Raw genomic sequence first — 57,671 nt, forward strand, 5'->3', positions numbered from 1 at the left:
TTATTTTTGGAGGAAGCGTTGAACCTTGTTTGGAACAAAATTTTGGAGGAAGTATCTAAAAAAATCTCTCCTCAATACTATGAACGCTTCATCGATACTCTTAAATTAGAGACGCTTAACTCAGAAAAATGTACGATCATCGCTCCTTCTGCGACGATCAAAACACACGTCGAAAGAAAATATCAAAACATCATTGAAAACGCGATCTTGGAAGCTTGCGGTGATAAGATTCCCGTAGAGATTCTAATCGAAACAAAGGCCGCTTCTCCGCTTCAAACGATTCTGGAAAAATCTTTCGATCAAAAAGACTTTCAATTCAATCCGGATTATACTTTCGAAACGTTTATCGTAGGCGATTGTAATCGCCTCGCCTTCACAGCGGCTAAAGAATGTGTGCGCAAACCCGCCGAAATCAATCCGCTGTATTTGTTCGGAAGCGTCGGAGTCGGTAAAACTCATTTACTTCACGCGATCGGTTCGGAACTTGTAAAGAAGGATCCTTGGAAAACGGTTTGTTACGTTGACATCTCATCCTTTATGAACGAGTTCCGATTTGCACTTCAATCGAGGGAACTCATTGAAAGTTTTAAGATGAAATACCAGTCTTACAACTGTCTTCTCGTAGATGACATTCAACTTCTTTCCACAAATGCGGAGAAAACGCAGGATGAATTCTTCGCTTTGTTCAACTTTCTTTTTGAAAGAAAGAGACAAATAGTGATCGCATCCGATCGCCCGAGTTCCGAGCTTGCAATCCATGAAAGATTAAAATCCAGATTTGTAACCGGGGTTCAAGCTGACATTCAATATCCGGATCGTGAGATTCGAAAAGGAATCGTAAGTCATCATTCTAAGATTATGGATCTCGGTTTGAGCGAGGATATTCTCGATTTTTTAGCGGATCAAATCGAAGAAGATACGAGACTTCTACTCGGCGCTCTCAACGATATTTATCTTTATAAAAAATCCTATTCTCTTCTTTTCCTTAACTTGGATAAGGTTAAGGAAATCGTAAAAAACCGTTTGTATCGGAAGAAGAACGTGGAGTTTTCCCACGATCGAATCATTGAATCTGTCGCAAAAGAATTCAATTTGAACGCCGCCGAAATTATGGGTAAAAGCAGAAAGAAGGAACTTATCGTTCCGCGCCATATCTGCTTTTACTTGTTGCACAGTATCTTTAAGGTGAATAAATCGCAGGTCGGAAGATTGTTCCAAACACAACATACGACCGTGATTCACGGTGTCCGCAAAGCCGAGGAACTTCTTTCCAACAATAAGGAAATGCGGTTTTTAGTGGAGCGCATCAGCTCCAAATATAAACTTCAGTAAGACCGAATTCTTTTTACGGTTCATTGTCAGTTTTATTTACTGTAAATAAACTGTTCATAAACCATAAAAATATCGAAGAAAAAGATCAATAAATCTGTAAATAAGACATAATGCAAAATTACTGTCGCTTCATAGAAGAAAATGAACAAGAATTATGTCTGAAAAGAAAATTCTCTTTTCAAAAAAAATGAGACATATTTCCGTATTCTTTAGGAATAGAAATTTATGTACATATTTACAGGTACTACTCCTACTACTGTACAATAATAAAAATCTATTTAATTAAGAAAGAATCTAGGAGAGACAAATTGAAAATCAAAGTCAATACATCGGAATTCTTAAAAGCGATTCACGCAGTGGAAGGTGTAATCTCCGCGAGAGAAATAAAATCTGTATTATCAAATCTTAAAATAGAAGCCGAAGGTAAGGAAGTATTCCTTTCCGCGACCGATCTTGAAATTTCGATTAAAACATCCGTGCCTGCCGAAGTGATGCAAGCAGGAAGTATTTCGTTACCTGCTAAACAACTTTCAAGTTTTTTCAAAACGATTCACTTCGAGGAAACCACTCTATCTTTGGAAGAATCCGACGGTGACTCTTCGATTGCTTATATCACGGACGCATCCGGTAAAAACGACTATAAATCAAAAATCAGCGGAATGGATGCGGAAGAAATCAAAACGATTTCGAAAGTGAATCCTTCTCAAGTGTCTTCCTTTCCGAGTAATTTGATAAACGACATGATCCGCAAAACATCTTATGCGATCGCGCACGAGGATCAAAGATTTATCTTTAACGGTCTTTATATGATTCCCGACGGAAATAAATTGATCTTCGTTGGAACGGACGGAAGAAGACTTTGCAAAATCGAAAGAAATCTTCCCTCTCCTTTGCAGTTCAAGGATTCCATCATCGTTCCTGCAAAAGCGATCCGTGAAATTTCCAAAATGATAGCGACCTCCGAAACCGGCAACATCGGTTTGATCGACAGTCAAATTTACGCTTCCGCAAATAACATAGAATTGTTATGTAAGCTGATCGAAGGAAACTTTCCGAATTACGAACAAGTCATTCCAAAAAGTACGAAATTCTCCACAAGCATCAATAAGGAAGAATTTCAAGTTTCTCTGAGACAAGTTTTAACCGCCGCGGAAGAACCTTCTCGTCAAGTAAGGTTGACATTCAGTAAAAACAATTTGAACTTGTTCGCTCAAACACTCGGCGCTTCGGAAGCGAGCATCAATAAACCGATCGAATATTCCGGCGACGAAGTTACGATCGCATTCAAAGGAGAATACCTCATGGATATTTTCCGTTCCATCGACGACAACGAGGTGAAGATCGAATTCTCCGATTCAAGTTCTCCCGTGATTTTCAAAGATCCTTCCGATCCGGAATTTATTTCGGTGATTATGCCGATGAAGTTGTAAGGAATGTTTTTAAAACATCTCACGCTTCAAAATTTTAGAAGTCACGAAGAACTGAGCCTGGATTTCGATTCCAGGCTTATTTTTTTTGTGGGCGATAACGGAGAAGGAAAAACGAATCTTCTCGAAGCCATTTGTATGTTGTCGTGGCTGAAAAGTTTTCGCGAGTCCGAAGATTCCAATCTGATTCGATGGGGTTCTGAGAATTATTTTCTTAGAGGAAGAATCAAGGAAAATCAAAAGGAATCCGTTTTAGAAATCGGATTTACAGCAAAACCGAGCGTTAAACGGAAATTAAAATTCAATCAGGAAGAAGTCAAAAAAAGAACCGATCTGATCGGTAAATTTATCACCGTTTTGTTGACTCCGATGGATTTGAAAATCATAGAAGGCGGTCCGGCGGAAAGAAGAAAATTCATCGACGCTTTTATATCCTCATTCGATCCGTATTATCTCGATTCCCTCCTTGAATATAATAAAATCTTAAAACACAGAAACGCTCTTTTGAAAACGGGAACTTCCGACGCTTCTCATTTGTCCATCTGGGATAAAAAGCTGATCGAAAAAGGCGTTCTGATTTTGAATAAACGGAAAGAGATCGTTGGCGAATTGAATTCGTATTATCAGACGAATCTGGATAAACTGAGCGGCGGACGGGACGGTTTGGAACTTACATACAAACCGAACGTGCGAGACGAAGCCGAGTTCTCCGAAAAAATCGGACGCAATCTCGGAAGAGATCTTCGTTTGGGTTATACCTCGGTAGGAATTCATCGAGACGATCTTTTTATAGGCACGGCGGATCGCGACATCACCGAGTTCGGTTCACAAGGTCAGAAAAGAAGTACGGTAATTGCTTTAAAAGCGGCCACGTTCAATTATTATAAAAACGTTCTAAATACGACTCCGGTTTTACTCATCGACGACGTAATTCGGGAACTCGACGTAAAACGAAGGGAATATTTCGTGGATCTTGTAATCAATGCGGGCCAAGCTTTTTTTACGACCACGGATTTGGAAGGAATTCAAGATTATGTCGGTAAACTTGAAGATCAAAAGCAGATCTTTATGATCCGTCAAGGAACGGTTCAACCCATCGAATGAAAGACGACCTCATTTCATCCAAAAAAATCGAAACGTCGGAATTCCGTTCCATCTTAAATCAGATGGGAATCACGGAGGAGAATCTTCAGGAAAAGATTTCCCTTCACACGCTTCGTAATCGTTGGAAAGAAATCGTAGGTCCGGTCTTTGCCTCTCACTCCGAAGTCAATTCGATCCAATTCGGTAAGTTGAGAATTCTCGTTTCCCATAACGCTTATAAACAAGAATTACTTTTTTTGCAGAATCGTATTCTAAGAGAGTCGGCGCGATTCCTCGGTAAAGGAACGGTTCGTTCGATCGAAATTTCCATCGGTAAACTGAGCGCTTCTTACCCTTCGTCTTCCGTGGAAACCAAGGAAAAAAAAGGCTTAGAAGGCAAAGAAGATTTAATCGCCATTCTTGAAAAAGAAACCGATCCCGAAGTTAAAAAACGCTACTTAGAGATTCTTCAATATCTTTGATAACTCGATGAATTTCCTTGCCTCCGTATGGATTTCAGGAAAACTATTCCTGAGGTCCGAAAATAATGAGCCAAGAAGAAGCAAGCTACAGCGCCGGTCAGATCAAAATTTTAGAAGGTCTAGAAGCTGTTAGAAAGCGTCCGGGGATGTATATCGGAACCCAGGATGAAACCGGACTTCACAAAATGGTCTACGAGGTAGTCGATAACTCCGTCGACGAAGCGATGGCCGGACATTGTACCGAAATTAGAATCAGCATCTTACCGGATAACATCATCGAGGTTAAGGATAACGGCCGGGGAATTCCCGTCGATATTCACCCCGATAAAAAAATATCTACGATCGAAGTCGTTATGACCATCCTTCACGCGGGCGGTAAGTTTGAAAACGACGCTTATAAAGTTTCCGGAGGTTTGCACGGGGTAGGGGTTTCCGTCGTAAACGCACTTTCCGAATATCTGGAAGTCGAAGTTCATCAGAAAGGAAAATTTTATACCCAGAAATACGAGAAAGGAGTTCCCGTTTCTCCCGTAGAAGCAAAAGGAGAATCTTCGGAAAGAGGAACGATCGTCCGCTTTAAGCCGGATTCTTCCATTTTTACCACGGTCGATTTTCAATTCGACGTTCTTTCCGCGCGGTTCAGAGAATTAGCATTTTTGAATAAAGGATTGGTTTTGATCGTGGAAGACCGCAGACGCGGTTCCGAAGGGGAGAATTTATTACGGAACGAATTTCAGTTTTCCGGCGGGATCGTTTCTTTCGTGGAACATATCAACGAAAACAAACATCCGATGCACAAGGTCATTCACTTTGAACGAAATAAAGACGATGTTTTGGCCGAAATCTCGATTCAATATTCCGAAACTTATACCGAAAACATTTTTTGTTTTACCAATAACATCAACAATAACCTGGGTGGAACCCACCTAGAAGGATTTCGCGCAGCGCTCACGAGAACGTTAAACGACTTCTTAAAAAAAGATACGGTTCTTTCCAAAAAGCACCCGACCGGTCTTTCGGGCGAGGACGTAAAGGAAGGTTTAACCGCGGTTATCTCGATTAAGATCCCTCAGCCTCAGTTCAATTCTCAGACGAAAGAGAAGCTGGTAAACGCGGAGATCAAAGGGATTATGCAAACCTTGAGTTCGGAAGGTTTGACTTTGTTCTTTGAGGAAAATCCGAACATCACAAAAAAGATATTAGAAAAATGTATTCTTTCCGCAAAGGCCAGAGAAGCCGCTCGTAAAGCGCGAGACTTGACCCGAAGAAAAACGGTTCTCGAAGGAGGGGGGCTTCCCGGTAAACTTGCGGATTGTTCCGAAAAAGATCCCGCTCTTTCGGAGATTTATCTGGTCGAGGGTGATTCCGCAGGCGGTTCCGCTAAACAAGGAAGAGATCGAAACACACAGGCGATTCTTCCTCTCAAAGGAAAAATTCTCAACGTAGAAAAAGCGAGATTGGACAAGATTCTTTCCAGTGAAGAAATTCGAGTCTTGGTTTCCGCTTTGGGAACGGGAATCGGCGAGGACGAATTCAACATCGATAAAATCCGTTATCATAAAATCATGATTATGACCGACGCGGATATCGACGGATCACACATTCGCACGCTTCTACTTACATTCTTTTTCCGTTATATGCGTCCTGTGATCGAAAAGGGGTATCTCTATGTAGCACAGCCGCCTTTATATCTGATCAAACACGGTAAGAATTCGACTTACGTTTACTCGGATAAAGAAAAAGAGGAATTATTAAAAACGGTCGGAACGGAAAAGGTAGTCATTCAGCGATACAAAGGTCTCGGTGAAATGAATCCGGAACAACTCTGGGAAACTACGATGGATCCTTCCAATCGGGTCGTACTGAAAGTAAAGTTGGATGATTTCGTGGAAGCGGAAGAGACGTTCAACATTCTGATGGGCGACGAAGTTCAACCGAGAAAGCAGTTCATCGAAGTCAATGCGGCTAAAGTCGCAAACTTGGATCTTTGATCCGAAGGGAATTTCGAAATGAGTCAAGAGATGGAAAACGAAACAAAAGTCCTGAGTTATAATATCGCCGGAAAACCAGATATCGCTGATGCGTTGAAAAACGGCGTACGTGTTATTCCCGTAGAAATCGAAGATCAAATGAAAGAAGCATATCTCGGATATGCGATGTCCGTGATCGTCGGCCGTGCGCTCCCAGACGTGAGAGACGGTTTAAAACCGGTTCACAGAAGAATTCTTCACGCAATGAACGAACGCGCATGGAGAAGCGATCGTCCTTACGTTAAGTGCGCTAAGATCGTGGGGGAAGTGATCGGTAACTACCACCCGCACGGGGACGCTTCGGTTTACGAAGCCCTTGTAAGAATGGTGCAGGATTTTTCTTTGCGCGTTCCTTTGATCGACGGACAAGGAAACTTCGGTTCGATCGACGGTGATAACCCGGCGGCTTACCGATATACGGAAGCTCGATTAGAAAAGGTTGCGGAAGAATTATTACGCGACATCGAAAAGGAAACGGTAAGCTTCTCGCCTAACTATGATGATACGAAACAGCAGCCGGATGTTCTTCCCGCAAACTTTCCGAACCTACTCGTAAACGGTTCTTCCGGAATCGCGGTGGGAATGGCGACGAATATTCCTCCGCACAATCTGAAGGAGACGATCGACGCGGTGATCGCGGTGATTCGTAATCCGGAAATTACGATTCCAGAAATTTTGAAAATCATTCCCGGCCCTGACTTCCCGACTTCCGGAATCATCATCGGCGGAGAAGGTTTGATTTCCGCCTATACGACCGGAAAAGGTTCCATTCGAATCCGCTCCAAAGTTGAGATAGAAGAGAAGAAAAACGGAAGAGAAGTGATCGTAGTCACCGAAATTCCGTATCAGGTAAACAAGAAAGTTCTTCTGGAAAAAATCGGTGATCTTGTTAACGAAAAACAGATCGAAGGAATTTCCGAAATTCTGGATCTTTCGGATCGGAAAGGGATTCGAGTCGAAATTCATATTAAAAAAGACGCAAATGCTCAGGTCATTCTCAATCAGCTTTATAAGATGACCCAACTTCAGGTGAGTTACGGAATCACGATGCTCGCGATTCTTGATAACAAACCTAAGATTTTTAATATTAAAGAAATCTTAACTGCTTACGCAGCACACCGACGAGAAGTAATCGTAAGAAGAACTCAATTCGATCTTGATAAAGCGGAAAAACGCGCTCATATTTTGGAAGGATTGAAGATCGCTCTCGAAAATATCGAAGAAGTGATCAAGGTAATTCGCGCTTCCAAAAATCCGCCGGAAGCGAAACAACAATTGATGATCCGATTCAGTCTTTCCGAAGTTCAATCGGACGCGATCTTGGAAATGAGATTGCAAAGACTTACATCTCTCGAAGTTCAAAAGATCATCGACGAATTGGAAGAAGTAAGAGCATTGATCGTGGACTTAAAGGATATTCTCGCGAAACCTTCTCGCGTAAACGAAATCGTTTGCACCGAACTGCAAGAAGTCGGCGATAAATACGGAAACAAAAGAAAAACCGAAATCTCCATTGAAAGTATCGAAAGTTCTTCGTTTAACGCGGAAGACTTGATAGCGGACGAAGAAATCGTAATACAAATCACGTACGATCAGTTCATCAAACGTCTTCCGATCGATACGTTCAAACGGCAAAAACGCGGCGGAAAGGGAATCCAAGGCCTTTCTCAAAAACGAGACGACGTCATTAAAATCATGAAGGCCGCGATGACTCACGATAGCATCATGTTCTTTTCGAATATCGGAAAAGTTTACGTGATGAAAGCTTATGAGTTGCCGATCGCGTCCAAAGAAGCGCGTGGAAAATCGCTCAAAGCGATCATCAATCTGAGAGAAGATGAATACGTTTCTTCCGTGTTTACATTCCGCGAAGAGGATATGGAAAAGGATCTTCTTCTCGTCACAAGACGCGGTTTTATTAAACGAATTCAGCTGAAAGAGTTTTCCAACGTAAAAAAATCCGGCATTATCGCGATCGGACTCAGGGACGGAGATGACTTGATCAAAGTGGAAGCGATCGAAGACAAGGACGAAGTTATGATCTTCTCCAGAAAAGGATTGGCGCTTCGTATCGAAGGGAATAGCATTCGAGCGCAGGGAAGAACCGCAAGCGGCGTTACCGGTATGAGACTCTCGGAAGACGACGCGATCGTAGGGCTTAGCAAGTTCAAAGAAGGAGAGGATATTTTCGTCGTCTCCGAAGAAGGTTACGGAAAACGGCTCGGCTTCGAAGAGTTCGCCGCAAAAGGAAGAGGCGGTAAGGGAATGGCCTATCTCAAAGTTACCGATAAAAACGGATTCTCGGTTGGAACCGGTTCCGTCGGAAGCGAAGACGAAATCATCCTGATTACTCAACAAGGAATGACCATCCGAATCAACGCATTCGATATTTCTAAATTAGGTAGAACCGCTGTCGGCGTACGGATCGTGGACTTGAAGGACAACGATAAGGTGCAAGATTTTACGGTTCTCGGAGAAAGTTAATCCTATGATTCAAGTCGGAAACGTCTCGATCCCGGGGAGAATTTCTCTTTCTCCCATGGCGGGAATTTCCGATTCTCCGACGCGCAAAATCTGTAGAGAATTCGGCGCTGCATTCTCTTATACGGAATTCGTAAATACGGACGAAATCGTTCACCGCGCACCGAAGGCGCTGAAGATGTTTCGTTTTGATCCGGAGGAACGTCCGGTTACGTTTCAAATTTTCGGCAATCGTTTGGAGATCATCGCCGAAGCCGCTGAAATCATCCAAGAATTACGGCCGGACATCATCGATTTGAATATGGGTTGTTCCACTCGTAAAGTTTCTCTGCGAGGAGCAGGCGCGGGACTTCTTCGTAGACCCGTGTTAGCCGGAAAGATCATCGAAGCGATGAAAAAACGCGTGAGCGTTCCGGTCACCGCAAAGATTCGAATCGGCTGGGATTCCGAAAATCGCAATTACGTGGAAGTCGCAAAAATTCTCCAAGAATCGGGAGCGGATGCGCTAACGGTTCACGGCCGTACAAAAGAAATGGCTTATACCGGTTTGGCGGATTGGAATGCGATCGCCGAAGTAAAAACGAACGTAAAGATTCCCGTTTTCGGAAACGGAGACATCAAAAGTTTCGAGGAAGCGAATTTTAAAATCAAAGAATACGGTGTCGACGGAGTTTTGATCGGAAGAAACGCGATCGGGAATCCTTGGATTTTTTCCGAAATCAAAAAAGAAGATTTGTCCTGGAACGAAATCTCCGCCGTGATTTTAAAACACCTCGGTTGGATGGTCGAAGACTTCGGAGAAGAATTCGGTCTTGTTCTATTTCGAAAACATCTCGTGAAATATTTATCCGGTCTTGAATTCAATCCTTCCTGGAAATCCGAATTGCTGGAACTTAAGGAATGGAATCGTTTCGAAGACGTTCTACTTTCCGACAAAAGACGCAACGCATTTATTGGCGTGTAAGTCATCGCAAAAAGAAGGGCGTTGCCGCTTCGCGGCCGGGCTCTCCGTAAACTCGGCAATCTCTCTGCGGGTCGAATCGCAGAGGTCAAGTTATTGTTTCGACCGATCGTTGCTGCTTTTCCTATTCAGAAATAACGTGACCCCGCATGGATCTCTTAACGCAGGGGAGCGAACATTCTTCTTGACTAAATTCTCCGCGAGCTTAAAAACTTCGAGAAACGGAGAAACGCTGTATGAAACAAATAAAGTTCTTCTTACTTCTTTCTTTTGCATTGCTGATCATGATCGGATGTAAAAAGGAAGAAAAGAAGCAGGAAGCGCAAATCTTAGGAACCCGATTTGCGAATTTCGATCAGTGGATTTATAAAGTCCCTGGTTCGGATAAAAAGGAAGATCAAGTCAGTCTTGTTTACGGAATGGAAGAAGTAACCGGTTTGGAAACCGTCGATGCTGAAGTCGCAACGAAGAAAGGAACGTCCACCGTAACATTCATCAAAGTCAAAACCGTAGAAAACAAAGAAGGGTATGCGCCCGTTAAGAATTTCTCCGAAAACGTTTATTTCGTTCTGAACGACTCGGATGACGCATTTGTAAAACCGACTATTACGGCAAATACGAAAGGCAAGCTAAAACGAGGAATGTATTGTTTGGAACAGGAAGTCATCGGAGAATTTTCCAAAGTGACTTGTTACGATTCCATTTTGACGGAAGATAAGCTAAGCAATTACTACGACGTTTGGATCAAAACGGTATCCGCTTCTTTAAGCAAGGACGCTCTTTTGGGAGAAACGGTTAAACTTCTGAAAAAATCCAGCCAGGAGCTTTCCAGATATAACTCCGTTTCGGACGAGGAAAAGAATAAGATCATCCAAGTTGCGACTGAATCTTTGAAAAAGGCAGCGTTAAAACAGGATGAATTCAACGCGGATGTGAACACCCTTGCCGCAAAGTTCGGGATCGTTCTTCAGTAATTAAACCTTCTGCCGATTGAGGTTTCAGAAAAACCTCAATGAAACGTTTCTGATTTTTGCTAGATCCTTCACCAAGAAATAAAAAACCCCGCTGTTGAGGCGGGGTTTGTAAGCAAAATAAGCTTTTTATAACTCAGCTTATTATTGTTTGTTGGAAACCTCTTGTGCTTTCGCAACGAGAGCGTCTTTTCCACCAGGAAATTTTGCGTAAATTACGCACTGACATTCTTCCCAGTTGTCTTTAGAAATGTCTTTTGGATCGGATCCGGAACCCGTTGCTTTACACTCGTAAACCCCAACTCCTTTTACAACACCTTGAGATTGAGAAACGATTACGGATGCAGTTGCTTCACCATCGGATACTCCGGAAGCTGCTTCTACGGTTTCACCAACCATCTTTTTCACAACGTCAGACGCACCTTGAAGTCTGGAAGCTTCGCGGCAGGTTGATTGCATCATAGCCTGGCTTTTCTTAGCTACAGCTTTAGCGGATGCTCTGGAGGAAAATTTAATATAGTACCAGTCTTTTGGATTAGTATCTCTTGGTGTTTTTCCGTCGTTTCTTTGTTCTGGAGGTCCACCCCATCCTTCGAATGTCCAACCACCATCACCTACAGAAGTTGCGTCTTTTTGTCCGGTGTCAGTGCTGGAGCAAGCTGCAAAAATCATAGTTGCTACAGATAGAGCGATAAGTCTATTGATCATTATTTTCTCCTTGATCTACTAAATGAAAAAAACTAATACTTCACGGAGTTTATGCAACTCATTTTTTAATGAGTTGCTTTGAATCGAGGAATTCTCATATTAAATTATAAAACCGATTTGCGACGCACTAAGTCATCCATGTTCAGAAATTTATTTTTTTTTCTATGTTTCGTGACTCAACCGCTCTTCTCCACGAGTATAATTTTCCTTCCGGGTAAGGTGGACGGAAATTTGCCGGCGACTTTGGAAAGAATCGACGACAGATCGCAAGAAATTTCCAAATTTGGCGCGTTTTACGCAAACTTGCTTTTGCGAGCAAAGGTTGATACGACGGAAAGAATACCGGATAAGGAAATTTTTAACAAATTTAGAAACGCTCGTTTCGGTAAAGAAGACTTCTATAGAGTTTGTTCCGAGATCCGTGCGGACTTTTTAGTTCGGGATGAAATTGCTTTCCAAAACAATATCTCTTTGGATCGCGTCGTCTACAATTGTGCACAAAAGCAATTGGATGAACTTCATCTTACGGAAAAAAACGATCTTTTCTATTTAATGCGATCCATGACGGAACGCTCCTTTCCCTGGATTCCCGCTAAAAAAAGGCAAATTTCGAATTCTTCGTCTAAACAAATTTCAAAAGAATTTATTTTCGTAATCGATCTTTCCCCTTCGTTTCAAAGAGAAAGAGAGGAACTGATTCAGTTTATAAAAAACGCGTCTTGGGATTCGATGACCGGAATTCGGATCGTTACGTTCGGAGAAGGAAAAGTTTCGATTCTTCCGAAAGCGACATCATTGAACGACCTTCGCTCTCAAATTGCAGGTTTAAAATCATTCGGAAAAACCAGCTTGGAAGATCTATCCGAAGCGCTTTTGAGTGTGCGAAGAACATTATTGCAGTCTGGAAATAAATTTCAAGGCGTTCACGACATAATCATATTAACGAATGCAAAAGGAAAAATTCCGAATCCTACATTGTCGTCCGCAATTCAAGACCTACAATCCTCAGGTTACGGAATCAAGGTATTCACCGCTCCCTATTTTTCGGTTATGCAAACTCAGTTTTACAAAGGAATTCTATCGAAAGGAAATTTCTTCGATATTACGTACTTCCGACGCGTCAGTACCGCAAAGGATTCCAAAACCCTGCTTTTCCGGGGAAGACAGATCTACTATACATATGCGGACGTAACATCGAGTCAAACGGTCGCAGAATCTTCTTTGAATAAGGTTTCGTATTCGGGTAAATATGCGGAATCCGAATCGATCAACCCTTTGAATTTTACCGAAATCTATTCCGATCTGACCGGAGAGAAAATTCTCGCTGCAGAACCTTTGCAGGACAATCTTTCCTTTTTGCTTTCCCAAGCTGTGTTTAAGGATGAATCTAAGAGCGAAGGCGGCGCCGAAGTTTTGGTAAAATCGGGGGAAAAAGCGTTTTGGATTTCGTTGCCGATGGGATTAAAGGCGCCGCAGGTCGACGAACAGATCGCATATCTGACGACTTATGTTCCATCAGGAGGTTCCGTAGACGGAGTTTCGAACGTTGCGAATCTAACCGAAACGTATAAGACTTCTCCCTCTCAAATTCTGGAATGTACGCCGATTCAAGTAAGAAATTATTTTCAGAATACGAATAAAAGTTCTTTCGATTGTATAGTCCGAGGTAAAGTTCTCCAGGTCAAAGGATTATAAACTTTTTGTAGGATCATGGATTCCGAAGAACACATTTTTATCAGCAATGCTTCGAATTCGATTAAGATCTTGAATCGACTCAAGTCGTTGTCTCAGAATAAAATGCCCCTCTTTGTAACGGGAGGTCCGGGCAGCGGTAAAACCTTTGTTTCTTCTTTGATCGCGAATCTATCCGGTGAAAATCCAAAAGTTGTCGTTTTCGATTGCGAAAGCGTTGAAACCGAAGCTGCGTTGAATTCGATTCTTTCCGACGATCAAAACACTTACTTCGTTTTAAAAGACCTCCACGATTTCCCGAAAGAACTTCAGGCATTTTTGCTAAAGCGACTGCGTGAAAACCGATCCAATTCGCGCTTTATCTTCCTGTCCGGCAAAGAATGGAAACAGAAACTGGATGCGGGACAAATCCTCGAATCCCTCTACTTTGAAATTTCCAATTTCCGTTTGGATCTTCCCGATCTGCGTGAACGAAAAGAGGACATTCCCCTTTTGATTAAACACTTTCTCGAAACTCTTTCCGAAAAATACAAACGGAAGGAAGTTCGTCTCAGTGAAAAACTAGTTCAGCTTTTACTAAACTACGATTTTCCGGGAAACGTTCGCCAATTGAAGAATCTTTTGGAAAGTATGGTTTCTTTGTTTGCGGTCCGGGTTCTGGACGTAAAACATCTTCCGCCGCAAATGTTCGAAACCTCCTATGTTTATCCCGAGTTCATCGAAGTCAAAACGGGAATTCCTTTGAGGGATTACGAACGGGAAATCATCAAAAAGAATCTTATCCTTGTTAACGGAAACCGTGAAAAGGCCGCAAGAATTCTCGGGATTTCGGAAAGGACGATTTACAGAAAGATTATAGAATTCGGTCTTTCCGGCGAAGCTGAAGGAAAAAATCCTCCATCCGTCGATTGAAATAAAATTCCGCCCCTTCCTTTTCCGAACCGGTCTTGATTCGGATGTTCATCTCTATCATAAAATCATAAAGTTCTCCGATGATCTTATCGGAAAAGAAAGTCGCTTCTTTTCGAAGACGATTCCGTACGAAATTCTTCCTTGCGGGACTGTAGGATTGAATATCGAGGTATTCGTAAAATTCTTCGTCCGAAAGAGTCGATTCGTACTTTTTCGAAATGATTTTGTATTTGCGGAGCTGATCGATTCTTTCCTTTAAGAGCATAAAAAACAGCAGTAACGAATCTTTCCCGCTTTGAAATTTTCTCAATTCTTTGAAAAAACGAATCCGATCGGATTCCATAAAAAAATCCACAAGCCCGGAAGAATTGAATTCTCCGCTGAATAATAAAACGTCTTCTACGTCCTGTTTGGTGAAGGTTTTTTTTACGAGATAGAGTTTGAGTTTGGAAAGAGATTGGAGATACGCGCCCATCGAAGGAGGAATTTTATGAAGAAACTCGTCCATCGCGTCTTCGTCGAGTTGAACTCCGATTTCCTTACAAGCCTGTAATAAGCCGCCTCGAGTTTCGTTCGGATAAAAATTTTTCGTTTTAATCAGATTCGCTTTTCCACCGAAGATCTGCAAAACCTTGCTTGGAACTTCCCAGTGGTTGTAGTGAACCAAAAGTTGGATCGAATCCGGAAAGTTCGAAAATTGTTTTTGAAGCGATTCGTTGTTCTTTCCTTTACCGCCGGAGATCGGTTTAAAAAATTCCAATCCCGATTTGATGATGAATAATTTCCGGTTCGAAAACATATCCAAGTTGAACGCTTCGGATTGAAATCGTTCAAAGTCGCCCGGCTCGGAAACGAAAATTACGATCTCGAACGGTTCGCCCGTTTTACGGATCGCTTCCTTATACTTCTCCGCAAGAATTTCGAACTCATAGGATTCTTTCGCTGCGACGAAAACGATCTGCGGCAACGCTTTCGAAAATTCGTGCAGGAATTCTATGGAATTTTTATATTCTTTGGTTTTGGTCGCCATTCTGTTAAAGCCGGAAATCGTTTCGGTTCTCTAAAAAATCCGAAGAATCGATTAAGCTGTCGGATCGATTCTCCGAAGATTAGAATATGAATATCAGTTCCGGAGTCCAGAGGATTTCTTTTCCGAACGAGGCTTTGACGTACGTCAGCCCGGCTCGTATGGGTGGAAAAGTGCAGGCCGTGGAACCGGTGCGTCGAGAGGATTTCGTAGCAGACCGTAGTTTTCCAGGAAAGAATCTAGCTTCTCCGCCGAAAGTCGATCAGCCCACAACCCGCGGGAGTTTGATCGACTTTTACGCGTGATTTCCTTTTAAATATTTCTTCCAAAGCTCGTGGTATTGAAAGAACATTCGGATCGGAAAACCGAGGATGTTCGTATACGATCCTTCAAAACCGAAAACCGGTCCTTCCTTATCTTGAACCCCGTAACTTCCTGCCTTATCAAACGGAGAATACGTTTGGATGTAGTTTCGGATTTGATCGTTGTTCCAAGTATGAAATTGAACTCGGGAAGAATCGAACGCGAATTGTTCAAGTCCTCGATCGTAAATTCCTAAACCCGAATAAACCAGATGCGATTTGCCGGAAAGTCTTCCGAGCATTTCCATCGCTTCGGAAACGTTTTCGGGTTTCTGGAGAATTCGATTGTCTAGGACGACGATCGTATCGCAGGAAATCAAAAGCTCGTTTTCGGAACGAGTTCCTAACTTTGCCAATGAGATTCGTTTGAGATATTCGAGAGGACTTTCGCCTTCGAACGCGGTTTCATCCACGTCCTCCGGTTCGACCCTAAAATCAAGATCCAAAGATTCCAGGACATATTTTCTACGCGGGGACCTGGATCTGAGAACGATCATAGATCCACAGTTTGAGAAAAGCCTTGCTTTGCACCCGTTTTCCTGTCGATATTGGTAAGGATGAAAAAGAATCGGCTTACTTCCCGGATGAAACTCGGATTCGCATTATTTCTAACCGTTCTTACTTGTAACATTTCGATTTTTGCGCAAACCGCTTCGATTGAAACGAAGGATCCGAAAGACAAACAAAAGATTCAATCCGATCGAGAATTGATTGAAACCGGAAAGCTCGAATCGATTCGAAAAAAAGCGTATCTCGGTTTGAAAGGAATCCGCATTTCTCTCTTGAACTTCGGTAAAAAGCAGGATTTGGATAAACTTGCTTCCGACTACGGTCAGGCAGAAACTTTGTACATCAAAGCTGAATATGGAAATGCTACCACCGCGTTTGAAAACATCTTTAAAACGATCGTTCCTTTGGAAGAAACAATTCGCAAGGATTACGAAAATAGAACGATTCAACTCGGTCAGGAATTGGCTCCTCAAATCGTAGCGATTCGATTGGACGGAAAAAACAAAAATCGTGCGATTCTTCCCGTATTAGAAAAATATTATGTTCGTTTCGGGGAAACTTCCAAAACCTCTACAAAAGAGTTGGAAAAGGGAGAACGAACAGCGGCGCTTTACTATCAAAAACAATCGCTTCTGGCTTTATATCAGGCTAAAATTCTTTTGGGAAAAAGCGAAGATTCTACGCTTTCACTTTCCGATAAGATTTCCAAAAACAGGATTCTCGATACGGATTATCTCAAATCGGAAGAATTGATTTACTGGGACGACGCGGAAGGACGATTGAATTCCGAAGCGGAAGAAGAAAGAAAAAAGGACAGAGTAAAAACACTCAAATCCTACGAATGGAGATTGGGCATTTCCGCAGGAAAACTGCAAAAGGAGAATGAGTCGAAAAATTCCGATTCTCCCCAAAATCCAGCCGCTCCGAATAAAACAAAACCTTAATATTGCAACGGTCATGATGATTCTTTCGCGCTTTAATAAAATTCCGGTTCTTCTGTTGATTCTTTTTACGTTCTCTTCCTGTCGAAGAGGAAGTTTCGATCGAGTTAAAGAATCCGCGTTCCAATATTTCTGTAAGGAATATCTTCTGTTCTGCGATAAGATCATCACCAAGATCGATATGTTCGATTGTGATCCGTTACACAACACGTATGAAAGCGACGGAACGCATTACGTCAATCGGGACGTTCTCGTCGACGATCTCACGATCGAAAAAGAGGAAAAAGGAACTGAAATCTTCGATCCGTATTCGGAAAAAAAACCTAAAAAAGAAAAAACAAAGGACACAAGTTCGGACTTCGGAAAAAATATTCGAATCGATTCCCGGAAACTCATCCGTACGTTCGATACGGAACGGGGAAAAAAACCATCGATTGAAAACGGCGGCGAATCCATCGAAGAAATCCGGCCTTGTTATCCGGTAAAACCAAACTACAATCAGGAGTGATCCATTGAGCGATTTATTCAACGTTAAAGGCAAAACGGTTCTCGTAACCGGATCCACTCGCGGGATCGGAAGACATTTCGCGGAAGGTTTTAAAAATGCGGGAGCGATCGTTTACGGAACCGGTTCTTCGGAAGAATCCATCAAAAAATTCGAAGGCTCCGGAATCAAAGGGTTTGCGGCCGATATTCGTCAACCGGATGTGATGGCTCCGATCATCGAATCGATCGTAAAAGAACACGGCAAACTCGACGTGTTGGTGAATAACGCCGGGATCGCATCCAATAAACCCGCCGCCTTTTTAAAAGAAGACGAGATCGAATCCATCATTCAAACCAACTTTACCGGCGTGTTTCGAGCTTGTGCGGCTTACTACAAGATTCATAAAAAAAAGGGCGGGAATATTATCAATATTGCATCTATTCTAGGAATGAGAGGAACCAAATTCGCTTCGGTATATTCCGGAACGAAAGGCGCAGTGATCAATATGACGCGCGCGCTTGCGGTCGAGTGGATCGGCTCCGGTTATCGTGTGAATGCGATTTGTCCGGGTTTTATCGACACGGATATGACCGAGATGATTAAAGAAAAACCCGATGTAATGGAACAAATGTTGAACGCGATCCCGATGGGAAGGCTCGGAAAACCGGAGGATCTGGTCGGAGCCGCGATTTATTTTGCGAGCGACGCTTCTGCGTATGTTACCGGACAAACAATCGTCGTCGACGGGGGAATCACCGCCGGGCTTTGAAGCAGTCTAATATTCATGATTCTTTCCCTGCACCCGATCAATCCGGAAAAAAGAAAACTCCAACAGATTTCGGACAAACTGTTGGAGGGAAAGGTTTATATCTTCCCGACCGATACGGTTTACGCGCTCGTCGCCGATTCGCAATCCAAGACGGGCGTCGAAAAATTATATGATCTGAAGAATATCCCGAAAAACCAGCCTCTCTCTCTGATTTGTCCGAATATCTCCGTGGCTTCGAATTACATCGAATATTTGCCGAATGACGCTTTTCGTTTGATGAAAAAAATCACCCCCGGTCCGTTTACGTTTATCACGCGGGCAAACAAACATCTTCCCCGTGTTTCCTTTTCCAATCAGAAGGAAAAACAAATCGGAATTCGAATTCCGGATGCGGTCTATTTACAAGAATTGATGAAGATTCATCCGAATCCTTTGACTTCTACGTCCGTTTTCGCAAATGACGAGTTTATCATCGAAGTGGAATCGCTTGAGGACATTTACGGTTCCCGCGTAGAAGCGATCATTGACGGTGGAATTGTGGAAGTCGAATTATCGACGATCTTGGACGTCACCGGAGACCAAATGACGATCCTCCGGGAAGGGAAAGGCGCCGAACTTTTGTAATCCGTTTTGATCCGCTGATAAACCGGTTCTTCATTCAACCCCGTTCTAAGAAAAAAATTCTTTCCGAAAGTATTTTCCCGAAATCAAAAACTGAAAAAAGTATAGAAAGTCGCAAGAGTTTCGTCTGTTTTTAATACGACATCCGATAATATGGATGAATCAACGTTGGTGAGCGCATTTTCATGAACCGATTTTTTTACCTTCTCTGCGCTCTTCCGTTCTTCTATCATTGTTCCGTCAAATCCATGGAGAACGCTTGCGATATAAGCGGTTCTCTCTTTTATAAAACCTTGTTTTTAAATGTGATCGTTTCCGGAAACGCAAGCGTTTGCGGGGCGCAGATCGGTTTGCCTCAACCGAAAATTTTGAATCTGAGTTCCAAATCGCTTTTGAACACTGGATTCTTGATCGGAGAAATGAATGCGAGTATGTCGGGAGTTCAGGTTTCTTTGGATGGCGGTCCGTTCTTAGACGCGCAGATCTCCGGCACACAATGGAAATTTCAACTTCCCGCGGCCGGAGTTCCGTCCACAATTCCTTCTACGGGAGTTTGGAAAGATTGGAGTTTGCATACGATCTCGGCTCGCTCGGTTTTAGGTTCGAATACCTCTTTGCCGGTTTCCATTTCGGTTCAGAAAGGAAACAATAAAGATATAGACGGAGATGGATATCCGGACGCATTGATCGGTTCGCAAGCTGCAAACAAAGTACGAGCTTATCTTTCTCTCGGAAAGAACCGCAGTTTAAGTTCCGCGGTTACTACCGTCAACGGCGCGAGCGGACTCGGTTATTCCGTCGTGCTCGGTGATTTTGACGGAGACGGATATGCGGATGCCGCGGCCGCAGGCGCCGGCTCCAACTTTGCATTATATCTTTCCAAAGGTCCATCCGCCCCGGGTCTTTCCACGACAAGCACCAGTCCGACGACGGTTGGAAACGGAATTCTTAATTTAACGGTCGGCGATATCAACGGGGACGGCTTTTCCGATTTGGTCGTCGGTTCGCCGTACAATGCGGGGAATATCGGAAACGTTTATACGTTTTTATCCAACGGGATCATCGGGCAAGGCGTTTCCTTTCAACAGCAATTGAACAATCCGGCCGTTGCAGGAAGCACGCAATTTTACGGTTATGCGGTCTCGCTCGGCGATGTGGATGGAGATGGTCGAGCCGATGCGATGATCGCTGCTGTCGGTTCGTCGCAGCTTGGGGCCAGTTTCGTATATCTTTCCCAAGGAAACAATTATACGACTTACTCTCAAACATTTCCGGGAACGACATCGAATCAGTGGTACGCGAATTCCATTTTTGCAACGGATATCAACCGGGACGGTCTTTCCGATATGATCGTCGGCGCGTATCAAGAACCGAGCTTTGCCGGTTCACCCGGAAAAATTTATATTTATAGTTCCAATGTGGGAATTCTTTCCAACGTCATGAACAGTCCCATCGTCGGCGTTGCCGCTTCTGCGACTGGAACATCTGTAGGGACCGGTGACATCAACGGCGATGGATTCTTGGATCTCTTCGGAGGCGGTTATACATATACGGGCGCTTTTCCCAATCAAGGGATTGTTTTGACTTTTTTATCCATGAACACCGGCGGAATCAGTTCGACTTCTTTGAACTCTTTAACGAATTCCGTGAACTTGGGTGAAATGGGAATGGCGATCGGATCGGCGGATATTGACGGGGACGGTTTTAGCGATGCGTTGCTCGGTGCGCCGAGTTCCGTTGGAGGGACGAACGTCGGAAACGTATATCTCTATTTTTCCGAGGGCGCGACCGGATATACGAGCGTTCCTCAAACGATGACCGATCCGGATGGCACGGGAACATTCGGAAGTTCGGTGGATTTATAACTACTTAATTTGTTTTTTCCATTCTTCCTCTTTAAAACCCACAAAGCCGAAACCGTCTCCGAGAACAAAAGGACGTTTTACTAAGTTTCCGTTTTTGGAAAGAAGTTCCAATTGTTCATCGACGGACATGGAACCGAGTTTGTCCTTGAGTCCCATTTCTTTGTAATCTCCGCCGGAAGTGTTGAAGAGTTTTTTCGATTCGTTGCCTACGTATTTCAACATCGTTTTGAGTTCGTTTTTTTTCGGAGGAGTTTCACGAATCGGAAGAACTTCCAATTCAACCTTTTTCCCGGAAAGAAATTTGAGAGCATTGCGGCAAGTGCCGCAGTTTTGATACTGATAAACTTTGAGTTTCAAGATGGTTTCTCCAAAATCGAGCCTCTTTGATCGTATGCGGAGGTCAAGTTTTCCAACGATTTTTATGGGCAAGGGAGAATCCCGTTTTGCAGTAAAGCACGGATTCATCCGATACCGATTTTCGAATCGACCGAATCTCCTCTTTTGATCGAGCGGATTGCGTTTATGAATGCGCAAAATTCTTCCTTTTGTCGAAAAATCTTTTCGTTGAAATGCTCGATTTAAACCGATAGGATTCTTACAGGTAGACTCGGGCGTGCTGAATAAAAAGACAAACCTTACCGGAAGACAGAAGGCGGCGATCTTTTTGATCGCGGTCGGAAGCGAAGTATCTTCCGAGATTTTCAAACACCTCCGAGAAGACGAAATCGAACAGATCACGTTCGAAATCGCGCGTCTCGACAAGATCACTCCGGAAGACAAAGAAAAAGTCTTAGTAGAATTCAACGAGCTGATGATGGCTCAGGAATTCATCTCGAACGGAGGTATCGACTTTGCGAGAGGTCTTTTGGAAAAAGCCCTCGGAAATCAGAAAGCGATCGATATTATCAACCGACTCACTTCTTCATTGCAAGTAAGGCCGTTCGACTTTATTCGTAGAACGGACCCGCAGCACTTATTAAACTTTATCCAGAACGAACACCCTCAGACGATCGCCTTGATTCTTTCCTATTTGGACCCGCAAAAGGCATCGAACATTCTTTCGAATTTACCGCACACGATTCAGGCAGAAGTTGCAAAACGGATCGCTACGATGGACCGGGTCAGTCCGGACGTACTTCGAGAAGTGGAACGGGTTCTTGAAAGAAAACTTTCGACCTTGGCGTCCGAAGATTATACATCCGCCGGTGGTATCGATTCAGTCGTCGAGATTTTGAACTTAGTCGACCGGGGAACGGAAAAGACGATCATCGAAGCTCTGGAAGAAGAAGATCCCGAGCTTGCGGAAGAGATCAAAAAACGGATGTTCGTATTCGAAGATATCGTTCTCTTGGACGACCGTGCGATTCAGAAAGTCATGCGGGAAGTGGATAACTCCGATCTCGCGAAAGCCCTCAAGTCGGTCGATACCGAAGTTCAGGAAAAAATCTTCAAAAACATGTCTAAACGTGCGGCCAACCTGCTTCGGGAAGATATGGACTTTATGGGTCCAATTCGTATCAAGGACGTGGAAGACGCACAGCAGAAGATCGTAAACATCATCCGTAAACTGGAAGACGCGGGTGAAATCGTCGTCGCTCGCGCCGGTGAAGACGAACTCGTCATGTGATCGTGATCTAATTTTCCGTTTTGGAAAGAAATTTCCTTCTCTTCTGAATCTTTTGAATGGAATCTTGATTGCATGATCCGGATCTTAAACCTCATTTTAACCGCGTCGATTTTAGCGATTTGTATTTCCTGCGCGCCCGATTCCGATCCGGAAGTTTTGGATCTTACACAAGCCGAATGGAAAGCGAGTCTCGGCAATCATCTCAAAACTAAATTAGAAAAATCGAATTCTTCCGTTTTCAATCCACAAACGAAAAGAAAGAACAAAGAACGTGAACCAAGCGTCTCCGAGGATTGGAAAACGATTTCAAGCTTTCCAGCCGGATTAAATTCTCTGTTCGGCATTCCCGAACAATCCGGATTTCACGATGCAACGGTTAAAATCGACTTTCCCATTCATACCGGATCGCAGTATTTAAAACTTCCGGCTGCGATTTATTTTCCCGATATCGGAGAAAATTGGGAGTTATATTTGAACGGAGTTTTGATCCGAAAGGAACGATTTCCGGAACACCCTGAACAAACTGAGGATTTGACACCGGCAATTCGAAGATCCCTAAAGTCGGTGACTTTACCGATTCCATCCGGAACCTTGAAGGAAGGAAAGAATACGATTCTAATCTATCTCATCGGGGAATCGAATCTAACGCCCTACATCCAAAACGATCATTTCGGGTTTTATCACGCTAGCGGATATCGAATTTCCTCGTTTCAGCAAATCTACGAATCCACTTCCGAATATTTCGAAGTCTTTTTATACGGAATCTATTTTATATTCGGAATCTATCATATACTTTTCTATATAACCCGAAGACAGGATTTGTATTATCTGTACTTCGGATTGTTCTCGTTCGTTTCCTCCGTGTATTTCTTTTCTTCCTCGAACTTGATCTTTCAAAAATTCGTGAACTCGAATTCCGATATGAACAGTTCTTTGTTCTTTAGGGCGGAATACGCTTCTTTGACGTTGATTCTCCCCTCTTTTTATTACTTTCTAAAGGAATATTTTTATCCGAAGGAAAAGGTCGGGATTGTTCCTCTTGCATTCGTGATACTTTCCATCGGATTGTTTTTAGGGATTTTGGCTTCTCCGTTTTCGTGGACTCATATCGCGTTGAAGGTCTGTCAGGTTTCGATGATCTTCTTTTTGTTTTATATTCTCTACTTCTCGATTCAAACCGTAAGAAGGGAAAAACAGGACGCGAAGAAGATGTTGGCCGGAATTGCGGCTTGTATCGTTTTTGCGGTTTGGGATTTGCTCGATTCGATCTTTAAGATAATCGGACTTCATTATCCTTTCTTTAAGATCGCCTATTCTCTTTTTATCATCACGATCATCAGCATTCTTGTTTCGAGATATATTCAGCTCTATAAAGACGCGCAGCTCCTCAACAAAGAATTATCGAATCAAAAGGATGCGTTCTATCGGTTTGTTCCCGCGGATTTTATCCGAATACTCGATAAGGAATCGCCCGTGTCGATCGCGATCGGAGACAACAAGGAAAAGTCGATGACCGTTTTGTTTTCGGATATTCGAAATTTTACGAGCATTTCCGAAGCGATTCGACCGAGTCAGACAATCGCATTCTTAAATTCTTATCTTTCCCAAATGGAAGATCTGGTTTATCAAACCGCCGGCTTTGTGGATAAATATGTAGGCGATGCAGTTCTCGCGCTCTTTGCCGATTACAACGAAAGAGTGGAAAAGGAGAATTTCAATTCCGCTGACAATGCAGTCGAGTCGGCGATCAAGATGGTCAATGCGGTTCAATCCGGAAGGATGTTGGAAATTTTTTCGATTCCTTCTCCTTGGAATTTGGAAATCGGAGTCGGTATCAATACAGGTTCCTTGATTTTAGGAACGGTGGGAAGCGAACGAAGAATCGACACGACCGTGATCGGGGACGCGGTCAATCTTGCGTCCAGACTTCAATCTCTTACGTCCTTATATCAAAGTAGAATTCTCATTTCTCATCACACGTATTTGCAGCTTCACCGAATGAGCGAGGTCGGAATTCGAATGATCGACACGGTCTTTGTAAAGGGAAGAAATCAGCCCGTCGATATTTACGAAGTTTTTGAATCCGATCCGGATGATATCAAGGAATTCAAATTGAAAACGTCCGATCTTTTATCGCAGGGAATCTCGGAATACAAGTCCGGTAAGTTCAACGAAGCTTCTAAAATCTTTAAACAACTCTACAGAGAAGAAGCAAGAGACAACCTTTCTAAGATTTATCTAAAGCGTTGTAAGCTGTATTCTTCGAAACCGCCGGAAGAAAATTGGGACGGAATTTTCCGTTTTCAAACAAAATAAAAGCTCCGATTCGAAACGACTTTATGAATTTCAAACGAACGGTCGCAGCTTTTAACAGCGGATATTTGCCGCAAATATCGTTGGCTCTTTTTTTCATTGTGATCCTTCCGGCTTTTTCATCCGATCTTCCCGACTTTCGGCTCAAGGACCAAAGAGGAGATGTTCTCGAATCCAAAAAGCTCAAAGGAAAAATCGTTTTTCTATTGGGCTGTTCCTATACGGATATCGTCCTTTGTAGAAAACACGGTCGAAAGATTTACTGGAGAATGCAAAACCTCATCGATGAAAACAAGGATCGAGTTGAGTTTGCCGCCTTTATCGATCTCCAAAACGCTCCGAACGAAGTACAAACTTATATCGATCAAAACAAATCTAAAAACTACGAATCGATTTTTTTGGATGAAAAAGGAGTGATTTCTTCCGGAATCCGGCGTAATTTTTCGTGGTTACGCATTTTTTCGGGGAACAAGAAATTAATTTTTGAATCCTATTACAAAGATGTGGATGATCGTACCGTAGACTCTCTATATGAAATTATTCGAAAACAAAGAAAATAGACTCGGCTTTCTCGTTTGTATCGTTCTCTTTTTTTCGATTTCGAATTGTATTCAAAAAAAGCCTCAGCAAGCGGCATACTGGATTGAATATCTCGCGTATCAAAAGAACATCTTGAACGAATATCCAACGGGAGGAATTCGAAACGCTCTTTTCGGAAATTTGACTTCCGCGGACGAATCGATTCTCCAAGAAAAAAACGGATCTCTTACGATCGATTTTTACATCCGTAAAACGGGCCGCGGATTGCAAAACGTTTTGACTACCGAAAAAATTCCGGATCAAGTTCCGTATCAAATTCACGCGGAATATTTTCCCACTTCCTTTAAAGATCAAAAGACATATCGAATGAAACGAAGAACGGTTTCGATTCTTCCCGCATACAGTTATCATGATTTCTTTCAACACGTGGATCAGCTGCAGCATTTTCTTAGAAATCCTTCCAACGATTCGTTAAAGTTCGTTTCGATTTCAAAAGCGCATCGGTTTCTTTGCGGGGTTTCCCATTGCGATACGGGCAGAGCGGAGAATTCTTCCTGGCTTTTGTACGAGTTGAACGAAGCAACGGAGAATAGTTATCCGCAATTTTATAAACGGTTTCACAAAATCTTAAATCAAGTTTCGTATCGAATTACGATTTTCAAGTCAGGAGAGTTTTTAAACGGAATCGAACTGTACAACGAAGGAACAAAAACGTTTTTGAAAGTCCCCGATACCGAAAACGGCTACTGGAAAAATCCCGAAACGCTTCACATAAGAGTTTCGGTGTTTATACAAGTGTACGGACTCAAAATCGATATTAGAAGTTTAGGATATAAGCTTCGTTTTGTCTCATCAAAGAATTATGAAAAAATCACCGGGGAATTTTCCAAGCTTCCGGAAAAGAAAATCAGCGGACGGTTTCTTCAGATTTTTCCGCCGGGGGTCGTGAATTGGTTCATACCGGGAAACATGGAAGAATATTTCGATCAACTCTTCCTTCTTCTTGTGCAAGGAAGCGAAGGAAACGGTGGAAATAAGTTCGAATCCGAATCCTTTCGAAGCGGTAACACAATGAAAGTCATCCTAAAATCACAAGCCGAGATTTTTAGAGATCGTTTTTCTCCCTTTCGTTCTTCGAATGAAAAAGACGATGAACCTTCCTTTTGGGAAATGCTTCAGAAGATTTTAATCGAAGATCTAACTTAAAGTGCACTTGAAGTTTGTCCTTAAGAAGTGTATTTTATTCTCACTAAAGAATTAGAATATTTCTAAAGTGCTTGACTGAGAGTCTAAATTCCAGGATTTATTTTTAGTTCTGGCGCTCGGTCTTTTTAAAGCGCACAATCATATTTCATTCGATGAATTGGAGGTATTATGGAAGGGATTGCTCTTTTTACAAGCCAAGGCTTGTATTTCCTCTTTAAGTGGGTGCATTTCCTCGCAGGCGTCGCCTGGATCGGACTACTCTGGTACATTAACTTTGTACAAGGAGCCTTCTTTGCTGAAACGGACGCTGATACAAAGAAGAAAGCGACTCAGCAATTGGTTCCAAGAGTTCTTTGGTGGTTCCGTTGGGGAGCGATGTTTACGTTCTTGAGCGGTTGGGCGATGATCATCTACGCTATTTACAACGGTACTACTCTTTCCACAGGTCAGTGGCTTGCAGTGATTCTCGGCGGAGGATTACTAGGTTCTTTGATGTGGTTTAACGTGTGGTTCGTGATTTGGCCCGCTCAAAAAGTCGTGATCGCTGCAGCGAAAGGTGAAACTGCGGAAAACCCGGCTCCACGTGCTGCAAGAGGTCTTTTAGCTTCCAGAACGAACACGCTTCTTTCCATTCCGATGTTGTTCTTAATGGGCGCGGCGAGAAATCTTCCGATCTCCTTCGACGTTACCGGAGCGGAATCTCACACGTTTTTAGGAGTGATTCTCGCGATCATCGTGTTGGTTGAAACCAACGCGTTAACCGCAACACCGGAAAGCGCTACGTTCAAACCGATCAAAACCGTAAAAGGCGTAATCACTTCCGGATTTGTTCTTTCATTGATCATCTACATTCTTCTCGAGGTTCTTCTCTAAGTCGATGAGGATCACTGAAAATCGAGGCGGGTATTCCCGCCTCTTACTCGTTTGCATTTCTTTGATTCTTTTATTTGCGAACTGCAAAGAAGAAGAGAATCTTTCACCCGAACAAAAACTGATTTCCCAGGGAAAAGGTTTGTATGTTACGAACTGTTCCGCGTGCCATAACCAAAATCCGGCTGTGGACGGGGCGGTTGGGCCTGCGGTTAAAGGTTCTAACTTCGAGTTGTTGAAGGCGAGAATCGTAAACGGAACGTATCCACCCGGATATACTCCGAAACGCACGAGCCAGATTATGACAAGACTTCCTTTGAACGACGATCAGATTCGAAGCATCGAAGCGTTTCTAAACGCTCCTTGATTCAACGAAAACATTAGGGATTTTGAATATCCCTGATGTTTCTCTTTCTATTAGTTGATCTTTCAGAAGTCCGCATAAAGATGCGGAATCCTTTTCGGTGTTTTATCGAACCGAAAAATTCTTATTGTAATTCTTAGTTTCTTCCGATGGAATCGCGGACGTTTCTCATAATATCCACGATCTGAGAATGGACTTTCCCGTTGGAAACCACGACTTCCGAGTTTCCGGAAAGAAACCGCTTTCCGTTAAAGTCGGTCAGTTTTCCGCCCGCTTCGGTAAGAATCACCGAACTCGCGGCCGTATCCCAAAGTTTTACGCCCTTTTCCCAGATTCCATCGAGCAGACCTTCCGCAACCCAGCAAGCATCGAGAACGAAAGAACCCGTTCTTCTCATCGAGCGTCCGCAACTGATAAACGCGGTGATATCGGAAATGACTTCGTTTAATATTTCTTTTCTGTTCGTTGGAAAACTCGGTACAAGCATCGCGCGCGCGAGGGATTCCGTGTTGGAAACGTCGATGCGGAGTCCGTTCTTAAAAGCGCCTTGCGAAAGAATGGCGGAATATTTCGTGTTTAAACCGGGAACGAACACGACTCCGGCAACCGGAGATTCCCTGTGTTCGAGCCCGATCGCCACGCAATAAAGAGGAATTCCACGAACAAAATTCATGGAACCGTCGATCGGATCCAAAACCCAACGGAAAGAATTATTGCCTTCGTATTTGTAATTGTCTTCGGAGAGAATGGAGTCGGAAGGAAAGTTTTGTCTGAGATATTCCACGATGAACTTTCCCATCATCTCATCGGCTTTGTGGATCTGATCCTTTTCTTCGGCTTCGGTTGAAAACGCGAACGTTTTCAAATCTTTCTGAAGCTTCAGAGCCGATTCGATAAAAATACCGGATACGGATTGTACGGATTTGATCCTGCGTTTGACTTCCTCTAAAGGAAAATCAATGGGAGGGGCAAGTGGTTGGTCCATGGGCTTCTCTTCAAAAAAGATTACTTTCGTTTTAGGATTTTCCAGAGCATATTACCGGAGGGAGTTACGTCCCTTTCCGTTCGGAAAGAACGGAGCCAGTCGTGCAAAGGTTCCTGTTTTACTGAATCTATAGTCATGCTTTCCGGCGACAATAAAAGATCAATCAAATGCCGGAAGCTTTCAAATTGGCTGAAGATTCTTTCTTGAGAGCATTCTAAAAAACGAGTTCTGATCGTATGAAGTTCCACGTCGATCGGTTCAAAAACTTTTCCCGGTTTCCAGATTTCCTTATCGATGCTAAGAATCGAATGAATCGTAGAAATCTGTTTCGAATAATCCACGTCGTCGAAAAGCTCCGAATACGTGTGCTGAATTTTGTTAAACGACGGAATCGTATCTACGTCCACCATGAATTCTGTCTCTTTATATTTGCGCGTGACGAAATCTACGATGACTCCGTTCTTCATTTCGAACGATTCTAAAGGAAGAATTCTCGCCGAAAAATAAATTCTCCGTGTTCGAACCGAAACCGTCTTTCCTTGCGCCGCGGGTTTTACGATCATCGAAGTCGGCGCACCGCCCAAATACGAAAGAATAAAACTGACGACGAAAACGAACTTCTTCTCATCGTCGACTTTCGATGAAGGAAACTCTTTCACTAAGAAGAGCTGATTGGAATTCTTTTTAGGTTTCGCGATCGGAAGAACGTGACATTTCCGGATCAACTCGGGAATCAGTTGTTCCGCTTGCAGAAGGAATTCTTTTGCAGCCGCAAAGTCCACTCCGTAGACCGACGTCGAAGGAAGAATGAAACTGTCTTCGAATTCGAAAAAGGAAGTATGAAGATTGTCGACGAAAATTTCGTTCGGGCGGTTTTGACCGGAGGCGGACGAAAGGATTCGATTCAACTCTTCGATTTGATTGAGTTCCAAGTTTTCCTACCGTTTCAATTTTGATAAACGACATGATCCGTATAAGATCCGTTTTTCAATTCGATTTTCCAGTTCACGGCGCGTCCAAAACTAAATCATACTTTGACGGAAATACATGCTGCAAGAACTCGGCGGAACTTTTATTTCTTTTTAGGAAGAATTCGGACTTCATACGGATTTAAAAGTTTTAAACCGGCTAAACTTTTTCTACCGGAATGATTGATAAAAATTTCGTAATCTTGTTTTCTACCTTTTCGGAAAACTTTTTCCACGTTCGGGCCGTAAAATGTAAAAGGAATCTTCGCTTCCTTCAGAATACGACGATATAGAAGCACGAAACTCAAAGGCTCCAAAGAAGAACCCGCGTAAATTACCCTTCCCTTATGATAAGAATTCGCGGTAATTACGGGTGCGCCCTTGTAGAATTTTTTGGGATCGGTGTAACGAGCCCAGACTTCCGCGGTAGTCGGTTCTAAAATTTCGCAGATCTTGGAACAAGTTCCCGGAAAAAAGCGGAATCGGAATTTGACCTTTTGGTTTCCGACCGCTTCGAACTTACGGACCTTAACTCCGGCCATTTCGGCAAACGGACCGGGAATTTGAGAATCATACATCCATCCGTTTAAATCCTTGGCTCCGGTTCGAAATCCTAAAATCAAGGTTCCGCCTTCACGGACGAATTCCTCCAATTTATGAAAAACCGTATCCGTAACCATCGTATACATAGGAAGCACAATGACTTTATAATCTTTGAAATCGATTTTGGAAGCGGGACGAAAGTGAGCGTTTACGTTGAGAACGTTCATCCCCGAAAACCAAGTCGCCATTTCGATATCGTATCCTACCTGCGACCAAGGAACCGGTGAAAATTTTAAACCCGTCGAAATCGGCTGCTGCTTCCAGTTGCGCGCGTTCTCTATGTCGTGAACGACGGCGACTTGTGCCGGAAACAATTCTTCCGTAAAGTCTTCCGCGAATTCTTCTATCTCTTGAATTCCCTTTTGAAGTTCGTAATAACGTTCGGTCTTTTCCTTATCGTGATCCAAAATCCCGTAACAAAGTTGTTCCTGTCCGTAACGGGCGGTTCTGTATCTGAAAAAATAAATCGCGTTCGATCCGTGAACGATGGAATGTTTCATCCAAAGTTTTGTTTGTCCCGGCGCTGGAAGATAGCCGAGAAGGTCATGTCCTTGAAATCCGGAAATTTGTTCCATCACGGTAAACGGAAGATTCTTCAGGCCGCGATTGTATTGCTGCATCGCGGAAATGAACGGATGAGGGAACGGTTCTTCTTGTTCTCCCCAGGTCGGATAGTTATCCCAGGAAATATAATCCAAATACGTTGCAAGTTCCGCCATATCGATGATCGGTAAAAAAGGAGAAGGATATAAGTTCGTCGTCAATGGTCTTCCCACGGAAAACTTACGCAGAATCTGGGCTTGCAGTTTTACGAAGTCGATGATCGTGTCCGAATGAAAACGATAAAAGTCTTGGATCATCGAAGGATGAAAGTTGCTCGCGACGTGCGGTCCCGGTATCGGGATCTCATCGAAGGAATTATAAATTACCCCCCAGAAAACGTTTCCCCAAGTTTCGTTTAACCTTTGAATCGTTTTGTATTTGTTCTTCAGCCAAAGGCGAAACGCCTTCAACGAAGTTTGAGAATGATCGATGTCCGATCCTTCGTGACCGATCTCATTGTCGATCTGCCAACCGATCACCGCGGGATGATTTCCGAAATGTTTCGCCATCGCTGTAACGATCTTCACAACGGCCTTTCTATAATTCGGAGAAGAAAAACAAGCCTGTCTTCTGGTTCCGATCGTCCTTGGAATTCCGTCTCGTTCTTGGATTATGTCAGGAAATTTTTTAGCAAGCCAAGGAGGAAACGTCGCTGTCGGCGTTCCTAAAATCGCCGTCATACCGTTCTTTTGGATCAACTTAAGAATATGATCGAAGAAAGAAAAATCGTATTTCCCTTCTTTGGGTTCCATCATCGCCCAAGCGAATTCCGCAAGTCGAACGGAACTCAAACCCATTTCTTTCATGATGGAAATGTCTTCTTCCCAATCTTTTTTGGTCCATTGTTCCGGGTAATAATCGGCTCCGAATATCATTCCATTCTCCTTTGCGTTTCGGAAAGAGATTTCATCCGAGCCACAATCTGAAAAGAAAGAAAACCGGGATTGCCGTAAGTCTAAAAGAAAAAATACTGTCTTTTCTAGAAATGTCTGAGAGGATACGGATGACGTAGATCGCAACGGTTTACGCAACCTCGACTCTCATTTCGCATTCGCAAAAGGATTCCATGCAGAACCAGGATTCATTGATATACGGAATTTTACCGGATACGCATTTCCGATATTCCGCGGCCGAAATTTCATATTCCGTAACGGCCGCCTCCAATTTACACAACTTGGACGACGCCAACACGGAACTTTTAGCGAGAACGATGATGGGTGCGTTTTTTTTGGCGGATCAAGTCAAAGAAGATACGAAGGTAAGTTTACAGATTCAGTTCAACGAGGATTCTCCGACTCACTCTGTTCTCGCTTACAGCGATCGTAAAGGGAGAATGAAGGCGGTTCTCCGCGAAAGACCGGAAGAAGACGTGGAACCGAACAAAGCGATGGAAGAATATTCCGGAGTTCTCAAAGTCTTCCGGTGGAAAAACGGAGCTTGTATCTATCAATCCGTCGTTCCGTATCTCAATAAAAGTTTTGAGGAGAATTTTCAGAACTATCTGAACAGTTCCGAGCAGATCACGTGTTTTATCACTCTTTCTATCAAAAAGAACGGATTTCACTGGGACGTAAGAGGAATTCTTCTGCAATCGTTGCCGGAAGCAAAAGAAGAACACATTCAAAAAATTGCAAGTCTTTCAGACCAAATCAATCAAAACTCTGCGGAGTTCCTGGGAAAGGACGTTTATAATTGTTTGAATAAAATCGGAGAGGTTACCCGTTCCGCGGTTCAAATCTTAGAGGAAGGTCAGCCTGAATTCCGCTGCGACTGTTCCGAAAATAAAATAAAAGAACTGATTCAAACGTTGGGAAAAGAAGAAGCGATGCAGATCGTGGAAGAAGTCGGGATGATCGAAGTTACCTGCGAATTCTGCACTTCCGTATATCGTTTCGAAAAAGAAAAGGTAAGTGAATTGTTTTGAGGATGAATTGGAACTCGAATTTCGAAATTTGAAACTGGAAGACTTAGACAAACCCGCAAACTTTCTCGTGCCGATTATTCTTTCCGCTTTGGAGCAAACGCTTCATCCTATTTTATTATTTACGGGCCAAATGGGCGCGGGTAAGACAACATTCACTTCCAAATTGGTAAAGAAGATTTCCCCGAACGCAAACGTAAATTCTCCAACGTACACTCTTGTGAACGAGTATCCGATTCCGAATCGTTTAAGCGAAGAATTCTCTCTTTTAAAATCGGATCGGGTTGTTACGGAAAAATCGCCCTCCGAAGAAAGTCGGCGGGACGGATCGGCCACGGAAGAAATATCGAAATTTTATCACTTCGATCTGCATCGTTTGAAATCCCCCGCGGAACTGGAAGACCTCGGATTTGAGGAAATCTGGAAACGGCCCGGGGTTTCCATCGTAGAATGGTGGCAAATCGCAAAAGAAGAATTGGAATCGTTTCCGTTGAAAATCGAAGCGGAATTCAAAACCGTTTCCGAAGAGAAAAGAAATATTACATTCAAAAGTTATGATATAGAAAAATTTCCAAGTCTGAAAAATCTTTGGAAAACATCGAAAGGGAATCCGGTATGAAAAAAATTCTTTTTTTCGATGCGACAAACCAATGGATCCTTGTGGAATCGTTTCTCCTTGATCCGGAAGGAAACCTGACTCCGGTTTCTTCATACGCCGGAATTCATCCTCGAGAATCCTCCAAACTCTTGATCCAAGAATTACGAAATGTTCTAAAGAACTCGAATTGGAAATCCCCCGATTTGATCGTTAGCGCACTGGGGCCGGGTTCATTTACAGGGCTTAGAATCGCGGTCGCAACGGCACGCAATCTTGCGCAGCTTTGGAAAATTCCCGCAATCGGATTCGACAGTTTAAACGTTTACGCTTCGTTCTATCACGAAGAAGCGGGTGATCCGGTAATCGTGGGAATCGAGGCGAAACAGAAAAAAATCTATTTCGGAATGGAAGATACGAGAGGATTTTTCGGTTCCATAGACGTCAAGCCGGACGATATACTGGATAAAATACCGGAAGATCGATTGCAGGCGTTTCTAACGTCGCAGAAATATTCGGATCATCCCGAATTTTTCGCGGGAAATCCCATCTTAGAAAATCTTCCGTCCGCATCCGCGATTCTAAATCGCAACTTGGACCTGCTTCAAGAAGCGATCGCATTTCCGGATCGGTTTCCTTATTGGAAACTCGTTCCGAATTACGTACGCGGAACTTACGTCGACGACAAGTCGACAGCTTAGCAATTATGAATAAAAAGAAAAAACAAACAAATCAAAAGAGGACGACCCAACCTCAAACCAAAAAGAAAACCTTCAGTAAATCCGATCGAACCAAACGAGAAAGACCTACGGGAAGAACCGAAGGATTTAGAGAAAACGAAATCGGAAAGAAAATTCTTAAGTATCTTCAATCCAGAGCGGGATCGGTGATCCAATTTAAGGATCTCAGCGCGAAACTTCTCCGCGAAGAAAATCAAAATTCTTACGGTAAAAAAAGGGAGAAGTGGCAGTTTCAGGAACGGGAACGGGAAATTTCCGAAACGCTTCAGATTCTTGAAACCGAAGGGCTGATCGAATTAGAAAAAAAGAATATACTCGTCAATCCGAATCAAAAGTTGCAGGGAACGATTTCCATCAGCAAACGGGGAGACGGTTTCGTAAAACTTCCTTCCGGGATGGAAGTGTTCGTGCCGGGTCAATACGCACAATCCGCGATTCAAGGCGATCTCGTTGAAATTCATCCGTACGGAATCGGAAAAAAAGGAAGACTCGAAGGAGAAGTCACCGAGATTCTTCGGAGGGGACGCGATCTGTATCGAATGATCGTCACTGAAAAGGATCCGAAATTTATCTTCGGAAAACTTTTGGATATAGACGGAGAGGAAAAGGAAGGTTATCTCCTCCGCAAAACCATTCTTATCGATCTGCAGGATGAGATAAAATCCGGCGACGTTTTAGTCGTGCGGCTGAAAGAAGATACGGAGCATGAAAGAAATCTCTACGAGGTTCAGTTCCTGCGATTCGAATCCGACACGAAAGAAGATTTGGATCTGATGCGAATGCTGATGAAATACAATTACAGCATTTTGTATCCCGAGAATATAACCTTGGATCTTCCCGAAGAAGTCGAGGAAAACGCCGTGGACGATTGGGGTTCCAGAGTGGATCTGCGTAATCTGAAATGTATCACCATCGACGGCGAATATTCGAAGGACTTCGACGATGCGATCAGCTTCGTGGAAGAGAAGAATCGAATTCGATTCTACGTTCATATCGCCGATGTTTCGCACTATGTCCGTCCCGGAACCGACTTGGACGAAGAAGCATACAATCGAGCGACTTCCGTTTATCTCGGAAGCCGGGTCGTTCCGATGTTGCCTCCCGAGTTGTCCGAAAATCTTTGTTCTCTCGTTGCGGGAAAGAATCGTCTGGCCTTTACGGTGGAAATGGAAGCCGATTGGAAAGGAAAGATCACCCACGCGAAGTATTATAAAAGCATAATTAAGGTGGCGGAACGATATACGTACAATCGGGCCGAATCCGAAATTCTTGCGGGCGATCCTAAAAACTGGATCTTCCGTATGAACGAATTCGCAAAGGTTCTTCGTGCAAAACGAGTCGAAAACGGCCGAGTCGATCTGAATCTAAAAGAAAACAAGGTCGTCACGGATTCCGAACACAACGTCGTCGAGATCGCCGTTCAGGACCGTTTGCAGGCGCATATTCTCATCGAAGAATTTATGCTCTCAGCGAACATCAAGGTCGCCGAATACATCCGAAAGAAAAAGCACCCGACCTTGTATCGCGTTCACGAACCGATGAACGAAGAAAAACTCGAATCGCTGAACGCCTTTTTACAGTTGAACGGGATCAAAACATTACTCAAGGATTCAAGTTACGAGGCGATCCGAGTCGTCTTGAAAGAATTGGAAGGAAAGCCGGCGGAAAGATTGTTCAACATGTTTTTGTTGAGAACTTTTATGCAGGCTTATTATTCGGGAGAACATCTCGGACATTGGGGTCTTGGATTCGAAGACTACTGTCACTTTACTTCCCCGATTCGAAGATATCCCGATCTTGTTTGTCACAGAGTTTTACAACAGATTCTTCTGAGCAAAAAACCGGTTTATACCCCAGAGGAGATGGTGACCTCCGGTCTACATTGTTCTCATCAAGAACGGAAAGCTACCGATGCGGAAAGAGATTATTACAAACTCAAGGCTTGTCGTTATCTCGAAAAAACCGGCATCAAAGAATTCTCCGCAACGATCACGGGATGCAAACCCTTCCTTATCTTTGTGGATCTGGAAAATCCGATGGTGGACGCATGTCTTCTTTCTTCCGAATTTACGGATGAAGGCGAGGTTCGGTTGGAAACCGATTTCTCTTTTTATTCGAAGAAGTTTACGAAAATTTACACGCTCGGCGATAAAATCGAAGTCGAACTCGATCGAATTGATTACGAGGAGATCAAGATCTTCGTGAAAATGAAAAAATTCCAGAAGAAAGTATAGACAAAGTAATTCCTTTCCTATATTCCTGCTGAACAGTTGTTATATATAAAACCGGAGTCGTATTAACGACAAACGGGAGGTGAACTTGGAGCTGTTTCTGCAAGAGTCGATTCCTCGGAGTCGATTTTTAAAACTAAGTTTAAAATTTTTGGCCGTGACCGCGTTCGTTCTTCCGGGAATGACCGCGTGTACCAACGGTTCGATTCCCAGATTGCGCGGATTGAAAGACGATGCCTATCTTGCTTTCAAATCTTTGGGAGAAGTTTTTCTCAAAGGAAATCCGATCCCCGATTTTGATCTGGGTGTTGCGGTCGATGATTACGTATATGGTCATCCGACTCCGATCGATACGGAAAGCGTGATTCTTCTTTTGGGGATGATTCCTTCTTCCACTCTTGCCGCGCTTGCGTTGGATTTTTCCTTCAAACCCATGACTTCTCTGAGCGTGGAAGAACGAGAAAAACGTCTGTTGTCTTGGAAAACTTCCTCACTCGGTTTGAAACGAGGCGCGTATTCGATCATGAGACAGATCGCATTCTTCCTCGTTTCAAAAGACAAAAGAATTCAAACATTAGCGGGATACGAGGGTTAATATGGGCGGAATTCCAGCGGCGAATGATAAAATCATCACTCCTAAAAAACACCAAGAGATTATCGAAAGAGAGAATATCAAAAACGGAACTTGGGAACTCATAGCCGACGCAGTTGTGATCGGTTCCGGCGCGGGCGGTGCGGTTGCGGCGGCCACTCTTGCTAAGAACGGTTGGAACACGGTTCTTATCGAAGAAGGTTCTTACTTTACTCCGGCTCAGTTCAGCGGGGACGAGTTCTTATCCTCGGCACGATTGTATCGCGACGCGGGTTTTATTATTTCGGAAGAACAGACGTTGAGCATTCTTCAGGGAAGAACCGTGGGCGGTTCCACGACCGTAAACTGGCAGACATCCTTATATCCTCCCGACTACGTAACCGCGGAATGGGATAAACGATTCGGTTTGAAAGGATATTCGAGACAAGATATGGATCCGTTCGTTTCTTCCGTACATGAAAGACTCGGCGTTCATCCGGTTCCTCAAAATCTCATCAATGCGAATAACAATACATTGATGAAGGGTGGAAAGGCTTTGGGCCTCCATCCCGAAGTTTTGAACAACAATAACCGAGGTTGTATCGGTCTGGGCCGTTGCGGATTGGGTTGTCCGATCAATGCGAAACAATCCATGTTCTTAACGTATATTCCCGATGCGATCGAAGCGGGTGCGACCGTGATCGCGAACATGAAAGCGCAGGTTATTCACGACGGAACAACGAAAGTCGTGGTCGCGGAATTCACTCCCGATCCGTACGAAAAAGCTCCGGATACTGTGATTAAAAAAGTAAAAGTTACCGCGAAGGTCGTCGTGGTCAGCGCGGGTGCAATCGAAGGTCCGGCGCTTTTGCAAAGATCCGGTTTAGGAAACGATTGGGTGGGAAGAAATTTGAAAGTTCATCCGACCAGCACCATCTTCGCGGTGTTCGACGAGAAGATCAATATGTTCTCCGGTCCGCCTCAATCCGCCGTGATCAAAGACGGCCACAACCAAAACAATACCGGTTACGGATTTTGGCTGGAAGTCGCACCGTTCCGACCCACGTTAGCCGCTTCTTTGATTCCGTATTATGGAAAACAACAATTCGATCAGATTCAAAGATATTCGAACATGAGCGCGGGGATCGTTCTTGTTCGTGACGGATCGGATGGAGAAGCGAACGCTTCCGTAAAATGGTCCTTAGGTTCTAGAAAGGTTTACTTTGAACTGACGCCGGGCGACGGTAAGAATATGCTCCGCGGTTTAAAGATGTTGGCGGAAGTACAAGCGGCCGCGGGAGCGAAAGAATTGATCTTTCCTTTTCCCGATATGGATGCTCCTTTTCCTGTGGATCGAAACACGAAGTTCGATTGGATTCTTGAAAAAAAATTCAATCCGGGAAGTTTACTCGTAGGTTCGGCGCATCCTCATGGTTCGATCCAAGCCGCGGATTCTCCCGAAAAAGGAGCCGTGGACCCGAATCTGGAATTGTATGGTCATAAAAATATTTTTGTGATCGATGCTTCCGTCTATCCTACCGGTCTTTCGGTCAATCCTCAGATTACAACGATGAGTTTGGCGCTCAGAGCATCGGAGTCGCTCGCGTCGAAAAGACAGGAAAAATTAGGAAATTTATTATAAACCAGTCAGGAGAGGGGTTGCAAATTCACTTTTAAAAAAGACTTCCTCTCCGAAACTGGTCCTATGGGCTTGCGGATTTTTCTTTTTTCAGTTCTTTTGTGTTCCATTTCAACTTCGTTGTACGCGGATTTGAAAGAAGGAAAGAAAGCGTATGCGAAAAAAGATTTTTCCAAGGCCATGGATGAGTTCCAAAAGTTCAACAATGCAAATCCTTCTTCCGGAGAAGCGTGGATGTACATGGGATATATCTACGAATATAGAAGGGATTATCCGAAGTCCATTCAGGCGTTCAAGAAAGCAGTCGGTCTAAATCTACCGAAAAAAGATTTGGTAAACTGTTATCAGAAGATCATTCTCTATTTCAATTATCAAAGAGATTATCACGAAGTTATCGCGTATTCCAATCGTTTGTTGAGAATCGATCCGGATCTAACTCACATTCAAAAAATCAGATCCACCGCGGAGGAAAGGCTTTCGTCCGGCCACGTAGTTCATCATCGCCCCAAAAAACAGACAACGGAAGAACCGGAAACAAGCGGTCCGAGTACGGAAGAAGAATATCTTAAAATTCTAAAGAAAGAACCCGGGGACGAATCGGCGCGCTGGAATCTTTCCCTAATCTACGCGAATCGCAAAGAGTTTCAAAAAGCGGAAATTTTATTGGAAGGACTTGTCAAAGACTTTCCCGAAAAACACGATTATCTGTATAAATACGGCGTGATTCTTATCCGTTTAGAGAAGTATCAGGAAGCTCTTCGCATATTGGATAAGCTCGAGGATAAAATCGGAAGCGGCAGTCCGAAAATGTTGTATTATGCAAATCTAAATCAAGCCGTTGCATATCACAAAATGAAACGATACGAAGAAGCCGCGAAGTATTACAGAAAATCCTATGCGGTTAATACGACGGTTCAGCCTTTGATCGGATTGACCAAACTTAAGTACGAAGTCAAAGATTGCGAAAATGCGATCAAAACGGCGGAAAAAGCGCTCGAATTCGGCGAAAGGACACATGAGATTCGCATGTATCTCGCACTTTGTAAAATTCAAAATAAAGAAGAAACCGAAGGTTATACGATCCTTAAAGAGATCGCTTCCAAACTGGAAAAGGAAAACCCCGAATTTAAGAATCTTCCCGACGTTTACAACGACGGGATTTTGAAACTCGCCCGTTATTATACCAATCACGGAGAATACGAAAAAGCTCTTCGCTATTTTCACTCCGTTCAATCTTCGGAGGAAGAAGAGCGCGAATATCGATTTTATCTCGGAAAGGCTTACTACTACACTGGAAAGATCGATCAGGCGATTCTTATGTTGGAAAAGGTCGGCGGTTCTTCGGGAGCGTATTATCTGTTGGCAAAATGTTATGCGAACAAGGACGACCTTGAAAAGACGATGGAGTACATTCGTAAGGCGGCGAATATGAAACCGGCGATTTGGGCCGCCGCCGCGGAAGAGAAAGAATTCGATCGGTTTAAGGAAAAGTCCTTGTTTAAATCTTTTTTAGAATCCAAAGGCGGCGATAAAGAGAAGAATCAGGATTCTCAGGCACTCGATAAAACCTGATTTTACGTACTGGAAATCCGCTTGAACGTTCGGCGCGAATCGACTCAAACACCCAGCGGCGAACCGTATTGACTTTATCGGTTATCGAAAGAATTCAATTCCCATAAAGCGACTTTGCCGAGTTACTGCGAGCTTCTTAGCCGATGCAAAGAATTCAAATCGACCTGACCGGGAGCCTTCGGTTCTGTCAAACAGCAATACGTAAAAATCGAGCCGAAGAAATCTGGAAAAACCCTCGATATAACTCCCATCGGACCCATACAAATCCCCGTCAAAAACACATTCAAATTTTTATATTCGTTTGCGATCGAGCGAAAGGAAGTTAAAAAATCGGTGAGTTCGCTCACCGAATTCGGGAAGACCGCGAATTTATAAACTAACGGAAGAATTCCTTCGTATTTTTTCTTTCCATCCAAATAAGGATCCTTACGGACCCAATCCCGCAATTCCTGTTCGGATAAAATACCGTCGAATTTGTGAACGGATCGGACCAATCCGAAACCTCTATCCGCGTGTGATCCGAAAAGGTCGTTGGATCGATTCAACTCCAGATCGAGATAGTGCTCTTTCGGATCGATCGAGTTTATCACATTCTGAAAATCTAATTCATTCTCTTTGGAAGCCGTTGTTTGATCCGTATCTCCGGCCTGTCTGTAAGTAAAAACGCACTTCGCGTTCAATTCTTTGATTTTGTCGCTCAGCCTTGTTCGAATGCTTTCAGGTGAAAATAAATCCAAACGAATTTCGATCCAATCGCAAGCGGGATGTTCTTTGAGAGAAAAAAATTCATTCTCACTGACGGTAAGAACGACTTTAAATTCCCGTGGATTCATAATTAGAGACCTTTTTGCAAAAGATCGTGTATGGAAACGATTCCGATCAACTTCTGCGATTCGTCCACGATCGGAGCCACTGAAATCGGACTTGGTCTGGATTCCATTTGTTTTAGTACGTCGTACGCGTTTGAACCGGATTGAAACGTGGTCGGCTTGGAGTTCATAAGTTGTTCAGCCGTAATCGAAGAATCCAACTTACCTTCTTTCAATTTTTTGCGGATATCAAAGTCGGTAATGATTCCCAAAAGTTTTCCTGACGAATCCGTAACTCCGGTCGCGCCTTGTCTTTTGACGGTGATCTCGGTTAGAATTTCGTCCAGCAAGGTGTTCGGAGAAACCTTTGCAAGATCCTTTTCCTTACGCATGACATCGTCGATTTTCAAACTCAGGCGTTTGCCGAGTCTTCCCGCCGGATGATAAAGTGCGAAATCTTCTTTTTTGAAATCCTTCAGCTCCATCAAACACATTGCGATCGCATCGCCTAAAATCAAGGCGATCGTTGTGCTGGAAGTCGGAGCGAGTTCCAGCGGACAAGCTTCCTTTAAAACGGGAGTGATCAAAACGACATCGGATTCCTTTGCAAGACGGGATTCTACGTTAGCCGTCATCGAAATCAATTTTGCGCCGATGTTTTTGATCGTGGGAATGAGATTCAACAGTTCTTCGCTTTCGCCGGATTTTCCGATCGCGACGATCACGTCTTCTGCGGAAATAATTCCCGCGTCACCGTGCGCAGCATCGGCAGGATGTAAAAAAACGGATGGAGTTCCGGTGGAAGAAAGAGTGGATGAAATTTTTTTGCCCACGTCTCCGGACTTGCCGACTCCGGTTACGATCAATTTTCCTTTGGATTGAAGGATCAATTCGATTGCCGTCTTGATAGACGGGTCCAAGTTTTTTCTAAAATGGAGAATGGATTCTATCTCCGTATCGATCGCTTTTTCTATCTTCTCAAAAATTGGATCCAAGGTTTTCCTCCAGTTTTAACGTTTTTATATCGAGAGTCACCGAAGTCATCAAATTCATTCCCGGAAATTTAACGATGATCTGCTCCTCATTCTTACGCGATATGACTTCGGCCTTGTATCCGGTAAACGGCCCTTCTTGGATAAGAACTTTTTTTCCGGGGGAAAGTTTTTCCTGAATTTCGATTTGAATCTTGTCCGGATATGTTTCCAGAAATGATTTCACTAAATTGAGATCCTCGTCCGGAATCACATACGGTTTTCCATCGTAAAAAACGAAATGATGTGCGCCGGGTAGCTGGAGAACTTTAACTTTGTCTTGATAGAACGAAATCTTTACGAAGATATAAGAAGGATACATCGGTTCTTCAACGACTTTCCAACGATCGGACCACTTTTTCTTTTTAGAAAGAAGCGGAAGAAAACATTCGATCTTTCTTTCCTGAAACAATCGTTTGAGCTTTTTTTCGGCTCTTGGATTGGTATAAAGAACATACCACTCGTTGACTTCAGAATTCTCTTTCATCTACTTTAAAGGAAACCGGAATAATTAGGTTTGTTCCTTCGTTGAGATCGAATTTCCAAGTTTTCAACGCTCTTTGAAATTCGACGTCGAATATCGAATATCGACAAGGTTGAATGGTCCTGAGAATTTCTCCCTTTCCGTCAGATTTTATTTTCACTTCCCAAGAACAATCCGATTCCAGTCTTTGATCCAGCGCGCCTTGCGGAAAGTGGATTTCGTTTTTAAATTTTTCGATTTCTTTTTGTAAGGTCCCTTCCGCGCTCGAATTTTCGGACGGGGTCGTTTCCGATCTCTGACCTACGCCTTCCTTGGAAAGGCTGAGCGTAACGTTTGGGGTTGCGCCCCTTTTTAAAAAAATCTTAAGATCGGCGATCGATTCGGATTTAAAGAGCGGTATAAAGAAAAACAAAAATATTAGAATATGAAAGAAGCCGGAAGCGAGAAAAGAAAGGCGAATGCTCACAAGTCCATTCTTTCGAATTCGTTCTCCAAAGGCAATCGATACCCGGGAAGACTCGGTAGAGATTTGATCGTCATTTATAAAAATCTTTCCAAATTCAGGTCAATCTTTTTGATTCACAGAAAAAAGAGTTAAGTCGGATTTGAAGCTAAGCAGGAAATCCGAATTCTTTCCAAAATTACGTCCTTGATGCAAACTCTGCGTTCTACTTTGAGTTACTTAACGGATCTGAACCGTCCTAAATCCTTGTTCCCTAAATGGAATATAAGAACTCGTCCTAAACCGGGGCAGGTTTTTTTAGCTCGATCTTTCTGACAAAGTAAACCGAAGTTTTGCGGCCCGCACTAAGTAATTCGGAGTATATTCAATTTTCATTGAATTCTCCGTATCGTTTACTTTCCTTTCGTTTATTATTAGACACCGTACGCTTTTTAAATATGATCCAAAATTCTTCTTTAAGCCGATCCGCGCTTAGTTTGCGATGGAAATGGAGGAGCTTTGAATGAGAAAAAATCTCCCTATTACGAATAAAGAATTAGAGATTCCCCCGGCTGCGGTATTGATTTCGCGTACAGATACGAAAGGAAGAATTTCCTACGTTAGTCAGGATTTCGCGGATATCAGCGGCTTTAGTGAAAAGGAAATGTTGGGCGAACCGCACAACCTGATCCGCCATCCGGATGTTCCGGCGGAGGTGTATCGGGAAATGTGGGAAACGATTCAAAGCGGCAATCCATGGAGCGGCGTGGTTAAGAACCGTGCCAAATCAGGAGATCATTATTGGGTAGATGCGACGATTACTCCGGTGATGAGCGAAGGGATTGTTTCGGGTTTTATGTCCGTTCGAAAAAAAGCGACTCGGAAACAAATCGCTACGGCAGAAATTCTTTTTAAAGAGCTCCATGATACGAATTCGATTTCAATAAAGATAAAAACGAGATTTCAGATCTTATCCAAAAAATTGGGATTAGCCGGAAAAATCTTCACCTATGCTTTGCTTGTATTCGTTCCGCTCTTGTTTGCGAATATAGAATGGATTCATAGTGGAATGATGTTGCTCCCTTTGATCGGAATTCTTTGCGGAACGTTAGGAATTGTTTTTCTAATCGGGACAATTTTGGGTTATCGAAAGGAGATACGGGAAATCATTGCGATTCAGAAAGACATCGTATCGGGGAATTTTCTTTTAGAGATTCCCGCTCGGAAACAAAATTCCGAAATTGCCGAAGTGTATTCTTCATTGAGAGTTCTCGTGATCAGCGTTTGGGGATTGTTGGTTCAGATCAAAGAAAATTTCGAAAAGAATCAGGAACTTTATCAATATCTTTCCCAGTCCACCGAGCAATTCCAATCGAAGACGCATACGCAGGCCGCTTCCGTAGAAGAAACCGCATCGGCTTCTCAGGAATTGTCGTCTACAATGGACGAGATCGTCAAATCGATTCATCTTCAGTCATCCGGCTTGAATGCGATCAACGAAGGAATCGGAAAGGTGACAGAATCGATTCAGAAAGTTTCCAAATCAATGGACGATCTTTCCTTTCAAACTTCTTCTGTAAAACAAAAAGCTTCTCAGAGCGAAGAGACGTTCGGAAGAGCTATTTTGGCAATGGATGAAATCAAGGAATACTCGAACGGAATTTCTAAGATCATCAGCATCATTACTTCCATTTCGGAAAAAACGAATCTTCTCGCGTTAAACGCTTCTATCGAATCTGCAAGAGCGGGCGAAGCGGGAAAAGGTTTCAGCGTGGTCGCGGAAGAAATTTCAAAGCTCGCCGATCAAACACGAAACTCAATTAAGGATATCGTGAGTCTGATCGGAAACACCGCCAAAGCGGTTGACTTCGGCGCAGAAAAATTTCAAGAGTCTTTATCCATCGTGAAAGAACTTACGGATTATATCGGCGAAGTGAATTCTTCCGCTACGATCGTAACGGCATCCTTAGCGGCGCAAGCGGAAAAATTAAACGAAATACGAAAGAACACCGATCAAGTCGATCGACTCGGTGCAACGGTGAACGAATCCTCCGGTTTTCAGAAAACCGCTTCCGATGAAATTTCTTTATCGATGCAGACGATCTCCGATAGTTCCGAGTCCATTGCGAGAACCTCCGAAGAAATTAAACATACCGTTGACGAATCGGTTTTGAAAGCGGCAAAGCTGCGGGAGATCTTAAAACATTTTAGAACATAACTTCGCGACCCTTAGGGAGCGAAGTTCGAGTTAACTTATTCGACTCGGTCGATCTAATTCGGTTTAATCTGCATGATCCGCTTATCTTTTTAATAAAGGAAAACTAAACTTACCCTGCGTGGTAAATTCTCTCGAAAATGTAAAAATCTGCCGATAATGAGATCGATGGAGAATCGATTTCTCAGGCTGACGATTTTTATTTCGATCGCGATTACGCTTTTTTCTTTTTGGGATCATCACCTTGTCAGTTATCTGAAAGACTTCATCGTTTTCATTCATGAGATCGGTCACGCGATTGCGGCTCTTTTAACGGGCGGCTCGGTTCATGCGATCGAACTGCACGGAAACGAATCCGGGGAAACGATCGCGATTCCAAGTTCTGGAAAAGGCGCGTTTATTTTTGTCGTGTCCGCCGGTTATCTCGGCTCTTGTTTGATCGGCGGTTTTTTATTGAACCGCGGATTTTCCGGAAAGATGATTCGGCCGACTTTGATTTCGTTCGGAGCGATTCTTTTGCTCATGACCATTTCTTATTCAAAGCCGGGTAACTTGGCGCAATATACGGGAATTCTTTGGGGTTTGAGTTTCGTCTTGCTCGGTCTTTTCAATCTAAGATTGAATCAATTCGTTCTTGTGTTTATCGGAACGAGCATCACTCTATACAGCTTATACGATCTTCTCGATTTTACCGGGAACATCGCTTACACGGACGCGGGCATTATGGCGACGTGGATTACGGGCGCAAATCCCGCGCACGGCGTTCCTAAATCGGTAATTGTTCTGGGATATTTGATTGCTCTCCTCTGGTCTTTTTTTAGCTTATCCATCATATTCGTATCGGTTAAAAGAGTTTTCCAATCGCAGGTTCCGAGTCAGGATTTTCTGCAGGAAGAAGACTCATTCCACTTTCCCGAGGACGGAACTATGGAAGCTCCATTCCCAGGAGAAATAACTCCGGAAGTCATGGAATGGTTTTTCAGCAAAGGCTTGGATCTAAACGGAAAACCTTTGCAGTCGGAATTTTTGGAAAAAGAAGAATCATGAGCAAAAAAAGAATTTTGATCACAGGCGGAGCCGGGTTTATCGGATCCCATCTGTGTGCTAGACTTTTAAACGAAGGAAATGAAGTTATCTGCTTGGATAATCTTCATACGGGAAGAAAGAAGAATATCCAAGATCTTTTCGATCATTCTAAGTTCGAATTTATCAGACATGATATAACCGATCCGATCAAACTCGAAGTCGATCAGATTTACAATATGGCTTGTCCTGCAAGTCCGATTCACTATCAGTCCAATGCGATCAAGACGATCAAAACGAACGTACTGGGAATGATGAATATGCTCGGTCTCGCTAAACGGGTGAAAGCGAGAATTCTCCAGGCCTCCACGAGCGAAGTTTACGGGAACCCTCTCGAACATCCTCAAAAAGAATCTTATTGGGGAAACGTAAACCCGATCGGAATCAGAAGCTGCTACGACGAAGGCAAACGGGTTGCGGAAACTCTCTGCTTCGATTATCAAAGAAATCATAAAGTCGACATTCGGGTAATCCGCATCTTCAACACATACGGTCCGAGAATGCTTCCCGACGACGGAAGAGTTGTCAGTAACTTCATCGTACAAGCCCTCAAAAAAGAAGACATAACACTTTACGGAGAAGGCGATCAAACTCGTTCCTTTTGTTATGTCGACGATCTTGTAGAAGGAATCATCCGAATGATGAACACCGAAAATTTCTCGGGTCCGGTCAACCTCGGAAACGACGGAGAGTTTACGGTTCGCGAATTAGCGGAAATGGTTCTGAAGGAAACGGGTTCTTCCTCCAAGATCATTCATAAACCTTTACCGCAGGACGATCCGGCCCGTAGAAAACCGGACTTAACTCTGGCAAAAAAACATCTTGGATTTGAACCTAAGGTTCCTTTAATCGAAGGAATTCGGAAAACCATCGATTACTTTAAAAATAACTTGGATTAAATTTACGCGAAGAAAATCTGGACGTACTTTACCGAAACGCGTCCGGAAACGCTATTGAATCAATCACCGGGAATAAATTATGAATATTGGAATTCTAAAAGAAGCTAAAGAAGAAACAAGAGTATCCGTAACTCCTGATATCGTCGACGCATTGAAAAAGATTGGAGCAACCGTTCTCGTAGAAAAGGGCGCCGGCGAACAATCTTTCTACCACGACGAAGATTATAAAAAAGCGGGAGCAAGTCTCGTATCCCGTCAGGACGTTCTTAGTAAGTCCAATATCATCGTGAGCATTCATCTCGCAGATCCTGCAACTTTAGCAAAGATTAAATCGGGAACGATCTATCTCGGAATGTTCCAACCTGCGATGAATGCACAAACCATCCAAAAACTCGCGGCTAAAAAAGTCGAAGTTCTGAGCTTGGATGCGATTGCGAGAATCACCAGAGCGCAGTCTATGGACGTGCTTTCTTCTCAGGCGACCGTTGCGGGTTACAAAGCGGTTCTGCTTGCCGCTTCTCATTTAGCTCGTTTTTTCCCGATGCTTACTACCGCAGCGGGAACCATCACTCCGGCTTCCGTTTTGATTATCGGAGCGGGCGTTGCGGGTTTACAAGCGATCGCTTCCAGCAGAAGATTAGGAGCGGTTGTGGACGTGTTCGATACAAGACCGGAAGTGAAGGAACAAGTTCACTCTCTCGGCGCTAAGTTCGTGGAAGTAGAAGGGGCTTCTCACTCTGCGGCGGCCGGCGGTTATGCGGTGGAACAAACCGAAGAATACAAAAAGCGCCAGCAAGAAGCTATCGATAAATACGCACAGAAAGCGGATGTAATCATTACTACCGCCTTGATTCCGGGTAGGAAAGCGCCGTTGCTCATAACGAAAAAAATCGTGGATAACATGAAATCCGGTTCGGTCGTTGTAGACCTCGCCTCTTCCATGGGTGGAAACTGCGAATATACGAAACATGGACAGAACGTAGTAACGCCAAAAGGTGTAACCGTAATCGGTCACAAAAACCTCGCGGGTTCCATTCCGAGCGATGCTTCTAAAATGTTCAGCAAGAACGTTTTAAACTTTCTCAAACTTTTGATTAAGGACAAGAAGATCAATCTCGACTTGAACGATGAGATTCTTTCTTCTACGACGATCACTCACGAAGGCGAGATTCGTCACAAACTTACATTGGATGCATTGGGATCAAAAGCGGGTTCAGGAGCAGCAAAACCGAAGAAGAGCGCTGCCAAGAAATAAACCGGCAAAACCGAAAAACGTTCCGATAATCCAACCGCCGATCACATCGCTTACAAAGTGATGCAGAGAAAGCAGCCTACCGACTCCGGCTAAGAAACTAATCAGAATCAAGGCCGGAGAAAACTGAAACAAAAGCACAAGAATCAAAACCGCAGTCATCGAATTCGCCGCGTGCGCCGACGGAAACGAATGTTTCATGTCCGGATTCGAATCCACTTTGCCGGCAACGGTAATCAACGGTCGTTTTCTCGCAATCAGGCGCTTGAGAAATAAAACGAAGCGGTCGTTTGCATACGTCACAAGTCCGGTAAAAAGCAAAACCCAATACCAAGAAATCGGAAGATCGCTCTTGAAGTAAAGAAACGGAAGAAGAATGATAAGAAAAACTTCTCCGCGATTGATTTTGGAAAGGACGTGACTCAACTTAGGATTGTGGAGATTGGTCCGAATCCAAGTAGAGAGCGAAAAATCGATTTGGTCTACGATTTGTATCAAAGTCGAAAGTCTTTTTTCAGAATATCGGCAAGCCCTTTTCTAGATAGGCTCTTTTGTTCTCCGGAAACAAGGTCCTTGATTTGAACCGTTTCCGAACGAATTTCCGATTCTCCAAGAAACAGTACGTACCGATAACCTTTTTTTTCCGCGACCTGAATTTGTTTTCCAATTTTCGCGGAATCTAACATCGTTTCGGTGAGGATTCCATTCTCGCGAAGTTCTTTGGAAAGTTTGAATGTTTCCACAAAAAGCGCTTCGTCCATGATCGGAAGAAAAACCGTTTTTTCCCTGCTCAAGTCGGGAATCAGATTGTGGCCCTCTAAGAAGTTTTTTAGGGTCACATCGCCCAATCCGAAACCGATTCCTGAAAGTTGTTCTTTGGAAAACAATCCGATGAGATTGTCGTATCTTCCGCCGCCGTACAAGGATCTTCTGTTTTCGGGATTCGTATCGAATACCTCGAAAATACATCCGGTGTAATAATCGAAACCGCGGATGATGGAAGGATCGAATACGAGTTGTTTGTCGACTCCGAGCTCTTTGAGTTCTTTGAATAAGTTTTGAATGAATGAAACGGAATCAGGATCGATTCCAGGAATTTTTGAAACCGTTTCTAGATTAGAAGCGAGATAGGTTTCGATCAAAGCGAGCTGCTCGTCGAAATTGTTCAAGAAAGGTTTAATTTCAGTTTGAAAGGTTTCGGGTGAAATTTTGGATTTTTTATCCAAAAGTTTGGAAACTCCGTGAACTTGATCCTCGTTGAGTTTCAGGGAATTCTTTAAAAAACTATCCAGAAGTTTTCTGTGCGAAACTTTGATTTGATACGATCCGGCGGGCGCTCCGAATCTTTGTAAGATAGAATCTGCGATCAGAAGAATTTCGAGTTCCGCACGGTGCGTGTCCACGCCGAAAAGGTCGACGTTCAACTGCCAGTGTTCGCGGAGTCTTCCTTTGCCCGGTTGTTCGTAACGCCATAGGTTTGGAATGGAAAACCAACGAACGGGACGGGGAAGATTTCTGAGATTTCCCGCGACCATTCTTGCAAGCGTCGGCGTCATTTCGGGACGAATCGCGACTCTTCGTTCTCCCTTGTCTATAAAATCGTATAATTGCCGTTCAACGATCTCTTCTCCGCTTTTGGCTTTGTAAAGATCGAACGACTCGAGGATGGGTCCGTCGTATTCTTGATACCCGAAAGACAAAACGGTTTCCCGCATAACGGAAAACATCCAATTCCGGAGGCGCATTTCCTCCGGATAAAAATCTCTGGTACCTTTGTAGGGCGCTGTGGTTAAAAAGTTCTTCTGATTTTCCAAGGCAAATTACTGAGTCTTAATGAAGTTCATATTTTTCTTCAATAGAGTCATATTTGCCTTAGCATCATTGGAGCCAACTATTTCTGCACCTACGTGATAGATTTCTCCGACTTGGGAAATATGTCGGATATGAAACGCAAATCGCAACGGGGCTTGCATCTTAAAGGTGATATCGGCCGTAAAAATCGGTTTGTGGAGAAAGGATTCGATCAGTTCCGATTCGGTAACTTCCAGAAGAATTCCACCTTCCGAAATGTTCAGAACGTTCTGCCGGACGTCCAAGGATTTTGTGTTGGAATCTCCCATTCTGGAATTGAAAATCTCTTCCATTTCCTTATACAAAGGGATGACCTTATCCGAGATCGGGCCTTCGCTCGATTCGATCACACCCATCGCAAAGATTTGGGCCTCGCCTCCGTTTTGAAAGACGATCGGATAAATAAGAAGAGAACGGGTTTTGCTTCCTTTAAAGAAACGCATTCTTTCTTCGAGGATCAATTCTTCTTGAAGAACTTCTTTGATCGGAAGAAGATCCAAGTTTGCGAATTCCCCCTCCTTACCGGTGTCTAAGAGCGACGTATCCGGGATGTAGATCGGTTTTTTGAATTTTTTTACGAGTTCTTCCTCGGGTGTCAGTTCTTTAGAAGAACTGAATACGAGTTTAGAACTCGGATACATCGCTTTTACCTTGCGGTTCAGATCGTTCAGGATGATTTGTCCGGAAGTTCCGAGTACTTTACTGACTTCTAATTCTTTTCTAGGAATCAGAAATTTATGCGAAATGACTTTACCGATCAGCCCTTCGATGCGAGGAGACATTCTTTGGGTTTTCGCGATCTTAGCGAAAACGGGTTTGCAAACGATTTGAGAATCGGTTTTTTCGATCACTTCGAATCCGATTTCTATGTGTTTGGAAAGAGTTCTATAAAGAACTAGTTCGTCGTCCACGTTCGTAAGTGTGGAGTCGATCGGAAATACGAACGATCCGTCTTCCCGGATTTCCATCGGCTTTAATTCCTGATGGAAAGGCGATTCCTTAACGAGCAAACCCTGAAAGTGAATGTATTCCTTGAGAATATATTTGATCTTATTCAGGTCTTGTATCGTTTCCCAAGACCTGGGAGCCTGCAGATATTTTTGATATTGTACCGTCATGAAAACTCCTTAGAGTTTTCTGAAACCCACTCTTCTATTTTTTGCTCTGCCAGTTTCTGTCTCATTATCAGCTTCCGGTTGCGAATACCAATAGGCTCTGACTTTCATCCGTTTTTCCGAAATCCCCTTAGAAAGAAGATATTCATAAACGTTACGAGCCCTTTTAGCACTCAATCTCGTATTGTATTCTTTCGAGGCTACGTTATCCGTATGTCCCCCGATTTCAATTTTATCGGACGCATTTTTAACAAGATAGTCTACAAGAGGCGCTAGGAACTTTTTGTTCTCGTCCGTGATTTTTGTTTTATTAAATTCGAAGTAAAGTTGTAGATTATAAATCGGATCTACGTCCTTCTCCGCTTTAAGAAAAATAGTCACGGTTCCGTTTTTGGAAATATTTTTTTGAACGATGTTCACGCTCTCGGAAATATATTTCGGAGCGGTCGCAAACAACTCGAAATCGTTTTCCGGCAATTTATTGACTAAAAAGGATTTCTTATCCGCTTCCTGAATCAGAGATTCTCCTTTTCGATTGATCGGTGTAAAAAGTGTGACTTTTGCATCGGAAATAATTTGTTTCGTTGTTGCGTCCGCTACAACCACTTTCATCGCTGCGGAAGTGGAAGTCTGATTGTCTACGGGTTGTTCGACTTTCGTTTCTTCCGTTTTTCCTTCTCCGGTTTTGATGGGAAGAAGCACGTAAGTTCTATAAATCTTTCGATTCTTTCCAATATTACCTCTTAGATCGAGAACGTCTTCCTGAGGATGAAATCCTGGAGAACTGATTTCAACGCGATAAACTCTGCCTGTTTGCAGGTTTGTGGAAAAATTCGACGGTCTTCCTTTTGTGAGATCGCCTCCGATCCGCTTGGAAGTGATTACGTTCGCGGGTTTGTTTCCGTCGTAAATCTTTAACGTGGAATCCAATCCGATCATCGTCTTTTCGGAACCGTCTAAAACCAAACCTTTGAAGTTGAGCGCGTAAGAATTGCGAAGAGATTCCGGAACTTGAAAGCGATAGATGTCGAACTGGCCTTCTCCTCCGGTGCGGTTGGAAGAAATGTAAGCCCAAATTCCGTCCCGATCAAAGCTGATTCCTTCGTTGTCGAATCCTTCCCATTTATCCGTGTTAAACGGTTTTGGAAGAAGCAACAAAGAAGATTGATCCACTTTTGGAACGACATTTTCGTTTTGTTTTGTGGCGGAAGATTCTTCCGATTCTTCTTCGTCTTCCAACATGCTGTCTAACGCGGATTTATATCTGAGAAAGATTCGATAGAGTTTGAATTTCTTTCTTTCATCTTCGCGATTGGAACTGAAATAAAGTTGTTCTCCGTCTTGATGGATAAACGGAAGAATGTCGCTTTCGGAAGAATTGAGAGGCGTTCCTAAATTTTTCGGTTGAGACCAAGTTCCGTTTTTCATATTTCGAACAGAGATCCAAAGATCGAAATCTCCGTAACCGCCCGGACGATCCGATGAAAAGATCAGAAAGTTTCCATCGGGTGAAATCGCAGGCATCTTCTCGTTGAAGTTGGAATTGATTTCGCTGAGATGTTCCGGATCGGTCCATCTTCCGGTCTTCTTATCCTTCACGGTTTTATAAATATTCAAACCTTCAAAGCCGCTACGGTTCACAGCCGTATTGATCGTTGAGGTGAAATAAATTTCGGAAGGCGCGTGATTTGCGTCGAATAAAATCGAAACCCCGCCTTCGAAAGCGTTCGAGTTGAATAAGTTGGGTTTGCGAACGCCGGGAACGGCAGGACGTTTCAATTCTTCCCGAATGTTCTGATTCATGTTTACCGGTTTGGTCCATTCGGCGGGAATTTCTTTGTCCATGTATCGGACGTTTTCGGAAATCCAAAGATCCATTCCGCCTTCGCCGCCCGGTCGATTGGATTGAAACACAACGTATTTGCCGTCAGGGCTGATAATCGGATTGTACTCGTCGTTTTGCGTGTTGAGAGGTTGGCCGAATTGTTTTTCGGGAAGATCCGGCAACGGTTGCGAAAAAACGGGTGCAAGTATGAAGAAAAATAAAAAGAAAATCGATTTCATAAAAGGACGCATGAATCACTCCAAAAAGAATGTAGAAGAGTTGCCGTTTTTAGTTTAAATTCAGGATCTCCCTTAAAGTATCGGTCTTGATTCGGAGTTTTTAAAGATGGAAAGTAAGCAGGATACGAATTCTTCGGAACATTCTCCCGTGATCTTCGGAGTTTTGAACATCACCGAAGATTCGTTTTCGGACGGCGGAAAATATCTGACTCATGCTGCTTCTTTGCAAAAGGCCGAATCCCTTGTGTCTCAAGGCGCAAACGTAATCGATATAGGTGCGCAATCTTCCAATATCCAAGCGGGTTTGGTCGGACCCGAAATCGAATGGGTAAGAATGAAGAATTTGATCCCCGATCTGATCGCAAAGGGAGTTCGCGTTTCCGTTGATTCGTTTCAACCGGAAGTCATTGCTCGTTCCTTGGAAGCCGGAGCCGAATTTATCAATCATATCCGCGGCTTTGTGGATTCGGAATCTGTTCGCGAAATTTCAAAGTTCGCGGGCAGCGATCGAAAATTCATTCTCATGTATTCGCACAATCAATCCAATCGCGCGGAAAAGAATTCTCACCTTACGCCGGATAACGTGATTTTAGAAATCGTCGCATTCTTTCGGGAAAGAAAAAAGACTTTGATTCAAGCGGGAATTTCACAAGAGCAATTGATCTTTGATCCGGGAATGGGATTTTTTCTCAGCCCCGATTTTCAAGTCAGCTTTGAGGTTTTAAGAAGAATCCAAACTCTTAAAGAAGAATTCTCGCCGATGATGGTTTCAGTTACGAAGAAGTCGTTTTTAGGAAACGCACTCGGCGGTTTGGACGTCAACGAACGTGAAATCGCGACCGTAATCGCGGAACTGTATCTTTCCATTCAAAAAGTGGAATATATCAGAACGCACGAACCGAAAAACCTGAAACAAACCTTGCGTATTTGGAACCTTCTTCATTCTTCGTGAAGAATTGCGTTCTATTTTTTCGGAAGTTTACAAGAACTTTTTATATAGGGTTGTTTGTCGGAACAAGTATCAAAGATAGTTGATAGAATGAATTACGACTTTTTGTGCGAGGGGTATTGTGGGAACTCATACGTTTACCGAATCACGGACAAATTTCTGTTCCTCAAATTTGCCCGACAAACATATGATTTTACAGTTAACGCCCCACTTTGATATCTTCGATCGTCTTCTTGCCTGTAGGATTGAGCGTCGGTAAAATGTCTTCTTCCCGAATCTGTAAACCTTTCGCCTGCATTCGTTTGATATAAGGGAGAATCGGATGTAGGTCCGCGTTCGGATTTACGGACAAAAGAATTCGTTTCCAGAGTTCGATAAAGGGAACCGTTTCCTTTTCCGATTCGGGAGATTTTCGAATCCACTCCAAGGCCTCGGAGTAATTTCGTTTTTCGTAATATGCTTTCGCGATATAATAATTCAAATCGGGGATTTTGTCGTCCGTCGAATAAAGATTCATTGCGAACATCAGAAGATCGTCCCACTTTTCCAAGTCGTGCGCGAGCAACACCATCGACGCCCGCGCGTTTTTGTGATACGGATTGATCTGGAGAATTCTTTCCAAATAGTAGTACGCTTTTTCGAAGTCCTGTTTTTCCAGAAAATAGTTACTCAATTCTTCCCAAGAAACGACTTCCATACCCGGAATCTTGGATTGAACGTCGAGCAGCAAAACCGTTTCTTCCCTTCTGTTTTGCGAATTCAAAAGTTTACGAAATTGTTGAATCTGATCTTTTTTCGCGGATTTCAAATAAAAAGCGATTTCCTCTTTTGCAAGATCGTATTCGTCGATCAGATAATGCATGCGGATCAAGTTGGAAAAACAAATCGGGTTGTGTTCGGAAAGTTTCAGACATTCTTTCCACGAGGCTTCCGCGTCGTCCAAAAGGGAATTCTTCGCTAAAAGAACGCCGATATTGTTTTTATCTTCCGCGGTGGTCCCCTTTCCGCGAAGACCTCTGACTTTCCAAATGGAAGAAATCGTTTCTAGTTCGGTCTGAGAAAATTCGGATGAATTCAAATATAAAAAGGAAGGATCGGTTTCCAATACTTCCGCTTCGCGGATCGGATAAATACAAAATTGAAAAAGAGACGCGAGTAATAAGATCGATAGAAGTTCGAACCGCAGAAACGGAAGTCTTCTTTTTTTAAGCGGAGAGTTTCGTTTTTGTGGAACCGTTCGATCAGCCTTCCTGGGCACCGGATTCTTCCAATTGTTTTTGAGCATAGAGCATGTACTTGAGAGCGCGTTCTTTATCGCCATGGAACAAATACATGAGCGAAAGATCAAGTGCATCCTGCGGATTCGGAGGCGCGAAGTCTTCCGGATTTTCTTTGCTCATCTCGAATTTGGAACGGAATTCATCGAGTTTGTTTTTCGTAAGTTTTTCCAGAGAATCGAAAAAAGCGGCTTCTTCCGGATTCTTCTTCGCTTCTTCGATCGCGTCTGAAAATCGAGTAAATCCTTTCGACTGCGAAGTCGCTTGTTTGAGAATTTCAAAGGATTGTTTGAAGTTTCCCAAGCGGGTATGAACTTCCGAAATCAACACCTGCATTCTCGAATCGCCCGGATAGAGTTTGTTCACCTTCTCCGCCGTTTCCAAACATTCTTTCCAGCGCTCCTTTTCAAAGTATAAGGTAGCGAGCGCGGTCAACGCCATTCGATTGTTCGCATCGAGTCGAATCGCGTTCGTAAGATAGAGTTCGGTTTTATCATCCTTTTCGAGCTGGCGATAACAATACGCGAGAAGGATATGCGACTTTAAAAATCGCTTTTCGATTTCGAGGGATTTCTTAAGGGATCGAACGGCGGTTTCTATTTCCCCGGTTCGATAAAGTTCCACTCCGATATTGTAATAGAGTTCGGGAGTTTTTCCGATATCGAGAGCCTTTTGATAGACTTCGATCGCCTTTTTGGAATTCCCTTGTTTGGAATAAAGGGCGCCGAGATTGAGATACGATTTTTGATACTTCGGCTGAGCCTGGATCAGACTTTCGTAAAGCTGAATCGCTTCCGGCTGCTTTCCCTGCTTTTCCAAGGCCAACGCCTGATTGAAGATTTTGCTGATATCTGTCCCGGTCATAAAACAACTATCGGTCGGATTTCGAACTGGGGCGACCGAAAAAGTTGTAATGGAATTTTTCGATTCGGCCGATTGGATAAAGGAATCACTAGGACCCGAGGGAAACATGAAACAAATAGCAATCTTAGTTGCCCTGATTATTTTTACGTCTTGCGCATCCGTCGAATCGAAACGAAGCGTCAGCGCTTCCGGAGATCCGTCCGAGATCTTTTTTGAAAAAGAGATCGCTCCTATGGATAGAGAATCCGGTTCATCCGCTTCTTCCCAAAAGCCGGGACGCAGATCTTTCGAAGAAGAGCTGAACGTTGAAAAATACGCCAAGGCTCAACCTCCTGAAAAATCCAACAGTTCCGGAGGAGACTTCGACGAAATCGGAATGTCTTCCTGGTACGGCGCGAAATTTCACGGGAAGCCGACCGCAAGCGGAGAGAAGTTCGACAAAACGAAACTTACCGCAGCGCATCCGACTCTTCCCTTGGGTTCCATAATTCGCGTTCAGAATTTGGAAAACCAAAAAGAAGTTCTCGTTCGTGTGAACGATCGAGGGCCTTTCGTAAAAGATAGAATCATCGATCTTTCCGAAAAAGCGGCTGACACTCTGGAATTCAAAGACGTGGGACTTGCAAAAGTAGGAATCAAAGTCGTAAAACGTGGAGGAGCCGCGGGTGACGAATCCGAAGAACTCGAAAACAACGATGACGAGGATGCTCTGTTAGGCGATGAAGGTAAACCTGAAAAACTTCAACCGCAAAAATCGGATTATCCGAACAAACCGGTTGCGGGTGGAAAATACATCAAAGGTTCTCCGAAAGGTTATACCGTGCAAGTGGGAGTTTTCCGCGATCAAACGAGAGCGGAAGCGTACAAAGCAAGCCTCGGACAAGAATACGGAGAAAAGACGTTCGTATTTACAAGAGACGGTTTGTTCGTGATTCAGTTGGGTGATTTCGGCACCAGAACGGGCGCCGAATCTCTGAAATCGAAATTAAAAACGGACGGGATCGACTGCTTTATTCCAAAAAAGTAATCGTTTCTTTTCGATAAAAGTTCCCTCGCAAAGAAAGCCCCGTTTTACGGGGCTTTTCGCTTTAACGGTGCGCGCGGCAACTATCCTGCTTCATTCTTCCTCTGCAGATTTCTTTTGCCGTTTCCAAAACCGCAAAGCCGCAGGTGTTCAAACTCGGATCCACGCAACCGGGAATCGCCAAAAGCAGAACCGGAAAACATTTATCGAATTCTTCGATGTCCTTTGAACAGATTTGTTCGTTCGAGACCACCAGATTGCAATTGAGAATTCCGATTGTACCGATCCATACGATCAAAATGG

Annotated in this window: 53 protein-coding genes (1 of these 53 running past the window's edge); 35 read left to right on the top strand and 18 right to left on the bottom strand. The window is 43.4% G+C overall.

The genetic code is table 11. The annotated features are described in order from the left end of the window. The 8 genes from dnaA to lenA form a co-directional block, all read left to right on the top strand. On the top strand, positions 1-1,332 hold a 1,332-nt coding region (dnaA, locus tag LFX17_RS00005), incomplete at its 5' end, for a chromosomal replication initiator protein DnaA (protein ID WP_238728276.1). 308 nt (positions 1,333-1,640) lie between these two features. Next, positions 1,641-2,762 (top strand): DNA polymerase III subunit beta, encoded by a 1,122-nt coding sequence (gene dnaN / locus LFX17_RS00010; RefSeq protein ID WP_238728277.1) that lies wholly within the window; start codon positions 1,641-1,643, stop codon positions 2,760-2,762. 3 nt (positions 2,763-2,765) lie between these two features. Next, positions 2,766-3,863, top strand: a complete 1,098-nt coding sequence (gene recF / locus LFX17_RS00015) for a DNA replication/repair protein RecF (RefSeq protein WP_238744552.1) — start codon at positions 2,766-2,768, stop codon at positions 3,861-3,863. Beyond that, positions 3,860-4,324 (top strand): DciA family protein, encoded by a 465-nt coding sequence (locus LFX17_RS00020; protein WP_118954503.1) that lies wholly within the window; start codon positions 3,860-3,862, stop codon positions 4,322-4,324. Before recF ends, LFX17_RS00020 begins: the two co-directional genes overlap by 4 nt. Before the next feature lie 65 nt (positions 4,325-4,389). After that, positions 4,390-6,315 (top strand): DNA topoisomerase (ATP-hydrolyzing) subunit B, encoded by a 1,926-nt coding sequence (gene gyrB / locus LFX17_RS00025; protein ID WP_238728280.1) that lies wholly within the window; start codon positions 4,390-4,392, stop codon positions 6,313-6,315. An 18-nt stretch (positions 6,316-6,333) separates the two neighbouring features. Beyond that, positions 6,334-8,838, top strand: coding sequence for a DNA gyrase subunit A (gene gyrA / locus LFX17_RS00030; RefSeq protein WP_238728281.1), 2,505 nt, complete (start codon positions 6,334-6,336; stop codon positions 8,836-8,838). Between the two features lie 4 nt (positions 8,839-8,842). Then, on the top strand, positions 8,843-9,799 hold the full coding sequence (dusB, locus tag LFX17_RS00035; protein ID WP_238728282.1) for a tRNA dihydrouridine synthase DusB: 957 nt from the start codon (positions 8,843-8,845) through the stop codon (positions 9,797-9,799). A 233-nt stretch (positions 9,800-10,032) separates the two neighbouring features. Beyond that, entirely contained in the window at positions 10,033-10,770 is a 738-nt protein-coding gene (gene lenA, locus LFX17_RS00040) for a lipoprotein LenA (RefSeq protein WP_238728283.1), read from the top strand. 141 nt (positions 10,771-10,911) lie between these two features. On the opposite strand, the gene LFX17_RS00045 is transcribed toward lenA, so the two are convergent. After that, positions 10,912-11,475, bottom strand: a complete 564-nt coding sequence (locus LFX17_RS00045; protein ID WP_118954498.1) for a lipoprotein LipL21 — start codon at positions 11,473-11,475, stop codon at positions 10,912-10,914. A gap of 138 nt (positions 11,476-11,613) precedes the next feature. Between LFX17_RS00045 and LFX17_RS00050 the strand changes: the two genes are divergently transcribed. Beyond that, positions 11,614-13,170: an LIC10012 family protein gene (locus tag LFX17_RS00050; protein WP_238728284.1), complete on the top strand. Its 1,557-nt coding sequence runs from the start codon at positions 11,614-11,616 to the stop codon at positions 13,168-13,170. A 15-nt stretch (positions 13,171-13,185) separates the two neighbouring features. Beyond that, positions 13,186-14,079, top strand: a complete 894-nt coding sequence (locus LFX17_RS00055) for a helix-turn-helix domain-containing protein (RefSeq protein WP_238728285.1) — start codon at positions 13,186-13,188, stop codon at positions 14,077-14,079. On the opposite strand, the gene holA is transcribed toward LFX17_RS00055, so the two are convergent. Continuing rightward, positions 14,021-15,109 (bottom strand): DNA polymerase III subunit delta, encoded by a 1,089-nt coding sequence (gene holA, locus LFX17_RS00060; RefSeq protein WP_238744553.1) that lies wholly within the window; start codon positions 15,107-15,109, stop codon positions 14,021-14,023. The two genes, LFX17_RS00055 and holA, sit on opposite strands and share 59 nt — an antisense overlap. 86 nt (positions 15,110-15,195) lie before the next feature. On the opposite strand from holA, the gene LFX17_RS00065 reads away from it, so the two are divergent. Beyond that, complete coding sequence (locus tag LFX17_RS00065; RefSeq protein ID WP_238728287.1) at positions 15,196-15,411, top strand: hypothetical protein; 216 nt, start codon at positions 15,196-15,198, stop codon at positions 15,409-15,411. Here the strand turns inward: LFX17_RS00065 and LFX17_RS00070 are convergent. Next, positions 15,402-15,965 carry a nucleoside triphosphate pyrophosphatase gene (locus LFX17_RS00070; protein WP_238744554.1) on the bottom strand — a complete coding sequence of 188 codons (564 nt, stop codon included), beginning with the start codon at positions 15,963-15,965 and terminating at the stop codon, positions 15,402-15,404. The genes LFX17_RS00065 and LFX17_RS00070 overlap by 10 nt on opposite strands. A gap of 60 nt (positions 15,966-16,025) precedes the next feature. On the opposite strand from LFX17_RS00070, the gene LFX17_RS00075 reads away from it, so the two are divergent. The 5 genes from LFX17_RS00075 to LFX17_RS00095 all read left to right on the top strand — a co-directional run bounded on the left by LFX17_RS00075 (position 16,026) and on the right by LFX17_RS00095 (position 20,661). Next, positions 16,026-16,922, top strand: coding sequence for a hypothetical protein (locus LFX17_RS00075; protein ID WP_238744555.1), 897 nt, complete (start codon positions 16,026-16,028; stop codon positions 16,920-16,922). 13 nt (positions 16,923-16,935) lie between these two features. Next, positions 16,936-17,427, top strand: a complete 492-nt coding sequence (locus LFX17_RS00080; RefSeq protein ID WP_406600464.1) for a hypothetical protein — start codon at positions 16,936-16,938, stop codon at positions 17,425-17,427. A gap of 4 nt (positions 17,428-17,431) precedes the next feature. Continuing rightward, the gene (locus LFX17_RS00085; RefSeq protein WP_118954490.1) at positions 17,432-18,175 is read left to right on the top strand and encodes an SDR family NAD(P)-dependent oxidoreductase; all 744 of its coding nucleotides are present in this window, start codon (positions 17,432-17,434) and stop codon (positions 18,173-18,175) included. Between the two features lie 15 nt (positions 18,176-18,190). Further along, positions 18,191-18,799, top strand: coding sequence for an L-threonylcarbamoyladenylate synthase (locus LFX17_RS00090; protein ID WP_238728290.1), 609 nt, complete (start codon positions 18,191-18,193; stop codon positions 18,797-18,799). Between the two features lie 182 nt (positions 18,800-18,981). Continuing rightward, positions 18,982-20,661: an FG-GAP and VCBS repeat-containing protein gene (locus tag LFX17_RS00095; protein WP_238744556.1), complete on the top strand. Its 1,680-nt coding sequence runs from the start codon at positions 18,982-18,984 to the stop codon at positions 20,659-20,661. On the opposite strand, the gene LFX17_RS00100 is transcribed toward LFX17_RS00095, so the two are convergent. After that, positions 20,662-21,018, bottom strand: coding sequence for an arsenate reductase family protein (locus LFX17_RS00100; protein ID WP_238728292.1), 357 nt, complete (start codon positions 21,016-21,018; stop codon positions 20,662-20,664). A gap of 256 nt (positions 21,019-21,274) precedes the next feature. On the opposite strand from LFX17_RS00100, the gene fliG reads away from it, so the two are divergent. The 6 genes from fliG (at position 21,275) to LFX17_RS00130 (ending at position 27,584) form a co-directional block, all read left to right on the top strand. Then, positions 21,275-22,288 carry a flagellar motor switch protein FliG gene (fliG, locus tag LFX17_RS00105; RefSeq protein WP_069605674.1) on the top strand — a complete coding sequence of 338 codons (1,014 nt, stop codon included), beginning with the start codon at positions 21,275-21,277 and terminating at the stop codon, positions 22,286-22,288. 72 nt (positions 22,289-22,360) lie between these two features. Then, positions 22,361-24,604 carry an adenylate/guanylate cyclase domain-containing protein gene (locus LFX17_RS00110; protein ID WP_238744557.1) on the top strand — a complete coding sequence of 748 codons (2,244 nt, stop codon included), beginning with the start codon at positions 22,361-22,363 and terminating at the stop codon, positions 24,602-24,604. Positions 24,605-24,627: 23 nt separating this feature from the next. Next, positions 24,628-25,161: a hypothetical protein gene (locus LFX17_RS00115; protein WP_238728294.1), complete on the top strand. Its 534-nt coding sequence runs from the start codon at positions 24,628-24,630 to the stop codon at positions 25,159-25,161. Beyond that, positions 25,133-26,347, top strand: a complete 1,215-nt coding sequence (locus LFX17_RS00120; protein WP_238744558.1) for an LIC10025 family lipoprotein — start codon at positions 25,133-25,135, stop codon at positions 26,345-26,347. Before LFX17_RS00115 ends, LFX17_RS00120 begins: the two co-directional genes overlap by 29 nt. A 168-nt stretch (positions 26,348-26,515) precedes the next feature. Further along, positions 26,516-27,220 carry a urate hydroxylase PuuD gene (locus LFX17_RS00125; RefSeq protein ID WP_238744559.1) on the top strand — a complete coding sequence of 235 codons (705 nt, stop codon included), beginning with the start codon at positions 26,516-26,518 and terminating at the stop codon, positions 27,218-27,220. Between the two features lie 4 nt (positions 27,221-27,224). Next, entirely contained in the window at positions 27,225-27,584 is a 360-nt protein-coding gene (locus LFX17_RS00130; protein WP_238744560.1) for a c-type cytochrome, read from the top strand. Between the two features lie 133 nt (positions 27,585-27,717). Here LFX17_RS00130 and LFX17_RS00135 read toward each other — a convergent pair whose 3' ends face one another. The 3 genes from LFX17_RS00135 to LFX17_RS00145 form a co-directional block, all read right to left on the bottom strand. Beyond that, the gene (locus LFX17_RS00135; protein WP_118954482.1) at positions 27,718-28,566 is read right to left on the bottom strand and encodes an inositol monophosphatase family protein; all 849 of its coding nucleotides are present in this window, start codon (positions 28,564-28,566) and stop codon (positions 27,718-27,720) included. Between the two features lie 20 nt (positions 28,567-28,586). Next, the gene (locus LFX17_RS00140) at positions 28,587-29,498 is read right to left on the bottom strand and encodes an LIC_10030 family protein (protein WP_238744561.1); all 912 of its coding nucleotides are present in this window, start codon (positions 29,496-29,498) and stop codon (positions 28,587-28,589) included. A gap of 140 nt (positions 29,499-29,638) precedes the next feature. Further along, positions 29,639-31,615 carry a beta-galactosidase gene (locus tag LFX17_RS00145; RefSeq protein ID WP_238728299.1) on the bottom strand — a complete coding sequence of 659 codons (1,977 nt, stop codon included), beginning with the start codon at positions 31,613-31,615 and terminating at the stop codon, positions 29,639-29,641. Between the two features lie 191 nt (positions 31,616-31,806). Here LFX17_RS00145 and LFX17_RS00150 point away from each other — a divergent pair, with 191 nt between their 5' ends. From LFX17_RS00150 to LFX17_RS00180, 7 genes are all read left to right on the top strand, one after another. Next, on the top strand, positions 31,807-32,664 hold the full coding sequence (locus LFX17_RS00150; protein WP_238744562.1) for an Hsp33 family molecular chaperone HslO: 858 nt from the start codon (positions 31,807-31,809) through the stop codon (positions 32,662-32,664). A gap of 130 nt (positions 32,665-32,794) precedes the next feature. Further along, on the top strand, positions 32,795-33,280 hold the full coding sequence (gene tsaE, locus LFX17_RS00155) for a tRNA (adenosine(37)-N6)-threonylcarbamoyltransferase complex ATPase subunit type 1 TsaE (RefSeq protein ID WP_406600688.1): 486 nt from the start codon (positions 32,795-32,797) through the stop codon (positions 33,278-33,280). After that, entirely contained in the window at positions 33,277-33,957 is a 681-nt protein-coding gene (tsaB, locus tag LFX17_RS00160) for a tRNA (adenosine(37)-N6)-threonylcarbamoyltransferase complex dimerization subunit type 1 TsaB (protein WP_238728302.1), read from the top strand. The genes tsaE and tsaB overlap by 4 nt, the downstream gene beginning before the upstream one ends. A gap of 5 nt (positions 33,958-33,962) precedes the next feature. Next, positions 33,963-36,230 carry a ribonuclease R family protein gene (locus LFX17_RS00165; RefSeq protein ID WP_238744564.1) on the top strand — a complete coding sequence of 756 codons (2,268 nt, stop codon included), beginning with the start codon at positions 33,963-33,965 and terminating at the stop codon, positions 36,228-36,230. Positions 36,231-36,315: 85 nt separating this feature from the next. Beyond that, a complete protein-coding gene (locus LFX17_RS00170) occupies positions 36,316-36,822 on the top strand; it encodes a hypothetical protein (protein ID WP_238744565.1) in 507 nt (168 codons plus the stop codon). Between the two features lies 1 nt (position 36,823). Next, positions 36,824-38,440, top strand: a complete 1,617-nt coding sequence (locus LFX17_RS00175; RefSeq protein ID WP_238744566.1) for a GMC family oxidoreductase N-terminal domain-containing protein — start codon at positions 36,824-36,826, stop codon at positions 38,438-38,440. Positions 38,441-38,503: 63 nt separating this feature from the next. After that, entirely contained in the window at positions 38,504-40,009 is a 1,506-nt protein-coding gene (locus tag LFX17_RS00180) for a tetratricopeptide repeat protein (protein ID WP_238728305.1), read from the top strand. Between the two features lie 122 nt (positions 40,010-40,131). On the opposite strand, the gene LFX17_RS00185 is transcribed toward LFX17_RS00180, so the two are convergent. The 4 genes from LFX17_RS00185 to LFX17_RS00200 are packed head-to-tail and all read right to left on the bottom strand — an operon-like array spanning position 40,132 to position 42,799. Beyond that, on the bottom strand, positions 40,132-40,842 hold the full coding sequence (locus LFX17_RS00185; RefSeq protein WP_238744567.1) for a type I 3-dehydroquinate dehydratase: 711 nt from the start codon (positions 40,840-40,842) through the stop codon (positions 40,132-40,134). A gap of 2 nt (positions 40,843-40,844) precedes the next feature. Then, positions 40,845-41,813: a KpsF/GutQ family sugar-phosphate isomerase gene (locus LFX17_RS00190; protein ID WP_238744568.1), complete on the bottom strand. Its 969-nt coding sequence runs from the start codon at positions 41,811-41,813 to the stop codon at positions 40,845-40,847. Next, positions 41,797-42,336, bottom strand: a complete 540-nt coding sequence (locus tag LFX17_RS00195; protein ID WP_238728308.1) for a UpxY family transcription antiterminator — start codon at positions 42,334-42,336, stop codon at positions 41,797-41,799. Before LFX17_RS00195 ends, LFX17_RS00190 begins: the two co-directional genes overlap by 17 nt. After that, positions 42,320-42,799 carry an LIC_10042 family TonB-like protein gene (locus LFX17_RS00200; protein ID WP_238744569.1) on the bottom strand — a complete coding sequence of 160 codons (480 nt, stop codon included), beginning with the start codon at positions 42,797-42,799 and terminating at the stop codon, positions 42,320-42,322. Before LFX17_RS00200 ends, LFX17_RS00195 begins: the two co-directional genes overlap by 17 nt. Before the next feature lie 499 nt (positions 42,800-43,298). On the opposite strand from LFX17_RS00200, the gene LFX17_RS00205 reads away from it, so the two are divergent. From LFX17_RS00205 to LFX17_RS00220, 4 genes are all read left to right on the top strand, one after another. Beyond that, positions 43,299-44,993, top strand: coding sequence for a methyl-accepting chemotaxis protein (locus LFX17_RS00205; RefSeq protein ID WP_238728310.1), 1,695 nt, complete (start codon positions 43,299-43,301; stop codon positions 44,991-44,993). A 165-nt stretch (positions 44,994-45,158) separates the two neighbouring features. Continuing rightward, positions 45,159-46,037, top strand: coding sequence for a M50 family metallopeptidase (locus LFX17_RS00210; RefSeq protein ID WP_238728311.1), 879 nt, complete (start codon positions 45,159-45,161; stop codon positions 46,035-46,037). Beyond that, positions 46,034-46,972 carry a UDP-glucuronic acid decarboxylase family protein gene (locus tag LFX17_RS00215; protein WP_238728312.1) on the top strand — a complete coding sequence of 313 codons (939 nt, stop codon included), beginning with the start codon at positions 46,034-46,036 and terminating at the stop codon, positions 46,970-46,972. The genes LFX17_RS00210 and LFX17_RS00215 overlap by 4 nt, the downstream gene beginning before the upstream one ends. A gap of 79 nt (positions 46,973-47,051) precedes the next feature. Beyond that, positions 47,052-48,227, top strand: coding sequence for a Re/Si-specific NAD(P)(+) transhydrogenase subunit alpha (locus LFX17_RS00220; protein ID WP_238728313.1), 1,176 nt, complete (start codon positions 47,052-47,054; stop codon positions 48,225-48,227). On the opposite strand, the gene LFX17_RS00225 is transcribed toward LFX17_RS00220, so the two are convergent. Genes LFX17_RS00225 through LFX17_RS00240 form a run of 4 tightly spaced genes read right to left on the bottom strand, consistent with a single transcriptional unit; the run spans position 48,186 to position 53,266 of the window. After that, positions 48,186-48,722, bottom strand: coding sequence for a phosphatase PAP2 family protein (locus tag LFX17_RS00225; protein ID WP_238728314.1), 537 nt, complete (start codon positions 48,720-48,722; stop codon positions 48,186-48,188). The genes LFX17_RS00220 and LFX17_RS00225 overlap by 42 nt on opposite strands. Next, a complete protein-coding gene (gene hisS, locus LFX17_RS00230; RefSeq protein ID WP_238744570.1) occupies positions 48,719-50,038 on the bottom strand; it encodes a histidine--tRNA ligase in 1,320 nt (439 codons plus the stop codon). The genes LFX17_RS00225 and hisS overlap by 4 nt, the downstream gene beginning before the upstream one ends. Positions 50,039-50,044: 6 nt before the next feature. Further along, the gene (locus LFX17_RS00235; RefSeq protein ID WP_238744571.1) at positions 50,045-51,193 is read right to left on the bottom strand and encodes a DUF1577 domain-containing protein; all 1,149 of its coding nucleotides are present in this window, start codon (positions 51,191-51,193) and stop codon (positions 50,045-50,047) included. Between the two features lie 9 nt (positions 51,194-51,202). Then, complete coding sequence (locus tag LFX17_RS00240) at positions 51,203-53,266, bottom strand: OmpA family protein (RefSeq protein WP_238744572.1); 2,064 nt, start codon at positions 53,264-53,266, stop codon at positions 51,203-51,205. A gap of 94 nt (positions 53,267-53,360) precedes the next feature. On the opposite strand from LFX17_RS00240, the gene folP reads away from it, so the two are divergent. Next, positions 53,361-54,206, top strand: a complete 846-nt coding sequence (gene folP / locus LFX17_RS00245) for a dihydropteroate synthase (protein ID WP_238744573.1) — start codon at positions 53,361-53,363, stop codon at positions 54,204-54,206. Between the two features lie 196 nt (positions 54,207-54,402). Here the strand turns inward: folP and LFX17_RS00250 are convergent, their stop codons facing one another. After that, entirely contained in the window at positions 54,403-55,488 is a 1,086-nt protein-coding gene (locus LFX17_RS00250; protein ID WP_238744574.1) for a tetratricopeptide repeat protein, read from the bottom strand. Continuing rightward, positions 55,445-56,344 (bottom strand): tetratricopeptide repeat protein, encoded by a 900-nt coding sequence (locus tag LFX17_RS00255; protein WP_238728320.1) that lies wholly within the window; start codon positions 56,342-56,344, stop codon positions 55,445-55,447. The genes LFX17_RS00250 and LFX17_RS00255 overlap by 44 nt, the downstream gene beginning before the upstream one ends. A gap of 106 nt (positions 56,345-56,450) precedes the next feature. On the opposite strand from LFX17_RS00255, the gene mpl36 reads away from it, so the two are divergent. Continuing rightward, positions 56,451-57,371 (top strand): RlpA family plasminogen-binding lipoprotein MPL36, encoded by a 921-nt coding sequence (gene mpl36, locus LFX17_RS00260; protein WP_238744575.1) that lies wholly within the window; start codon positions 56,451-56,453, stop codon positions 57,369-57,371. A 61-nt stretch (positions 57,372-57,432) separates the two neighbouring features. Here mpl36 and LFX17_RS00265 read toward each other — a convergent pair whose 3' ends face one another. Next, a protein-coding gene (locus tag LFX17_RS00265; RefSeq protein ID WP_238744576.1) for a hypothetical protein crosses the window boundary here: on the bottom strand, positions 57,433-57,671 show its 3' portion. It continues 19 nt past the right edge of the window; the window shows 239 of its 258 coding nt (coding positions 20-258); its start codon lies beyond the right edge, outside the window; the stop codon is at positions 57,433-57,435.

Origin of the sequence: Leptospira sanjuanensis (assembly GCF_022267375.1) — a bacterium.
In the GTDB taxonomy this organism is placed as follows: domain Bacteria; phylum Spirochaetota; class Leptospiria; order Leptospirales; family Leptospiraceae; genus Leptospira; species Leptospira sanjuanensis.

What these genes read in the sequence shown, in the direction of transcription:
- recF (WP_238744552.1), top strand. Translation starts at nt 2,766, where the DNA reads ATGTTTTTAAAACATCTCACGCTTCAAAATTTTAGAAGTCACGAAGAA.
- LFX17_RS00020 (WP_118954503.1), top strand. Translation starts at nt 3,860, where the DNA reads ATGAAAGACGACCTCATTTCATCCAAAAAAATCGAAACGTCGGAATTC.
- gyrB (WP_238728280.1), top strand. Translation starts at nt 4,390, where the DNA reads ATGAGCCAAGAAGAAGCAAGCTACAGCGCCGGTCAGATCAAAATTTTA.
- gyrA (WP_238728281.1), top strand. Translation starts at nt 6,334, where the DNA reads ATGAGTCAAGAGATGGAAAACGAAACAAAAGTCCTGAGTTATAATATC.
- dusB (WP_238728282.1), top strand. Translation starts at nt 8,843, where the DNA reads ATGATTCAAGTCGGAAACGTCTCGATCCCGGGGAGAATTTCTCTTTCT.
- lenA (WP_238728283.1), top strand. Translation starts at nt 10,033, where the DNA reads ATGAAACAAATAAAGTTCTTCTTACTTCTTTCTTTTGCATTGCTGATC.
- LFX17_RS00045 (WP_118954498.1), bottom strand. Translation starts at nt 11,475, where the DNA reads ATGATCAATAGACTTATCGCTCTATCTGTAGCAACTATGATTTTTGCA.
- LFX17_RS00050 (WP_238728284.1), top strand. Translation starts at nt 11,614, where the DNA reads ATGTTCAGAAATTTATTTTTTTTTCTATGTTTCGTGACTCAACCGCTC.
- LFX17_RS00055 (WP_238728285.1), top strand. Translation starts at nt 13,186, where the DNA reads ATGGATTCCGAAGAACACATTTTTATCAGCAATGCTTCGAATTCGATT.
- holA (WP_238744553.1), bottom strand. Translation starts at nt 15,109, where the DNA reads ATGGCGACCAAAACCAAAGAATATAAAAATTCCATAGAATTCCTGCAC.
- LFX17_RS00065 (WP_238728287.1), top strand. Translation starts at nt 15,196, where the DNA reads ATGAATATCAGTTCCGGAGTCCAGAGGATTTCTTTTCCGAACGAGGCT.
- LFX17_RS00070 (WP_238744554.1), bottom strand. Translation starts at nt 15,965, where the DNA reads ATGATCGTTCTCAGATCCAGGTCCCCGCGTAGAAAATATGTCCTGGAA.
- LFX17_RS00075 (WP_238744555.1), top strand. Translation starts at nt 16,026, where the DNA reads ATGAAAAAGAATCGGCTTACTTCCCGGATGAAACTCGGATTCGCATTA.
- LFX17_RS00080 (WP_406600464.1), top strand. Translation starts at nt 16,936, where the DNA reads ATGATGATTCTTTCGCGCTTTAATAAAATTCCGGTTCTTCTGTTGATT.
- LFX17_RS00090 (WP_238728290.1), top strand. Translation starts at nt 18,191, where the DNA reads ATGATTCTTTCCCTGCACCCGATCAATCCGGAAAAAAGAAAACTCCAA.
- LFX17_RS00095 (WP_238744556.1), top strand. Translation starts at nt 18,982, where the DNA reads ATGAACCGATTTTTTTACCTTCTCTGCGCTCTTCCGTTCTTCTATCAT.
- LFX17_RS00110 (WP_238744557.1), top strand. Translation starts at nt 22,361, where the DNA reads ATGATCCGGATCTTAAACCTCATTTTAACCGCGTCGATTTTAGCGATT.
- LFX17_RS00115 (WP_238728294.1), top strand. Translation starts at nt 24,628, where the DNA reads ATGAATTTCAAACGAACGGTCGCAGCTTTTAACAGCGGATATTTGCCG.
- LFX17_RS00120 (WP_238744558.1), top strand. Translation starts at nt 25,133, where the DNA reads ATGAAATTATTCGAAAACAAAGAAAATAGACTCGGCTTTCTCGTTTGT.
- LFX17_RS00125 (WP_238744559.1), top strand. Translation starts at nt 26,516, where the DNA reads ATGGAAGGGATTGCTCTTTTTACAAGCCAAGGCTTGTATTTCCTCTTT.
- LFX17_RS00130 (WP_238744560.1), top strand. Translation starts at nt 27,225, where the DNA reads ATGAGGATCACTGAAAATCGAGGCGGGTATTCCCGCCTCTTACTCGTT.
- LFX17_RS00135 (WP_118954482.1), bottom strand. Translation starts at nt 28,566, where the DNA reads ATGGACCAACCACTTGCCCCTCCCATTGATTTTCCTTTAGAGGAAGTC.
- LFX17_RS00145 (WP_238728299.1), bottom strand. Translation starts at nt 31,615, where the DNA reads ATGATATTCGGAGCCGATTATTACCCGGAACAATGGACCAAAAAAGAT.
- LFX17_RS00150 (WP_238744562.1), top strand. Translation starts at nt 31,807, where the DNA reads ATGCAGAACCAGGATTCATTGATATACGGAATTTTACCGGATACGCAT.
- tsaE (WP_406600688.1), top strand. Translation starts at nt 32,795, where the DNA reads ATGGGCGCGGGTAAGACAACATTCACTTCCAAATTGGTAAAGAAGATT.
- tsaB (WP_238728302.1), top strand. Translation starts at nt 33,277, where the DNA reads ATGAAAAAAATTCTTTTTTTCGATGCGACAAACCAATGGATCCTTGTG.
- LFX17_RS00165 (WP_238744564.1), top strand. Translation starts at nt 33,963, where the DNA reads ATGAATAAAAAGAAAAAACAAACAAATCAAAAGAGGACGACCCAACCT.
- LFX17_RS00175 (WP_238744566.1), top strand. Translation starts at nt 36,824, where the DNA reads ATGGGCGGAATTCCAGCGGCGAATGATAAAATCATCACTCCTAAAAAA.
- LFX17_RS00180 (WP_238728305.1), top strand. Translation starts at nt 38,504, where the DNA reads ATGGGCTTGCGGATTTTTCTTTTTTCAGTTCTTTTGTGTTCCATTTCA.
- LFX17_RS00185 (WP_238744567.1), bottom strand. Translation starts at nt 40,842, where the DNA reads ATGAATCCACGGGAATTTAAAGTCGTTCTTACCGTCAGTGAGAATGAA.
- LFX17_RS00195 (WP_238728308.1), bottom strand. Translation starts at nt 42,336, where the DNA reads ATGAAAGAGAATTCTGAAGTCAACGAGTGGTATGTTCTTTATACCAAT.
- LFX17_RS00205 (WP_238728310.1), top strand. Translation starts at nt 43,299, where the DNA reads ATGAGAAAAAATCTCCCTATTACGAATAAAGAATTAGAGATTCCCCCG.
- LFX17_RS00210 (WP_238728311.1), top strand. Translation starts at nt 45,159, where the DNA reads ATGGAGAATCGATTTCTCAGGCTGACGATTTTTATTTCGATCGCGATT.
- LFX17_RS00215 (WP_238728312.1), top strand. Translation starts at nt 46,034, where the DNA reads ATGAGCAAAAAAAGAATTTTGATCACAGGCGGAGCCGGGTTTATCGGA.
- LFX17_RS00220 (WP_238728313.1), top strand. Translation starts at nt 47,052, where the DNA reads ATGAATATTGGAATTCTAAAAGAAGCTAAAGAAGAAACAAGAGTATCC.
- LFX17_RS00235 (WP_238744571.1), bottom strand. Translation starts at nt 51,193, where the DNA reads ATGACGGTACAATATCAAAAATATCTGCAGGCTCCCAGGTCTTGGGAA.
- LFX17_RS00240 (WP_238744572.1), bottom strand. Translation starts at nt 53,266, where the DNA reads ATGCGTCCTTTTATGAAATCGATTTTCTTTTTATTTTTCTTCATACTT.
- folP (WP_238744573.1), top strand. Translation starts at nt 53,361, where the DNA reads ATGGAAAGTAAGCAGGATACGAATTCTTCGGAACATTCTCCCGTGATC.
- LFX17_RS00250 (WP_238744574.1), bottom strand. Translation starts at nt 55,488, where the DNA reads ATGCTCAAAAACAATTGGAAGAATCCGGTGCCCAGGAAGGCTGATCGA.
- LFX17_RS00255 (WP_238728320.1), bottom strand. Translation starts at nt 56,344, where the DNA reads ATGACCGGGACAGATATCAGCAAAATCTTCAATCAGGCGTTGGCCTTG.
- mpl36 (WP_238744575.1), top strand. Translation starts at nt 56,451, where the DNA reads ATGAAACAAATAGCAATCTTAGTTGCCCTGATTATTTTTACGTCTTGC.